The sequence below is a fragment of the Asticcacaulis sp. P2_C5 genome (assembly GCF_056404555.1).
On sequence record NZ_JBFUDU010000011.1, the window covers coordinates 115344 to 173014 of the forward strand.

37 protein-coding genes and 1 pseudogene (2 of these 38 cut by a window edge) are annotated in these 57671 nt (G+C 60.9%); 18 read left to right on the forward strand and 20 right to left on the reverse strand.

All coding sequences use genetic code 11. The features are described 5' to 3' along the window. On the forward strand, positions 1–46 hold the final stretch of the coding sequence (locus tag AC1DXO_RS19165; RefSeq protein ID WP_476979786.1) for a PDR/VanB family oxidoreductase. The gene continues 908 nt to the left of window position 1, outside the view; the window shows 46 of its 954 coding nt (coding positions 909–954); its start codon lies off the left edge, out of view; its stop codon occupies positions 44–46. A 5-nt stretch (positions 47–51) separates the two neighbouring features. Here AC1DXO_RS19165 and AC1DXO_RS19170 read toward each other — a convergent pair whose 3' ends face one another. From AC1DXO_RS19170 to AC1DXO_RS19180, 3 genes are all read right to left on the reverse strand, one after another. Then, positions 52–2187, reverse strand: a complete 2136-nt coding sequence (locus tag AC1DXO_RS19170; RefSeq protein ID WP_476979787.1) for an acetate--CoA ligase family protein — start codon at positions 2185–2187, stop codon at positions 52–54. Between the two features lies 1 nt (position 2188). After that, entirely contained in the window at positions 2189–3049 is an 861-nt protein-coding gene (locus AC1DXO_RS19175; RefSeq protein ID WP_476979788.1) for a p-hydroxycinnamoyl CoA hydratase/lyase, read from the reverse strand. Between the two features lie 78 nt (positions 3050–3127). After that, entirely contained in the window at positions 3128–4597 is a 1470-nt protein-coding gene (locus AC1DXO_RS19180) for an aldehyde dehydrogenase (protein ID WP_476979789.1), read from the reverse strand. A gap of 126 nt (positions 4598–4723) precedes the next feature. Between AC1DXO_RS19180 and AC1DXO_RS19185 the strand changes: the two genes are divergently transcribed. After that, the gene (locus AC1DXO_RS19185; RefSeq protein ID WP_476979790.1) at positions 4724–5173 is read left to right on the forward strand and encodes a MarR family winged helix-turn-helix transcriptional regulator; all 450 of its coding nucleotides are present in this window, start codon (positions 4724–4726) and stop codon (positions 5171–5173) included. A gap of 1 nt (position 5174) precedes the next feature. On the opposite strand, the gene AC1DXO_RS19190 is transcribed toward AC1DXO_RS19185, so the two are convergent. Then, positions 5175–6413: an MFS transporter gene (locus AC1DXO_RS19190; RefSeq protein ID WP_476979791.1), complete on the reverse strand. Its 1239-nt coding sequence runs from the start codon at positions 6411–6413 to the stop codon at positions 5175–5177. Positions 6414–6562: 149 nt separating this feature from the next. Then, entirely contained in the window at positions 6563–8917 is a 2355-nt protein-coding gene (locus AC1DXO_RS19195) for a TonB-dependent receptor (protein WP_476979792.1), read from the reverse strand. A gap of 594 nt (positions 8918–9511) precedes the next feature. On the opposite strand from AC1DXO_RS19195, the gene AC1DXO_RS19200 reads away from it, so the two are divergent. After that, complete coding sequence (locus AC1DXO_RS19200) at positions 9512–12559, forward strand: TonB-dependent receptor (RefSeq protein WP_476979793.1); 3048 nt, start codon at positions 9512–9514, stop codon at positions 12557–12559. 264 nt (positions 12560–12823) lie between these two features. Continuing rightward, entirely contained in the window at positions 12824–14335 is a 1512-nt protein-coding gene (locus AC1DXO_RS19205; protein ID WP_476979794.1) for a tryptophan halogenase family protein, read from the forward strand. 31 nt (positions 14336–14366) lie between these two features. On the opposite strand, the gene AC1DXO_RS19210 is transcribed toward AC1DXO_RS19205, so the two are convergent. Next, complete coding sequence (locus tag AC1DXO_RS19210; protein WP_476979795.1) at positions 14367–15155, reverse strand: FadR/GntR family transcriptional regulator; 789 nt, start codon at positions 15153–15155, stop codon at positions 14367–14369. A 1144-nt stretch (positions 15156–16299) separates the two neighbouring features. On the opposite strand from AC1DXO_RS19210, the gene AC1DXO_RS19215 reads away from it, so the two are divergent. Both AC1DXO_RS19215 and AC1DXO_RS19220 read left to right on the forward strand, forming a co-directional pair. Then, on the forward strand, positions 16300–19272 hold the full coding sequence (locus AC1DXO_RS19215) for a TonB-dependent receptor (RefSeq protein ID WP_476979796.1): 2973 nt from the start codon (positions 16300–16302) through the stop codon (positions 19270–19272). A gap of 352 nt (positions 19273–19624) precedes the next feature. Further along, the gene (locus AC1DXO_RS19220) at positions 19625–20416 is read left to right on the forward strand and encodes a FadR/GntR family transcriptional regulator (RefSeq protein WP_476979797.1); all 792 of its coding nucleotides are present in this window, start codon (positions 19625–19627) and stop codon (positions 20414–20416) included. Positions 20417–20436: 20 nt separating this feature from the next. On the opposite strand, the gene AC1DXO_RS19225 is transcribed toward AC1DXO_RS19220, so the two are convergent. Then, on the reverse strand, positions 20437–21447 hold the full coding sequence (locus AC1DXO_RS19225) for a zinc-binding alcohol dehydrogenase family protein (protein ID WP_476979798.1): 1011 nt from the start codon (positions 21445–21447) through the stop codon (positions 20437–20439). A 234-nt stretch (positions 21448–21681) separates the two neighbouring features. Between AC1DXO_RS19225 and AC1DXO_RS19230 the strand changes: the two genes are divergently transcribed. From AC1DXO_RS19230 to AC1DXO_RS19275, 10 genes are all read left to right on the forward strand, one after another. Beyond that, positions 21682–22407 (forward strand): hypothetical protein, encoded by a 726-nt coding sequence (locus AC1DXO_RS19230; protein WP_476979799.1) that lies wholly within the window; start codon positions 21682–21684, stop codon positions 22405–22407. A gap of 96 nt (positions 22408–22503) precedes the next feature. Then, positions 22504–23172, forward strand: a complete 669-nt coding sequence (locus tag AC1DXO_RS19235; protein ID WP_476979800.1) for an aspartyl/asparaginyl beta-hydroxylase domain-containing protein — start codon at positions 22504–22506, stop codon at positions 23170–23172. 63 nt (positions 23173–23235) lie between these two features. Then, positions 23236–23646, forward strand: coding sequence for a protein-export chaperone SecB (gene secB, locus AC1DXO_RS19240; RefSeq protein WP_476979801.1), 411 nt, complete (start codon positions 23236–23238; stop codon positions 23644–23646). A gap of 257 nt (positions 23647–23903) precedes the next feature. Further along, the gene (locus AC1DXO_RS19245) at positions 23904–24812 is read left to right on the forward strand and encodes a glucosamine kinase nucleotide-binding domain-containing protein (protein ID WP_476979802.1); all 909 of its coding nucleotides are present in this window, start codon (positions 23904–23906) and stop codon (positions 24810–24812) included. After that, a complete protein-coding gene (locus tag AC1DXO_RS19250; protein WP_476979803.1) occupies positions 24809–25591 on the forward strand; it encodes a copper homeostasis protein CutC in 783 nt (260 codons plus the stop codon). The genes AC1DXO_RS19245 and AC1DXO_RS19250 overlap by 4 nt, the downstream gene beginning before the upstream one ends. Before the next feature lie 14 nt (positions 25592–25605). Further along, positions 25606–26376 (forward strand): GntR family transcriptional regulator, encoded by a 771-nt coding sequence (locus AC1DXO_RS19255; RefSeq protein ID WP_476979804.1) that lies wholly within the window; start codon positions 25606–25608, stop codon positions 26374–26376. A gap of 139 nt (positions 26377–26515) precedes the next feature. After that, positions 26516–27253: a GntR family transcriptional regulator gene (locus AC1DXO_RS19260; protein WP_476979805.1), complete on the forward strand. Its 738-nt coding sequence runs from the start codon at positions 26516–26518 to the stop codon at positions 27251–27253. A gap of 153 nt (positions 27254–27406) precedes the next feature. Then, positions 27407–29494, forward strand: coding sequence for an alpha-L-fucosidase (locus AC1DXO_RS19265; protein ID WP_476979806.1), 2088 nt, complete (start codon positions 27407–27409; stop codon positions 29492–29494). A gap of 13 nt (positions 29495–29507) precedes the next feature. After that, on the forward strand, positions 29508–31712 hold the full coding sequence (locus tag AC1DXO_RS19270; protein ID WP_476979807.1) for an endo-beta-N-acetylglucosaminidase: 2205 nt from the start codon (positions 29508–29510) through the stop codon (positions 31710–31712). Positions 31713–31725: 13 nt separating this feature from the next. After that, positions 31726–33231: a tryptophan halogenase family protein gene (locus AC1DXO_RS19275; RefSeq protein ID WP_476979808.1), complete on the forward strand. Its 1506-nt coding sequence runs from the start codon at positions 31726–31728 to the stop codon at positions 33229–33231. 112 nt (positions 33232–33343) lie between these two features. On the opposite strand, the gene AC1DXO_RS19280 is transcribed toward AC1DXO_RS19275, so the two are convergent. The 9 genes from AC1DXO_RS19280 to AC1DXO_RS19320 all read right to left on the reverse strand — a co-directional run bounded on the left by AC1DXO_RS19280 (position 33344) and on the right by AC1DXO_RS19320 (position 52471). Beyond that, the gene (locus AC1DXO_RS19280; RefSeq protein ID WP_476979809.1) at positions 33344–34360 is read right to left on the reverse strand and encodes a glycosylasparaginase; all 1017 of its coding nucleotides are present in this window, start codon (positions 34358–34360) and stop codon (positions 33344–33346) included. 13 nt (positions 34361–34373) lie between these two features. After that, positions 34374–36665, reverse strand: coding sequence for a GH92 family glycosyl hydrolase (locus AC1DXO_RS19285; protein WP_476979810.1), 2292 nt, complete (start codon positions 36663–36665; stop codon positions 34374–34376). 9 nt (positions 36666–36674) lie between these two features. Next, entirely contained in the window at positions 36675–38099 is a 1425-nt protein-coding gene (locus AC1DXO_RS19290; protein WP_476979811.1) for a glycoside hydrolase family 125 protein, read from the reverse strand. Between the two features lie 2 nt (positions 38100–38101). Next, positions 38102–39937: a beta-galactosidase gene (locus tag AC1DXO_RS19295; protein ID WP_476979812.1), complete on the reverse strand. Its 1836-nt coding sequence runs from the start codon at positions 39935–39937 to the stop codon at positions 38102–38104. Between the two features lie 10 nt (positions 39938–39947). After that, entirely contained in the window at positions 39948–42509 is a 2562-nt protein-coding gene (locus AC1DXO_RS19300; protein ID WP_476979813.1) for a glycoside hydrolase family 3 C-terminal domain-containing protein, read from the reverse strand. 23 nt (positions 42510–42532) lie between these two features. Then, on the reverse strand, positions 42533–45157 hold the full coding sequence (locus AC1DXO_RS19305; protein ID WP_476979814.1) for a beta-mannosidase: 2625 nt from the start codon (positions 45155–45157) through the stop codon (positions 42533–42535). 30 nt (positions 45158–45187) lie between these two features. Continuing rightward, positions 45188–47512 carry a family 20 glycosylhydrolase gene (locus tag AC1DXO_RS19310; protein ID WP_476979815.1) on the reverse strand — a complete coding sequence of 775 codons (2325 nt, stop codon included), beginning with the start codon at positions 47510–47512 and terminating at the stop codon, positions 45188–45190. A gap of 144 nt (positions 47513–47656) precedes the next feature. Then, entirely contained in the window at positions 47657–49285 is a 1629-nt protein-coding gene (locus AC1DXO_RS19315; protein WP_476979816.1) for an alpha-L-fucosidase, read from the reverse strand. Between the two features lie 393 nt (positions 49286–49678). Continuing rightward, the gene (locus tag AC1DXO_RS19320; RefSeq protein ID WP_476979817.1) at positions 49679–52471 is read right to left on the reverse strand and encodes a TonB-dependent receptor; all 2793 of its coding nucleotides are present in this window, start codon (positions 52469–52471) and stop codon (positions 49679–49681) included. A gap of 551 nt (positions 52472–53022) precedes the next feature. Between AC1DXO_RS19320 and AC1DXO_RS19325 the strand changes: the two are divergent. Both AC1DXO_RS19325 and AC1DXO_RS19330 read left to right on the forward strand, forming a co-directional pair. Then, positions 53023–53220 (forward strand): annotated as a pseudogene (locus tag AC1DXO_RS19325) (hypothetical protein); the annotation flags it as partial. Positions 53221–53253: 33 nt separating this feature from the next. Beyond that, entirely contained in the window at positions 53254–54630 is a 1377-nt protein-coding gene (locus tag AC1DXO_RS19330) for a tetratricopeptide repeat-containing sulfotransferase family protein (RefSeq protein WP_476979895.1), read from the forward strand. A 26-nt stretch (positions 54631–54656) separates the two neighbouring features. Here AC1DXO_RS19330 and AC1DXO_RS19335 read toward each other — a convergent pair whose 3' ends face one another. The 4 genes from AC1DXO_RS19335 to AC1DXO_RS19350 all read right to left on the reverse strand — a co-directional run. Continuing rightward, positions 54657–55106 carry an NUDIX domain-containing protein gene (locus tag AC1DXO_RS19335; RefSeq protein WP_476979818.1) on the reverse strand — a complete coding sequence of 150 codons (450 nt, stop codon included), beginning with the start codon at positions 55104–55106 and terminating at the stop codon, positions 54657–54659. 182 nt (positions 55107–55288) lie between these two features. Next, positions 55289–56296, reverse strand: coding sequence for a phospholipase C/P1 nuclease family protein (locus tag AC1DXO_RS19340; RefSeq protein WP_476979819.1), 1008 nt, complete (start codon positions 56294–56296; stop codon positions 55289–55291). A gap of 85 nt (positions 56297–56381) precedes the next feature. Further along, positions 56382–56711 (reverse strand): 2Fe-2S iron-sulfur cluster-binding protein, encoded by a 330-nt coding sequence (locus AC1DXO_RS19345; RefSeq protein ID WP_476979820.1) that lies wholly within the window; start codon positions 56709–56711, stop codon positions 56382–56384. 91 nt (positions 56712–56802) lie between these two features. Beyond that, a protein-coding gene (locus tag AC1DXO_RS19350) for a M13 family metallopeptidase (protein WP_476979821.1) crosses the window boundary here: on the reverse strand, positions 56803–57671 show its end. 1183 nt of this gene lie beyond the right edge of the window; the window shows 869 of its 2052 coding nt (coding positions 1184–2052); its start codon lies off the right edge, out of view; the stop codon is at positions 56803–56805.

The following is a 57671-nucleotide window of genomic DNA, read 5'->3' on the forward strand; positions in this document are numbered from 1 at the left end:
GTGCTGTTCCAGGGCCAGGACGCCGATCCTGGTGCTGGATTTATAACCCAGTCAGGCTTGCGTCAGCATGAGCGCGTCCAGGGCCACGACTCCCTCACCCTTCGGATAGACGATGACCGGGTTGAGGTCGAGTTCGCGAATGCCGGGTTCGCTAAGCAGGATGCGTCCCAATGTGGCAATCAGGTTCGCGACCGCCTCGATATCGAGCGCCGGAGACCCGCGGTAGCCCCGCAAAATCGCCGCGCTCTTCAACAGATTCAATTCGCGGACGATGCCATCAACGGTCAAATCGGGCGTCAGCAAACGGACGTCCTGCAATATCTCTGCGGTGACGCCGCCGAAACCGGCAAGTATAACCGGACCCCAGTCGGGATCGGTTTTCGCACCAATAATCAGTTCGACGCCACGCCGGCCCATCTTTTCCACCAATACGCCGTCAAGCGTCAGGCCGGGACAGTGATGGGCGACATCCGCATGGAGCCTTGTCCAGGCCTGGGCCAGGGCGCCGGCATCGGCAATTGCGATGATGACGCCGCCGGCGTCGCTCTTGTGGCTGAGCTCGGGCGACTGCGCCTTGAGTGCGACCGGATAACCGATGGCCCCGCCGGCCGCCAGCGCTTCGTCGAGCGTGGTGGCGAACCGGCCTTCGGGAAATGCGATGCCCAACGGCGCCAGAATCTGTTTGGCGCGGTATTCAGGAATAACGCCGCCCGCCTTCGGAAGTACAGCCGGCAGGGGCAGGGTCTGCACCGCCGTCAGGTCTCGCTCTGACAGCTCGGTCAGCCGCTTGACGGCCCGAAAGGCGCGTTCGGTCGACGGGAAACAGGGGATGCCGAGCGCTCTTAATTGCGCGATGTGCGCGGGTGGAACACCAGCCCCTTCGTCGAGCCCGGCGAAAATCACCGGTTTCGTCGGCGTCAGGTCGCGCATGGCACGCAACAGGGGCGGTACCTTGATCCCCATCGTCACCGGATCGGTCTGGATAATGCCCATGACGATCGTGCCGATGCGGACGTCGTCGAACAGCGCGCCCAGGGTGCGGTAATAAAGATCGGGATCGACCAGCCCTTGTGCGGTCAGATCGAGCGGATTGGATACACCGACAAAGTCCGGCAGAGCGGAACGCAATGCCGGCGCATTGCCGTCGTCGAGTTTCGGCAGATCGAGGCCGAGGTCTTCGCACAGGTCGAGGGTCAGGGCCTTGAAGGCGCCCGACTCGCCCAGGACGGCCGTGCCGCCGGATGGCAGCGCCGGGCAGCGCACCGCGATTTCGGCGATATCGGCCAGCTCTTCCAGGGTTTCAGCAAAGACCACGCCGACGCGCGACACCTTGGCGCGCATCAGTTGATAATCGCCGGCCATGGCGCCGGTATGGGTGGCAGCCGACTCGCGGGCCGCACCGGACTTGCCGGGATGGAGCAGGACGATGACCTTGCCGGCCTCACGCGCGCGGCGGGCGGCGGCCAGGAATCGTTGAGGTTTGCGGAACTGTTCGACGATCATGGTGATGACGCGGGTGTCCGGGTCGTCGACCAGGTAGTCGACATAGTCCTCGACGCCGCTGCCGGCTTCGTTGCCTGTCGAGACTGAATAGGACAGGCCCAGGTCACGGCTGGCGATGGTGACGCCCAGGACGCAGGCCATGGCGCCGCTTTGTGACACGATGCCGATGCCGGGACGGCCGGCCAGCGGCGTGATATGGGTCTCGACGAAAGTCAGGGGGATGGCGGCAACCGAATTGACCATGCCCAGGCAGTTGGGCCCTTCGACAAGCATGCCGGCGGCCTCGGCAACACGGGCGATCTCGCGCTGCTCGGCCAGACCCGCCTCCCCGCCCTCGGCAAAGCCGGCGGAGAATATGACGACGGCGCCGACCTGGCGTGCCGCCAGGGCCTTTACGGCGTCGAGAACGGCCGGTCGCGGAATGGCCAGGACGGCGACGTCAACGCCGGAGGGCAGGTCCGCGATGTCGGCCAGGCAGGCGCGATCGCCGATGCTGGACCGCTTGGGGTTGATCAGATGGATATCACCGGAAAAGCCATTGCGCTCGAGATTGGCCAGAACGGATGCGCCCAAGGCACCGGGCTTGTCGGAAGCGCCGACAATGGCAACCGACCGCGGACGCAAAAGACGGTCGATCGGCGCCGTGGCGCGGGTCACGGGCCGGATCAGGGTTGCGACGGTCATGTCAGGCCTTCGTCTTGGTTTTTGATCGGTCGTAGGCGGCCAGACCTGGCTTATAGGTCTTGTCGTCGATGAACTGCTTGATGCCTTCCTTGCGGCCGTCATTATCGTAACTGTTGGCCGCTTCCTGCGCGCGGATCAGATAGTCCTCGGCATCATCATAGCTGAGAATTCCGACGCGGCGGACGGCGTCCTTGGTGGCTTTCAGCGCCACCGGATTCTTGCTCAGCAGGACGTTGGCCACTTCGGTGACACGCGCCTCCAGCTGATCCGGCGCCAGCGATTCGTTGACCAGGCCCCAGTCGGCCGCCGTTTTGCCGTCGATATTTTCGCCCATCATGGCATGATACATGGCCTTGCGGAAAGGCAGCAGTTCGGTGGCGACCTTGGTCGCACCGCCCCCCGGCAGTATACCCCAGTTGATTTCCGACAGGCCGAAGGTCGCCGTATCCGCCGCAAAGGCCAGGTCGCAGGCAAACAGCGGACCGTAGCCGCCGCCGAAACACCAGCCATTGACCATGGCTATGGTCGGCTTCTGGTACCAGCGCAGGCGCCGCCACCAGGCATAGGCTTCACGCTGAGCCTTGCGGGTCGCACCCAGGCCCTTGGCCTCGTTCTCGCGGAAATACTCCTTGAGATCCATGCCGGCCGACCACGAGGTCCCTTCGCCCGTCAAGACCAGGACGCCGACATCGTCACGGAATTCCAGATCTTCGAGCACGCGCATCATCTGGCGATTGAGCTTGGGGCTCATGCAGTTACGCTTTTCGGGACGATTGAACCTGACCCACGCGATGCGGTCCTGGACGTGACAGGCGACCGTATCTTCTTCGGACCTGTCGATAGGCGTGGCAGCTTCATTCATAGGGGTAGCCTCTAACTAACTAGGTTGGGTTTGTGGTGATTGTCGCCAGCCTTGTGGCGAGACGATCTTCCACAAGCGTTAAATCGGGAAATGACCTGGCAGGGTTTCGATGGTGATCCAGCGCAGGTCGGTAAATTCGGCAATGCCCGCCTTGCCGCCGAAGCGACCGTAGCCGCTGTCCTTGACACCGCCGAACGGCATCTGGGCCTCGTCATGGACGGTGGCGCCGTTGATGTGGCACATGCCGGACTTGATGCGCGCGGCGACCGAAATGGCCTGGGCTATGTTGGTGGTGAAAACGGAGGCGGTCAGGCCATATTCTGTGTCGTTGGCGATACGGATGGCGTCCTCGGTGTCGCGTGCACGAACAATCGAAACGACGGGACCGAAGGATTCCTCGCCATAGATGCGCATGGCGGGTGTCACGCCGTCGAGCACCGAGGCCGGGATCAGCACGCCCTCGCCGCCGCCACCGGCAACAAGCGTCGCGCCCTTGGCTACCGCGTCCTCCATCAGGCTGCGCACCTTGTCGGCGGATTTGGTATCGACCAACGCGCCCAATGGCGTCGCACCGGCAAGAGGGTCGCCGGCCGGCATCGTCCTGGCCTTGGCGGCGAACTTGGCGACAAAGGCATCGGCAATGGCGTCAACGGCGATGATACGCTCGGTCGACATGCAGATCTGGCCCTGGTTCATAAAGGCACCGAAGGCTGCTGCCTTGACGGCCTCGTCGAGATCGGCGTCCTCCAGAATCAGCATGGGGGCCTTGCCACCCAGTTCCAGCAGGGCGGGCTTCAGCTGTTGCGCCGCGCGGACGGCGACGAGCCTGCCGACCGCCGTTGAACCCGTGAAGTTGATGCGGCGCACAGCCGGATGATCGATCAGGGCGCCGACGACATCGGCCGCATCCTCGGGCGCATTGGTGACCAGCGACACGATGCCCTTGGGAGCGCCGGCGCGGTTGAAAGCCTCGGCGATCAGCCAATGGGTGCGCGGACAGGCTTCGGACGCCTTGAGCACCACGGTATTACCGCAGGCCAGGGGTGTCGCGATCGCACGGACGCCCAGAATAACCGGCGCATTCCACGGCGCGATCCCCAGGACGACCCCGGCGGGCGCCCGCACCGCCAGTGCCAGGCAACCTGGCTTATCGGACGGAATGGTCTCACCCGCCACCAGAGTGGTCATGGCGGCGGCTTCGCGCATCATGTTGCCGGCCAGCATGACATTGAAACGTGCCCAGCCCTCGGTCGCCCCGACTTCGGACTTCATGGCGTCGACGAAGTCGCCCGCCATCGCGCCCAGCGCGTCTGCGACCTTGACGAGGATTGCACGGCGGGCATTGGGGCCCAGGGCGGACCATGCCGGAAAAGCCTCTGCGGCGGCATCGGCGGCCTTGCCTGCGTCGGCGACGCTGGCGGCCGCGGCTTGGGTGGCCAACTGGCCGGTGATCGGGTTCAGGCGTTGGAAGGTACGCCCGCCTTCGGCCTTGACGGCCTCGGAACCGATGAGAAGATCGAGATGAGCAGCTTTAACCTGGTCGAGCATGGCCTGGGTCTCCCTGGGGTTATGTTTATATAGGTATATTGCATACCTATTATCCTATGTCATTATATTTTTTGTATAAGACTGTTTTCTGATATGAAACAAACGAGAACGAGGAGAGTCGTACGCTTGCCGAAATCCAAACCCTTATCCACCGCCGACCTTGACGACCAGATCGGCTTTCAACTGCGCCTGGCGCAGTTGGCGGCCTTCAGCGATATCATCGAGGGGCTGAAACCCTTAGATCTGCGGCCGGTGGACCTGTCGGCCCTGCTGCTGATCGAGGCCCACCCCGGCCTGCGCCAGCATGTCATCGGCGACAAGCTGAAGATCGCCCGGCCCAATGTCGTGTCACTGATCGATTCGCTGGCCAAGCGCGACCTGGTGGAACGAGTGGTCGACAGCAAGGACCGGCGCGCCAATCAGTTGAAACTGACCCCGAAGGGCGAAGAAATCCTGGCTCAGGGCAAACGCGTCCAGGACGAGCATCGCGCCCGGTTGCTGCAGGCCCTGGACGGTATCGACCTGGCGCAGTTCATGGATGCACTGGCCCGGTTGGCAAGACTCGGCAAGTCCTGATCTAGTCGACAATGATCTTCGCCTGACGGGTCAGGACAAACACCGCCAGACCGGCAACAACGACCAATGGGATCATGGCCATTGCCACGCCCGACGGACCGTGCAGCGGACCGATGCCGGTCTTCAGGACATAGCCCGCCATCATCGGACCGGTGATGGAGCCGACACGACCGAACGCGATGGCGGCGCCCGTCCCCAGGCCGCGCGCGGCGGGCGGATAGTACATGGGTGAGACGCCGTTCAGCGAATACTGCGCGCCCAGCAGGAAGAAGCCAACGATTCCGATACTGACCAATAGCGGCTCCACCGTTCCGGTGAAGGCCATGCCGCAGATGCCGGCGAGGAAACCGACATAGGCCACCGGCAGGGCCGTGCGGTAGCCATAACGGTCGATGATGGCCCCCAGGATCAGAGTGCCGAAGACACTGACGACGTTAAAGGTCAGGGACGACATCTGGCCGACCGTCATGTCGAATCCGCGTGCCGCCATCAGGCTGGGCAGCCAGTTGAGCATCATGTACAGCACACTGGACGTCAGGAAGAAGACCACCCACAGCAGGAGTGTACTGATGGCGCGGCCGCCACCAAACAGCGCTTTTCCGGCACCCACCTTCGGAGCATTGGCATCCCTGGCGGGCCGGGTATTGGGCAGGGCGAGGATGAACAGGACCAGTGCCAACGGCACGATGCCGCCGAGATAGAACAGCCACTGCCAACCGAGCTGCTTGAGATAGAGGGCCGCGAACAGCGAAACCGTCGCGCCGCCAATCGGCATGCCGGCCATGATTGCCGTGACAGCCTTGACGCGGTTCTTTGGTGAAACGACATCGATGGCCATGCCGATGACATTCGGCATGGCGGCGCCGAGACCGAAGCCGGTGAGCACCCGTGCCGCCAGCAGCGTGTTGAAATCGAAGCAATAGACGGTCGCGATGCTGAAGGCGCCGAAAACCATCACCGACATCAGCAGGACATTGCGCCGCCCCCAGGTGTCGCTGAGCATGCCTCCGGCCAGGGCGCCCAGGACCACACCTGCCTGGCCGCCGCCGAAAATCTGGCCCGCCTGGACGGGATCGAGCTTAAGCAGGGGCATGAGAATAGGTGCAGCAATGCCCATCGACTGGATATCGAACCCCTCCAGCAGCATGATCAGCGCACAGGTCAGGATCAGGAAGAAGATTCGCAGGCCGGACAGCTTGACCTGCGGCGCGCGCATGGCGGCCTCCCCTATGTCGGACATGATGGTTTCCTCGTGGACCACTTTTATTTACGATTTAAGGCGGACCGTTTTCGGTCCAAGGCCGATAGGATGTCTGCACATCATATCGGCCCTGCTCTTTGTTAGACGTCGCGTTTCTTCAGATACACAGGGAATTGTTCCCTGAGATTCTAGAAGTCGACCGAATAGGTCAGGCTGAAGTTACGCGGACGGGAATAGATCACTTCCGCATAACCCGCCGATGTGCTCTCGGACGAGGTGCCGGCAAGCGGATATAATCTGTTGGTCAGGTTATTGCCCGCAAGGGTGAGATGCCAGGCGCGGCTTTCCGGCTCGAGCACGATCGATGCATTGGCGATGGTCACAGATTTGTTCTGGGCGATCGTCGCTGTATTGCCGGCGTCAAAAAATTGCCGGTCGGTATAGCTGATAGTCATCCGTGGCGTCAGCCGCATGCCGCCCGGATGAAGGGTATAGGCGACCCCCACATGCCCCTGCAGCTCGGGGGCAAACGGCAGGCGGCTGTCGAGGCTGGCGACCGAGGTCGGACTGACCGCACCGTACGACGGCGGATTGGTGATACTGTCGAAACCCGTGTCGAGAGAGCCGAGGCTGGCGTTCAGGTACAGATCCGGAACGGGAATATATTCGGCTTCCAGTTCCGCGCCGCTGATCGTCGCTTCACCGGCATTGAACAGCAGCGGCACCACCCCCAGGCGATAGGTCATCTGCATATCGGTATATTTGGTGCTGAAGACCGCGCCATTGATGCGCAGTCCGCGCAAGGGATTAGCCTTGAAACCCGCTTCGGTAGACACCGCCGTTTCCGGGGCGAACGAGATCGGCACATTGCCCGGAGGCGCGTTGTTGTAGCGCTCGTTGAAACCGCCGCTCTTGAAGCCCTGGGACCAACTGACATAGGTCATGAGCGTCGCGTTCCAGCGATACTGCAGGCTGGCCGATCCGGTGGTCGCCGTGAAATTGCGTTCGTTGCGGCCGGTGCCGATAAACAGGCAGCCGGTCTGCGTCGGCGGCGGACCGCCGAACGGACACAAGGCCGTCGGGGCAGCGGGTTCCGCCTTGGTATAGGGCGCGACATTGAACATGGTGGCCTGGAGCCCCTTGGTCTCGTCGGTATAGCGCAGGCCGGCGGACAGGCTCAGACTGTCCGAGAACTTGTAGCTCCATTGCGTAAACAGCGCGACGGCCTTGGTATCGAGCGCTACCCTTTGCGTATCGTAGGAGGTGCCGGGATTGCCCAGGCCGACCAGGACCCGGTCCGAAGTCTCTTCATTGAAGTAGTAGGCGCCGACGACGCCATCCAGGTGCTCCGTCTTGATTTGCGCCTGCAGTTCCTGGCTTTGTTGGTCGCTGTGGCTGCTGTAACTGGTCTGCAGGATAAGCAGGGGCGTATTGTCGGCGTCCCGCGCGCCCGACCATTCCAGGCTGCGAGACGAGGAGATCGACTTCAGGGACAGGACATCGTTGACCTTCCATTCGGCGACCAGGGACAGGCCTGAGTTTTCGAGCGTGCTGAAGACCGGTGCTGTGCCGCCATTGGTGAAGGGGCCCTTGTACTGGGCATCGTTGGCGCAGCGCGGATCAGCCGTCGCCGGCACAAAGGGGGGCGGAAAGGTTGCGCCCGGACAGCCGGCGGCCTTGCTGGATGCGGCCGGAAAGGTCTGACGCTCATTGATGGCGAGAAAGACGAACGGAGAGCCGTGCTCATCGGCCTTGGCATAGTCTCCACGCAGCGTCAGGGTCAGGTCTGACGACGGTTCCCAGCGCAAGGTCCCCTGGGCGTTCGTCGTATTGACGTCGCCGAGGTCGAGGCCGTCAGATTCGCGATGGACATAGCCGTCGCGCGTCCGGCGGCCAACGGCCACACGGCCCTGCAGAGTTTGGGAAATCGGCACGTCGAATGCGCCGAACAGTTCACGCAGATTATCGTCGCCCACGCCGACACGCACTGTGTTGCCCGCGCCGGGGCGATTTGTCGACAGGAGAACGGCGCCACCGATCGTGTTACGGCCGAACAGCGTCCCTTGCGGGCCGCGAACCACCTGCACATTGGCGATGTCGCGGAACTCCATCGCGCCGCCAACCGAGCGCCCCATATAGACATCGTCGATATAGAGACCGACACCGGGGTCCACTGCCGCAGTCGCGTCGGTCTGGCCTATGCCGCGAATAAACACCTGGGCGGCCGAATTGTTGCCGGTCAGCGTGCCGTAGGTGGCGAACTGGAGGTTCGGCGTCACCTTACCGAGATCCGTCGTCGACTGAATTTGCTGACGTTCAAGAGATTTTGCGCTGAGCGCGGTTATGGCGATCGGCGTGTCCTGCAGCCGCTCCATACGCCGCCGTGCCGTAACGATGACGACCGTCTCATCCTCGGTCGTGGCCGCCTGCGCTTCCGGGGCTGCCTGCGCCAGGGCGCCGGAAGCAAAAAACGGCAGGCAGGTTGCCGTCGCCAATGTGTAGAAGGTGCGCGCCAAGGCGCGGCCATCGCCGTACTTGCTCATGTCTCATCCCTTTTTTTATATGCCATATTAGTTATGTGCATTATCTAGTATTTTACATATCTAATTACTCCGCGGGTTTGTCAATTGCGGCGCAAACTTATTGGTTGTTGTTGCAGTCCGGACACATGGAATCTGCGCGCCGGTTGGCGCGCAACCCGCCAAGGTGGATGCCACGTTGCCATCGTGTCGACCTGCCATCTTTAGACTTTGGATGTCTCCAAAATGGCGGATCGAAGTCGCCACGCGGCTCAGCAGGTTTGGACACATTTTTTCGTCCAGGTGTACGAATTCGGACACTTCGGACAGTTGGTGGCGACCCGCCCACTCAATGTCATGAATTTATCAGTAAAATCAGCTATTTAGGTTAATTTCCGACCAAGATGTATGATAATTGATAGCGATAACAATGTTCGGAGGAATCACTAAGTCCAGGGCGTTGCTGGTGAAACGCCGGCAGCGCGTCAAAGTTGTAAAGCTATCGCCGGTTCCCAAAGAACCGGCTGCGAACGCGTACGTCACAAGCCGTTTGGTACGAACAGAAATCAGGGCTCCCTGTCGTCAGACAGGTCAACTGCACCTGAGCAGGGAAGAAAAATGACACATAAACGAAAGCATTCGGGCCTTTTAAATGGGGCCTCGGTTCTGGTCATAGGCGCCGTAATGATGGCGGCGCCGGTAATGGCTCAGGATGCGCCCGCAGCGGCACCCGGCGACGAAACGGTCGTCGTCGTAACCGGCCAGCGCGCCGCGCTCAAGTCGGCGCAGAAGATCAAGCAAAATTCCGACGAAATCGTCGATTCGATTGTCGCAGACGACATCGGTAAGTTGCCCGACCGTTCGGTAACGGAAGCCCTGCAGCGGGTCGTCGGCGTCACGATCGATCACAACTTCGCCAAGGGAGATCCGGAACACTATTCGGTCGAAGGTTCTGGCGTGAACGTCCGGGGTCTTACCTATGTGCGTTCCGAACTGAACGGCCGCGACAGCTTTTCGGCCAATGGCGGTCGCTCGCTGAACTTCGAAGATGTGCCGCCCGAACTGATGGCGGGCGTCGACATCTACAAGAACCCCTCGGCGGAACAGATCGAAGGCGCCGTGGGCGGCCTGATCAACCTCCGCACGGCCATGCCTTTCGATTACAAGGGCTTTAAAGGCGCCGTCTCCGGCCAGACCACCTATTCGACTCTGAAGGGGGGCAACGCCACCCCATCGGGATCGCTGCTCCTTTCTGATCGGTGGAGTACGGGGGCCGGTGAATTCGGAGCCCTTCTGGACCTGGCCTATTCCGAGTCGGGCACGCGCACGGACGCCTTCCAGGTCGAGCCCTACTATCCGCGCAACAATATCGTACCGGGCAAGACAGTGTGGGTGCCCAAGGGTGCGCAGTGGCGAACCCTGGAGTTCAACCGCAAGCGCTTCGGGGCCTACGGCGCCTTTCAGTGGCGGCCGAACGAGGACCTGCTGACCTCGCTGACCTTTTTCAATTCGCACTACCAGATGACGTGGGACGAACAGGCCATCTTTGCCCAATCGTCGCCCTACAACATCAGGGTCAGCGCCGACGCCACCTATGATGACCAGGGCGCGCTGCTGACCGGCACAATCACCGATCCGACCGATGGCGGCATTAATTTCGGCGATGATACCCGCACGGCCACGCGCGAATCCGATACGACGGATGTGTCATGGAATCTGACCTGGCACCCGAGCAGCAAGCTGACCTTGCGTTCGGATCTGCAATATATCCGCGCCAGCACCGGCAGTTTCGATTCGACGGTTGCGACCGGCATACAGATCCAGTCGGAAACCCTGGATTTGCGCTCCGATCCGCCCAAGATCACGGTGGACGAGGCCTATCTGGCCGATCCGGCCAACTATTATTGGGCCTTCACCATGGAGCATCTCGACAAGAGTATCGCTCATGAATGGGCGTGGAAGGGCGACGCCAAATACGAATTCGACGATCCGGTATTGAAAGACCTGCGCGTCGGCGTGCGCCTGACCGATCGTGACGCCACGACGCAGAATTCAGACCCGGGCTACAACTGGGCAGCCGTCACCCAGCCCTGGCAGGTTGGCTGGGACATCAACCACCTGGCCTATCTCGGCGACCCGCGTTTTGCCGGCAACACGCACCTGACCAGCTTCGAGAACTTCTTCAATGGCGATGCCCATGCACCGGCCGTCGTCTTCCCCGACGTATCGCTGGCGACCGGCTATCCGGACTCCTACACCAAGTTGCACACCTATCACGACATTCTGTGCGCCGAGCAAACCGCGGCGCAAGGCTGGGGATCGGGCTGCTCTCCCTGGAAGGCGGCGACCTTCGGTACCAATCCGTCGGGCATCAACAAGCAGAAAGAAAAGACTCGCGCGGTCTACGCCCAACTGCGTTTCGGATGGGATGATCTCAAATACCCGATCGACGGTAATATCGGTATTCGCTATGTCGCGACCGATATGACAGCGTTCGGCTACACCGTCTTTAACCCGACCGCCCCTAACATTCCCCCGGGCAACACGCAGGGCGGCATCATTATCCCCAATATCCCGAAGTACGAAAAGGCGGAGAACTTCAACAACAGCTTCGGCAATACCTTGCCCAGCCTGAATCTGCGGATGAAGATCACACCGGATTTCCAGGTTCGCTTCGCCATGGCCACCGCCCTGTCGCGCCCGGACTTCACGCAGCTTCAGGGCTATACCAGCATGGGGGAAGGGTTTGAGACCACGACAACCGGGACTGTAACCACCGTCAATTCGTTCAACCTGACGGGTTCCGCCGCCGGCAATCCCTATCTGAAGCCGACCACCTCGACCCAGACCGACCTGACCGCCGAATGGTATTTCTCGCCGGTCGGTTCGCTGACCTTCGCCGTGTTCAACAAGGATCTGCGCAACATCATCGTCAATCAGTTGCACGGCTTCGATCTGCCGGATGTCAACGGCCAGATGCATGAATTCATCATCACCGCTCCGATCAACGGGGCGGACGGCACGGCGCGCGGCTTCGAAGTGGCCTATCAACAGTATTACGACTTCCTGCCGGGCTGGCTTTCGGGCCTGGGCGTCCAGGCCAACTTCACCTATGTCGACAGCTCGCAAACGCTGCACGACCCGGTAAATTCGGCCTATTGCTCGCACGCCTCGACGGCCACACCCGCAGAAATCGCCGCATCGCTCAATCTGAACCTCAATGGCTGCGATACGGATGCCCGCACCTTCGGCAAGCTGCCCCTGATGTGGTTGTCGAAATACTCCTATAACCTGGCCCTGATGTATGACAAGGGACCGGTCTCGGCGCGCCTGGCCTATAACTGGCGCTCCAAATACCTGCAGGCCGTCAATGTCAACGGTACGCAGGGTGGAGACGGCTTCGACTCGAACCCGGCCAGCCCCACCTATAACACCGTGCCAAACCCGGGCATCAACTGGGCTCTTCCCACCTGGGCCGGTGATTATGGCCAGCTCGACGCGTCGTTCTTCTACAAGGTCAATGACCACATGACGTTCGGCCTCGAAGCGCAAAACATCAACAATGCCCAGTTCAAGCAGTTGATGCAGCAGCATATCGGTATGAAGGGCCGCGCCTGGTTCGTCTCCGGACCCCGATACACGGCACAGGTCCGCTATACTTTCTAAGGCTTTGTGGGCAATTAACTGCGACGTTGAAGCGCGACGAGGCCTTGCATAGGTATGGAAATGTCTCAAAACGCGGATTCAGTTAATTGCCCACGGGGCTAACGCCTTGCCAGCCACTAATTTCCCGTAGTGGCTGGCCTTCGCGCCTGCCCTGCCCAGTCCCTTGGCAGGCGCTCTTCTCCCCGGACTGTCGCCGCAAACTTTTCCTCCCGGTACCCATGCCGGGAGGAATCTTTTTGTGTATGCTCATCATCCGGAAATTCGATGGCCAAACCCATAAGCAAAATTGTCATTGTCGGCGGCGGTACCGCAGGCTGGATGGCGGCCGCGCCGCTGGCCCAGCGGCTGGGGAAGGCCTGCGTCATCGATCTGGTTGAGTCGCCGGAAATCGGCACGATCGGTGTCGGCGAAGCGACCTTGCCGACCATCCGCTACTACAACCGCAGTCTCGGCATTGATGGTACTGATTTCGTCCGCAAGACCCAGGCCAGCTTCAAGCTCGGTATTGCCTTCAAGGACTGGGGCCATATCGGTAACCGTTTCTTTCATGGCTTCGGCGACTTCGGACCCAGCATTGATAACCGCTCGCCCTATATGCACTGGCTGCGCCTGAAACAGGCCGATCCGGCGTTTCCTTCCTATGAGGACTGGTCGGTGGCCACCGTCCTGGCGCAAAGCAATCGCTTTACCCCGCCCAGCGGCGACACGCCGTCAGCCAGCAACGCCTATTCCTTCGGCTATCATTTCGACGCCGGACTCTATGCCGCCTACCTGCGCGACTACGCCCTGGCCCGCGGCGTCAACCGCATCGAAGCGAAGATCGTCGACGTCGAACTGCGGGCGGAAGACGGCTTTATCGCAGCTGTTCGGCTGGAGGATGGCCGCCGCGTGGAAGGCGACATGTTCATCGACTGCTCCGGTTTCCGCGGCCTTCTGATCGAGGGCGCCATGAAGGCGGGCTTTGTCGACTGGAGTGATCAGTTGCTGTGCGACAGCGCCCTGGCTGTGCCGTGCGCGCGCGTCGAACCCCTGACGCCCTATACGACATCGACCGCGAGGACTGCAGGTTGGACGTGGCGCATTCCCCTGCAACATCGCACGGGTAACGGACACGTCTACAGCAGTCACTTCATGAAGGATGAAGACGCCGAACGCATCCTTATGCAGGGCCTGGACGGCCAGGCGCTCGATGCACCACGCCAGCTCCGCTTCAAAACCGGCCGACGGCGCAAGGCATGGATCAAGAACTGCGTCGCCGTCGGCCTGGCGGGCGGTTTCATCGAACCGCTGGAGTCGACGGCTATCCGCCTGATCGAAAGCGGCGTTGGCGGGCTGATCCAGCATTTTCCGAACATGGACTTCCGGCCCGAACTGGCGGACGAATTCAATCGTCTGACCGCTTTCCAGTATGAATCTATTCGTGACTTCGTCGTCATGCACTACAAACTGACGAAGCGTGACGATTCCGATTTCTGGCGTCACTGCGCGGCCCAGGACATCTCGGAGTCACTGAAACACCAGATCGACATCTTCCGCAGCAGTGGACGCATCGTCGTCCTCGACCCGGACGGCTTTACCGAACCGTCCTGGATCTCGCTTTTCTTTGGTCTGGGTCTGGTCCCGCAAAGCTACGACCCCTTCGTAGACCTCATCGACCCTGTCCAATTGCGCGACCATTTTCTGCGCATCCGCCAGATCATCGGCCAAATGATCCCGTCCGTGCCTCAGCATGCCGACTATATCGCACGCCACTGCAAAGCCGGAGCGCCTGGGTAGATATCAGATTCAAGTCGAACCGAGCCTTCACTCACGCCGTTAGTCGCCGCGTCGCGAACTGCTGACGCTTGCCGGCTACGACTTGTTCGGCCTTTTCGACCTCCCGCTTCTCCAGAATGAAGAAGACGTCGGCCATGGCCTGGTCGTTGAAATCGTTCATCGCCGTCTCAGCTGCGCCTGCCGACTTGCGTCTGATGGCCTCGTAAATCCTTTGGTGCATCAGCATCCAGGCCGGGAAACCGTGAAGAAGGGCCTGCCCCCACAATGTCTCCTCCATGACGTCGGGCAGGCCTGGCTGCCAAAGCTGATCGACGGCCATCATGATTGCACCGTTACCCGTCAGCCTGCCCACGCACATATGAAAAGCGCGAATCCCGTCGCCTGGGTCCGAAGGTTTGGCGCCGAACAGAGTCTGCATGGCTAAAGCCAGTTCCCCAATGGTCTTCTCGGAGGCTTCCTTGGCCGCCAGCGCCGCGACCGTACCTTCCAGCAGCCGCCTCGCCTCCAGCAAGGTTATCGTGTCGTTATCCTGCGACGGCTCAGATCGGCCCGCCTTGCGAACAAGTGTTCCGACGCCGTGTACGAGGTCGACATAACCCAGGGCTTCGAGAGCGATCAGAGCCTCACGAACCGAGGGCATGCTGACACCGAAGTGGGCCGCCAGAGTTTTGACGGACGGCAGACGCGTCCCGATGGCCGGCCTTGTCTGCGCAATATGATCCTTGAGGGCGTGCGCCAGTTGAAGTGTCAGCTTTCCTGACCTTCGCGGTAGCTCGACCGCGGACCGAAAGACAATAGGAAGGTCGAAAGCGTTCGCCATATTTCGGGTTGCACCCAGGTCTCGTCACTACAGGCGACAACACCCGCAATTTTTGACTATGAAAGTAGCTTTTATATATACTTGGCTATCACGGCCAAATCTGCTAGTCAATCTGGCCTTACCAAAAGGAGAAGGATCTTCGCCACGATGCCGGAGGGGCTTGTCCGATTTTCAGAGAACTCCTCGCCGGGTAGCTTGAAATTGATCGGCAAGTGTTGGGTCGCAGAGATTGTGATGGGTTGAGGGCCGACTGAACCTCGGCATGGGGCCATGGAATTCACGGAATTCAAGACCTGAAAGCTTCGGCGCGAAGCGCCCGCCGGCTATGACTGCAGAGGCGCTTCGCGCAGCCGTCTGAATAGCGCGATTTTCCGTGTGATTTCCGTGTTGCCGCGCAGCGGTGTTCCGTGGTCGCCCCCTTTACAAGGCGCACAGTTAACGCCGCCCAGGGTGTCGCGTCACGGAGATCATGACGGGTTGACCAACTTCACGTACCGATCCGCTGGAACTGCGACGGGAATTCAAAGAGTCAAAATCTCTGCGACGCAACACTAGGACGAGGGCGGGTCGTCCATCATCCGCCGGCGACCATAGGCGCCTCCCCGAACGCACGGATCAAAATCACGAATTGGTAAGACAACTTACCACTGCGGACGCTGTGTGCCTGATTGCAAAATGACGGCGCACGCGATGTTGGCCAGACCAATATCATGCATTAGGTGCCACAGGCTCATTTTCGATCGCCAAAAATACGCTGCCATTTGTGAAAAAGAACATTACTTGTAAAAACAAGCGAATTCACATTCATAGCGCAGAAATCGCCGTATATATCATATAAATATGGCAATTATATTCAGTTTTGATCTGAAATCGTAGCCCACAGAATAACTAATTTTATATGTGATTGTAAAAATAGAGAACCTTTCAGGCAAAGGCGCCTCAGTCACGCACCGTCTGCGCAGCGCCAAACACAAATTTTGTGGGAGATTTGCCACACACAAATCAAACTGGCCTTACCACATTGACGGCGTGTTTTGGTCAGACTAATAGTTCTGTGACCGGTAACACTGTTCCAGAAACATCGTGCCGCGACATAAGAAAAATAGTTCATGCCAACGGCGTGACGGGGAAAAGGAAGTCACAAATGCTAGCGAAAAGCCTGCGCTTTCATGCCATCAAATCAACGCTCCTGTGCGCCACCATGCTTGGCGGCCTTGGTTTCGCGTCCGCCCACGGGCAGGACGCCGCCAACACCGGCGCCGCGGCAGCCGATGACGACACGACGGTCGTCGTCGTCACGGGCTATCGCGCATCGCTGAGAAACGCGACCAAGGCCAAAAAAGATTCGACCAACTTCACCGAAACTGTCTTCGCCGAAGATATCGGGAAATTCCCGGATCTCAATATGGCCGAAGCGTTGCAGCGCGTGCCCGGCATGATCGTTTCGCGCGACGCGTTTTCCGGTGACGGTACCCAGATTGTCGTCCGCGCCCTGCCCTCCAACTTCACCCAGGTGACGATGAACGGCAATCGTATCGCCATGGCGACGGACAACGGCATCTCCGGCTCAAGCTCGACAAACCGCCAGGTCGACCTCGACACCTTCCCCACCGGCCTCTTCAACCGGGTCGATGTCTCCAAGACGCCGAGCGCCGATCAGCTCGAAGGCGGTATTGCCGGGACGGTGAATCTGCAAAATGCCCGGCCGTTCGACCGCAGGGGTGAACACGGTGTCATCGCAGTTCAAGGGAACTATGGCGTTAATTCAAAGAAACTGTCGCCACGGATCACGGGCGTGTGGTCCAAGACCTGGGACAAATTCGGCGTTCTGGTCGGCGTATCGGCGAATGAGAAGAAGACCTACACATCCGGGTTCGAAACCCTGGGCTACGGCGACCCGAATTTCAACAACTACTGCGGCACCTGCGACCCGGGCTTCACAGCCTCTAACGGCGTCTTTGCCAATGTAAACGGCTCAAACCAATGGGTGTGGAGCAAAACCGTCTATCCGTATTCCGGTAACGGCCTGACCCCCGGTCCGCTGGACGAAGCCCAGCTCCTGGCGCTGAACCCCGGCATGACAGAAGCCACCATGAAGAGCGCTCTGATGCCGCGCCTGGGTCGTAATGCGCTACTTGACGCAACCTCGCGAACCAAGGTCGGCCTCATCGCGCTGGAATATCGTCCCAGTGACACGTTGCGATTCAACCTGGACATCCTCGGCGGCGGCGGCGATCGCGAGGCGGAACGCACCAATATGATGCTGGCCTTCCGCAGCACAGGTCCCGGCGACGATTATAATGGCGGCATGATCCCGCTGAACATGAAGGTCGACGCCAATAATGTCGTGACCTCCGCGACGTTTGCCAACTCCACCTTCTTCCTGGAGTCCGACTATTACCGCGACAGAAACGCCTTCCTGAGCGTTAATGGCGGTTTTGAATGGCAGTTCGGCGACGGCTGGCAATTGGACGCTGAACTCGCCATCATGCGCTCGACCTATCAGCGGGGCGTGACCTTCCTGAAATACCGCACACCGTTCCAGTCCAATGTGACGGCAACCTATGTCAACGATTCCGGTAACCTCGACCTTCCGACGCTTACCTCAAATGTTGATTTGAACAGCCCGGACATTGGTTGGCGCACATTTGCGGGCGGGCAAATGATAATGCAGCTCGACAAACGCAATGCAATGACCAAATCGGGCCACTTCGATATCAGCAAGGCGATTGGCGATTGGACGTTCAAGGGCGGCTACGCCTATGACGGCTATATGCGCGAGATCAACATCAGCGATCTTTCGGCCAACCTGCGTACGGCCTATGCCGCCGCAATTCCCGAAAGTGACGTTCACAAGTACCTGACACCTATGACGCGCTCCGTCTTCTCGGGCGATGTGAGCGGTGGCGGCTTCGATCGCTGGGTGGTACCCGATTTCGACAAGATCAATAAGGCCGTCGATTTTAACGCTCTGCTTAAGAGCACGCCGACCGTCTCGACCGGCGGCTCGTATAATGGGGCGGGTGCCGCGACGATTGAGGAAACCATCACCAGTGCCTACGGCATGGCCCTCTACAACGGTGATCTGTTCAACATTCCGTTCAAGACAAACTTCGGCTATCGCTTCCAGACGACAGAGCAGACGGTCACCGCACCGTCGGTCATCAACAACCAGATTGTCTATCTGACGACGAATTCGCACTATAAGGATGTCCTGCCGTCCTTCAACGCCGTGGCCAATGTCACGCCGAAGCTGAATGTCCGGTTCGCCGCGTCAAAGACCATGACACGGGCCAACCCTGCGGATATGACGTCTTCGCTGAGCCTTGACACGTCTGCCTCGTCCGGCAGCCGTGGCAATCCGAACCTGAAGCCCTTCTATTCCAACAACTTCGATGTTGGCGGCGAATATTATACGGGCAAGACGGGCTATGTCGGTCTGACCTACTTCAAGAAGGACATTTCTGGCTTTATCGCGCGGCCGATCACGCCCTTGAACTTCGGTGCCCTCGGTATTGCCTACGCCTCGCTCAATACAAACCAGCAACAAGGCTTGGCCAATGCGCTGATCCCGACCACAACCGTGGCTCAGGTCCTGGCCAATCCATCTCTGGTTGCTAACGTGAATGTCAACATCACGCAGCCCGTCAACTCAGCGTCGGTCATGAAGCTGAGCGGACAGGAATTCATGTGGGTTCAACCGCTTGACAACTTTGTCGAAGGGCTGGGCTTCACGACGAACTATACGCGCTTCAAGGTCCAAAGCGCGGCTGCGCTGGCGACCGGCATTCCCGAATACACCTACAACGTCACCGGCTACTATGAACGTGGCGATTTCTCGGCGCACCTGAGCTATGTGAAGGTCGGCGAGATCAAGACCGGCATTGCTCCGCAGGCCAACAATATTGCGCTCGACGCCTATGCCGAGGCCCGTCACCAGATCGATCTGTCGGCGTCCTACAAGTTCAAGGCCTTCGGACTGGAACAGAGCCTCACACTGGATGCCACGAACCTCGATAATCAGGGCTTCAAGAGCTACTACACCTACACCAATCTCACGACAGGCTTCCAGAGCCCCGGCCAGACCGTACTGGTTGGCTGGCGCGCCCAGTACTGATCCCAATACAGAAAGCTAACGGGTCTTCCGGGGGCAAACCCGGAAGACCCCGGCCATGTCACGAAATGCCTGACACCAATGGCAGCTTCACCCTCTATGAAGCGTTGGGTATTTTTCGAGTCTGCGACGGACCAGATTCCTCCCTGGAAATGGGTCCTTCCCTGGTGCGCCTTCACGGGCGCACCTTTTTTATTGGCGAATGCAGCGAACAGGTTTGCCCGTGCACTGCATGCGGTAAATCTTGCCCGCCCGGGGCAAGATAAGTGAGATTTACCGCCAACCCGGCCCTTGCAAAAGGAGCGGAGGTGTTCATAAGCTGCCGCCAATTCCAATCGTTTCGGGACCTTGTTGTTTGGAAACCAGTCCACAGCCTGACAGGCTTTACCGCCGGGTCGCCGACCAACTGATCGGGCTTATTCGCGATGGCGTGTATAAGGTTGGTGAAAAGCTGCCGGCGGAACGCGATCTGGCCGACACATTCGGCATCAGCCGGCCCTCGGTCAGAGAAGCGATGATCGCCCTCGAAATCCTGGGCGTCGTCGAAATTCGCGAGCGTTCAGGCATCTATGTCCTCGAAGCCGCGACGACACAATCGAAAGACGGCGTCCAGGCCCTGTCCGGGCGCGAAGACCTGAATGTAGGCGCCTTCGAACTGGTCGAGGCACGCATTCTCATCGAAGGTGAAACGGCCGGCCTCGCGGCGCCATTGGCAAAACAACAGGATCTGGATACGCTCAGAGGCCTGATAGACGTGATGCGCACGTCCGATGCCGTCCGCTGCGAAGAAGCCGATCGCGCCTTTCATATTCATATCGCGTCGATGACCGACAACGGCGCCCTGATCGACGCGATCGAGCATTTGTGGAACCTGCGGACACAGTCGCCCCTGGCGTCTCAGATCATGACCCGCGCCCAGGGCGGAGGTCGTGAAGCGCGCGTGGCCGAGCATGAAGCCATCCTCAAGGCGCTTGGATCACGCGACGCCTCGACCGCGCGTCGCGCCATGCGTGAGCATCTCGAAAGCGTGCGGGAATATCTTCTCGATGCCACCGAGACCGCGGAACTGGACGCTTTAAGGAAAAAATTCCAGTCCCAGCGCCTGGCCGTCAAGAGACGGACGATCTCGGACGAAGCCCGGGGCTGAGACCGTACACCTGTTTCAGTTCAAACCTGCCCGATCGCTTTCAGCACCGAGCCCTGATTCGCGATGTAATAGGGAACGGCGGTCGCCATGTCTTCCAATTCGAAGGTATGGGTGTGAAGCGCCTGAGTAGGCAGCGTGCCGGCACGCATGTTATCGATGACGTTTTGAAAATCCTGATGTGTCGCGTTGCGGCTGCCGATGAGCTGCATTTCGCGCTTGTGAAACTCGGGATCGGAAAAGGAAATTGTGTCCTTCACAACGCTGATCAGAATGTACCGCCCACCATGCGCGACATAGCGAAACCCGTTTTCGATCGCCTGGGCGCTGCCCGTGGCGTCAAAAACCGCGTCGAAGCCGTCGCCATCGGTGCGGCGCGCCAGCCAATCCGGTAACGAATCATCCGCGACGGCAACGTCCAGGAAACCCAGCCTATCCGCCGCATAAGCAAGACGCGCAGGCAAGGTGTCGATCAGGGTCACATCGGCGCCGGCAATTCGGGCAAACAGGGCCGCAGCGATGCCTATGGGTCCGGCGCCGACGATAAGGGCTCTTTCGCCGGATTCAAGCCCGGCGCGTCTGACGGCATGGGCGCCTATGGACAAAAACTCGACCATGGCCGCCTGGTCGAGGCTCAGACCGCGAGCATCGACAACCGCGGCCTCGGGGACGCAGACGAATTCCGTCATGCCGCCATCGATATGAACGCCCATAACCTTGATGTTGACGCAACAGTTGGGCTTCGTCTTCCGGCAGGCGATGCACGCGCCGCATGCCAGGTACGGATTGATCGTAACGACTTGGCCAGCCGTAAATCCGGACGCAGCATCCGCTTCGGCGACCTCACCGGAAAGCTCGTGCCCCATGACTCGGGGATAGCTTAGAAACGGCTGCTTGCCTGCGAATATATGGAAATCGGTTCCGCAAAGACCGACACGCCGGATACGCACCATGACCTGGCCCGGTTCTCGCTCCGGCTGGCGACGCTCAATAACAGCCAGACGATGGGGTTGTTCACAAACGATCGCTTTCATCGAATTCCCGTACACTTATGATCCTGACAAGGCGCCTGCGCAAACCGGAAAGTCCGTTCTTCGCCTGCACAATCACCGCCTGAAGATGCGTTGTCCTATTTTTAGAGGTAAAAGTAAATATCATATATGATACAAAATTGACTTTAGCCGGCGTCCTGGTCATGACGCCATGCACTTCGCGCTACATGCGAGCTGGGTACGCGCGACTTCCGGTGGCGGAGCAGTCCGGCCCTTTTGCCCGATTGGGAACTGTGTCATAAAAAGATCATGATGATTTGTGACAAATTTGTTTTTCTCCACCTGCACAAGTCAGGAGGAACCTTTATCAACCGCATGATGATTAGCTGCATACCGTCGGCCAGGCGTGTTGGTTATCATCTGCCCTACAGTCAGGTCCCTGACATTTGCCGTAACTTGCCAGTCGTGGGCACGGTGCGTAATCCCTGGTCATACTACGTCTCGTGGTTTCATTTCCAACATGCACAGGCCAACCCCAACCCGCTCTTCATGATATGCAGCGAGAACAAGCAGCTCGATTTCGCCCATACGATCAGCAACCTTGTGAATTTGCAGAGCGATGACTCACGTATCGATCGGTTAATGGCCGCGTTTCCCGAGCAGTTTGTGAGCTACGGTCTCAATCTCACGCGCCATTGCATAGACAAGATCAGAGGATCTGGCCTTGGATTTTATAGCTTTCTTTATGAGCGGCTATTTGCCGGCGCGCCGTCACCCAGTATTGTTCGCATGGAAGAACTGAGAGACACCTTTTACGACCTGCCGCTTGGTCTGAGAGGCCCGGAGACGATGCTGGTCCGCGATTTCATCCGTCAGGCGCCCCCCATGAACACCAGCGAGCATATGCCCTACGCGGACTATTACTCCGATGGGCTTAAATCCCTGGTGGGGGACATGGACCGGCCACTTATTGACCGGCACGGATATGAGTTTCGTCGTTAAGGCCGCGTGCCATATCGACTGACCTGGCCGGTTTGCGCTGTGAGGTCGCTGCATAGCCCGATAGGTAATGATATTTATGGACATTGGTATGCAATTGTGCAAGCTGAACACGGTAAGTCCGTCCGCCGCCTGCTCGGCCAGCCTCTTGATGCCTCGATGAATTTCGCCCATGACGCGCAGAAACTTGGCGCCTTCGACATTTCCGCGCTGAAAGATGCCGTGGCCGCCTATGATGAGACGACCTGGGCTGCCGACTGCGGCCGCCAGATGGCTTTCAACGCTCACGCCAGCACGCAGACCCTCAAGCTGATTGCCGATTCGGATTTTCGCCATACAAACCCGACCATTCACCCGCTCTTTAACTCTCTGGAACCTTTGCTTCGCCCGTTGATGTCGCATATCCCGGACGTCTATTCGCGGACAATGCGTCAGAGGCGCGTCGTCGAGGAAAACGGCAGCGGTTATTTTGTACGCGTTATCCTGACACGGTTGCCACCGGGCGCTGAGATCAAGCCGCATATCGATGAAGGTGACTCGTTGAAGCGCTGTCACAGAATTCACGTGCCGGTCATCTCTAACAAGGAAAGCCTTTTCATGGTCGGCAAGCTGAAGTTCCATATGCCGGAAGGCGACATGTGGGAGATCAATAACCGTCGTATTCACTCCGTGTACAATGGAGGCGCGGAACCGCGCGTTCACCTGATCATGGACTATGTCCAGCCGGGAGAAACGGTTTTTGATCTCGAAGGCCCCCTTACAGCATAGGTCCAATTGCCGGACCAGGTTTGACTTAGCGAAGCCCGCACAGAGGCGAAAGGTCTACGAATAATGACTGAACAATTTTCGATCCAGCAAATCTATCTGAAAGATTTGTCATTTCAGGTGCCGTCCGGGGCAACGATCTTTGTGGATCAGTGGGCTCCGCAACTCAAGGCGGACGTGAAGGTTTCGCACAGCACGCTGCCTGGCGGGCTGGTGGAGGTCATTCTGACGATTGCCGTTGTCGCTACGAATAACGGCAGCACTGCCTTTATGGTCGAAGTATTCCAGGCCGGGATATTCCAGATTGCCGGCTTCGAAGGCGATGACCTGGATCGTATGTTGCGGGCCAAATGCCCCGCCATACTGCTGCCCTATGCCCGCGAAACCGTGGATACCGTCCTTATGAAAGGGCGTTTCCCGGCCCTCATACTGGATCCGATCGATTTCGACGGCAACTGGCTCGCCGGCAAACGCTAGCTAGAGTGCAATCAGGCGCCGTTGCCAGGCCACGATGAGTCATCATCATCGGGGCTTGGTATAAATCCCCTGGTGGCTCTCCGGGATCGAACTTTCCGGCGCTCAAATTTTTACATCCGGTAAGGTTTTTATAGACAAACGACAAAAGGTCATATTATTTGGCATGACCTTGTGGAAAATTGGTATTGTCGACCTCGACAGTTCTGCCATGGACCGCATCAGGGCTGCCATGCCGATCATCGCTCCAATAAGTTGAAATGACGAACACGCTATCTGATCATGTGTATTTGGGGGTGGATGGCGGTGGAACCCATTGTCGTGTCCGGTTGCAATCCTCTGACGGCGTCGTGCTGGGAGAAGCTATGGGCGGCCCAGCCAATGTTCGACTGGGGGCCGATCTGGCCTGGAGCAATATTTTGTCGGCGATCCATGCCGCGCTGGATGCGGCAGGTCTTCCGTACGCGACCTTAAGCCAGGTGATTGCCGGGTTTGGCCTGGCCGGCGTACTCAAACCGACAGATGCCCTGAGTATGACAGGGTACAGGTCCATTTTCAGAGCATTACATGTCTCTTCCGACGGCCATATTGCCTGTCTTGGAGCCTATGGCGGCAAGGATGGGGCTATCCAGATCGTTGGCACAGGCAGTTCCGGATACGCCATCGTCGATGGCGTCGGACGAACCTTCGGTGGCTGGGGGTTTTCCCTGTGCGAGAAAGCGTCGGGCGCAGCCTTGGGCCGGGACGCCGTAAAACGGGCGTTGGATGTTTCTGACGGCTTGCGCGCCGGATCTGCGTTCACGGCCGCGGTGCTCAGCCAGTTCGGCGGCGTCATCGAAATCGTCGATTGGTCAGATACGGCGCGCCCCAGGGACTATGCGGCACTCGCGCCGCTTGCCTTTCATTTCGCCGAACTGGGCGACGCGGTTGCTTGCGAGCTGGTCAATCAGCTCGCATCGGACTGCGGTCGGTATATACGCAATCTGGTCAGGGCGGGGGCGCCCCGGGTCAGCCTCCTGGGGGGCCTGGCACCTCAACTGCTCCCTTGGCTGCAGGCTGACATCACGGCGCATATTGCAAATCCGGAAGGTGATTCCCTGGACGGCGCGATTTTACTCGCACGCACGGGTCATCCGGCGCAGCACCTTCTGCGTACGGAGGCACAATGACCCGTCTCCGCCTGGAAATTTGCGTCGACACGGCCGAAGGCCTCGAAATCGCGGCCGCGTGCGGTGTCGATCGGATTGAACTGTGCAGCGCGCTCAGCATCGGCGGGCTGACGCCAAGTACGGGCATGATGCAGATGGCCGCCAGGTTGGACTGTCCGGTACGTGTGATGATACGCCCGCGGCAAGGCGACTTTATCTACAGCGAAGCAGAATTGGCGATGATGCTGCATGACATCGATGCGGCGGAACGATTCCGGATGGAAGGCGTGGTCGTCGGCGCGAATCTGCCCAGCGGGCCACTTGATGAACACGCCCTGGGTCGCCTGACCGGCCACGCAAAAGCCGCCGGCCTCAAGGTGACATTACATCGCAGCTTCGACATAACGCCTGATCCGATCCAGGCGCTGCGAACGGCCCAGGCCCTGGGCATCGACAGTATCCTGACATCCGGAGGTGCGGTGGACGCGCTTCAGGGCGTCATGACTCTCAAGCGACTCGTCGACGCGATCGACGCAACAGGTGACAGCAATCCGATCGAGGTGATGGCCGGCGTCGGCGTCAGTGCCGCAAACGCCGGTACAATCATCGCGCATTCCGGGGTGTTCTGGGTGCACGGATCGTGCAGCCGTCCGCGCAAGTCGGTGTCCAGTGAAGCCGAACGGCTTGGCTATGTCTCGCCGGAACATCGCCGGACCGATCCCGATGCCATCAATCGCCTTCTTGCCGTGCTGAGCGCCTTGTCCGGAAGGCAAATAGATACCGGTATGTCAAACGGATAAAATGGGGCGATGACATGTCATTTTTCAGCGCGATACCGCGCCTCGAAGACCAGCGGGGCCCTCTCTATATTCAATTAGAACGCTTGCTCCGTGACGCCATCCTTAATGGCAGCCTGCCGGATAATGAGCCCCTGCCGCCGGAACGCAACCTGGCCGAATCCTGCGGCGTTTCAAGGCTGACGGTTCGAAAGGCACTGACCGATCTTCAACAAGAGGGCCTGGTGGTCCGGCGACGCGGTTCAGGCACATTTGTGTCAAATCGCGCCGGGCTGTCGTACAAGGGTATGCCCTTGTTCCGGGAAGATCTGATACCCAGTGGTCAGGACATGCGCAGCACCTGGCTGTCGCGGACGGTCGACAAGGTCTCAGCCGACGAAACCATGATACTGGGCATCGCCCCGGGCACTCAGATTTATCGCCTGCAAAGGCTGCGCTGCAATAGCAACGGCCCTGTGATGGTGGAGCATTCCGTCGTATTGCGCCATTGCCTTCCGTCCGAGCTGTTGGCCGAAGAATCGCTTTACCGGGCTATGGCGCACCACGGCTATGGCCCAAGCCGGGCCCTTCAACGCCTGCGGGCCGTCGCACTGGAAGCCGAATACGCGGCGTTGCTCGATGTGCCGGCGGGGACTCCGGGTCTTTTTACCGAGCGGCGCGGTTTTTTAAGCGATGGGCGAACGGTCGAACTCACCAAGACCTGGCATCGGAGCGATTTTGCAGACCTTATCGGTGAGGTCAGCGTCCATAACGTCGAAAGTGCCGGTACGAAATGGACCCACACCTGATTTGGTCAGGTCCAGAGGTATCCCCTGGAGCCCCTAATTATATTGACTGCATATTGTCGGCATCATATATGAAAACATTAACGGCCTTGTGTTGTCATTACATGTGTCGGATTAATTAAGAGGCAGAGTTCAGCACCCTATGGGAACCAGAAATCAGGCTACCATAGGCGGGGTCAAGTCTCAGGCTCTCTATCAGAAATTGCAAGACTGGCTGCGTGAGAATATTGCCACGCACAAGTTGCCGCCCAATCAAACCATCCCCACCGAGCGTGAATTGGCCGAACAATTCGACGTCTCGCGCATTACCGTACGCAAGGCGATCGACGGCCTGGTCAATGAGGGCCTGTTAACCCGTCGCCAGGGCGCGGGAACCTTCGTGGCCGTGAGAGTTGAAAAAAGCTATTCGAAAATGACATCCTTTACGGAAGACATGATCTCCAGGGGGCGCGAGCCGAGCAGTAAATGGCTGTCGCGCTCAGCCGGCCTGGTGAACCCCGAGGAGGCTTTGTCTATGGGGTTGTCACCAGGGACGATTGTCTACCGGTTTAATCGCATGCGTTTTGCTGACGGTACGTCTATGGGGCTGGATTATGCGACTATACCAAGCGATTGCCTGCCCTCCCTCGAAGTCGTAGGTGATTCCCTGTACGAAGCCCTGGAGCGGAATGGAACGCGTCCGGTTCGCGCACTTCAGCGCTTGCGGGCGGTCGCTTTCACCGCGGAGCAGGCGCGCTTGCTTGAAATTCCGGTTGGCGCGCCGGGATTGCTCATCGAGCGACGCGGTTTCCTGGCGGACGGACGTCCCGCAGAATTTACGCAGTCCTATTATCGTGGCGACGCCTACGACCTGATGTCGGAACTCAGCTACGCGCCGTAATTTTATAAGAAAAATCATTTTTACTGTTGCCAATCGACGAAGTGACGATAAGGTTGTCATGACCAATTTCGATTGGTAGCGTGTCGCCCTGCTTGCGAAGTCTCTGGCCAGCCTGGGCGCACCTGTTTTACAAGCTATTGCGGAGGGCTGTATATGACTGCTTTTACGCGACGGCGGCTGTTGGTCGCCAGTTCCGCCGCATCGCTGTTTGCGGCCTGTGGGGCGTCGGCCCAGGTACAATCTCCCCAGGCTTACGGCGCCACACCGTCGGCGCGACAGCTCGCCTGGCACAGACTGAAGACCTACGGTTTTGTCCATTTTACCATCAATACCTTCACCGACCGGGAATGGGGCTATGGCGACGAGCCGGAAGCCCTGTTCAACCCGACGGATTTCAGCGCCCGGCAAATCGCCGCCGCGGCAAAGGCCGGCGGACTGAAGAGCCTGATCCTCACCGCCAAGCACCATGACGGCTTTTGTCTCTGGCCCAGCGCCTATACCGAACATTCCGTCAAAAGCAGCCCCTATAAGGACGGCAAGGGCGACATCGTCCGCGAAATGGCAGAGGCCTGCCGCAAAGAGGGCCTTAAATTCGGGGTCTATCTGTCGCCGTGGGACCGTAACCACGCCGACTATGGTCGCCCGGCCTATGTCCAGTATTACCATAACCAGTTGGAGGAGTTGACCACACAGTACGGTCGGCTGTTCGAGGTGTGGTTCGACGGCGCCAATGGTGGCGACGGCTACTACGGCGGCGCACGGGATACGCGGAAAATCGACGGCCATACCTATTACCAATGGGATACGGTGCGCGCGATCGTACGTAAGAACCAGCCCGACGCGGTGATGTTCGCCGACGCCGACATGGATGTGCGCTGGGTCGGCAACGAAGACGGGGTCGCCGGTGATCCGTGCTGGCCGACGGTCGATTCCACGCCCTTCACCCAGGAGAAGGGCAACCGCGGTGTCAGGGGCGGCGAGATCTGGAACCCGGCCGAGACCGACGTCTCGATCCGGCCGGGCTGGTTCTGGCACAGCGATGAGGCGCCGCGGTCGCCGGCCAACCTGACGCGCCTGTATTTCGAATCCGTGGGCCGCGGCTCCAACCTGTTGCTGAACCTGGCGCCCGACCGCAGAGGGCAGATTCCGGACGGGGACGTCGCCGCGCTCAAGGCGTGGAAGGCCTTGCTCGACAAGGGGTTTCGGAGCAACTTGGCGCAAGGTGCAACGGTGCGTGCCTCGAGCAGCTTCGGGCCCGGTTTCGCGGCCGGCAACCTGCTGTCGACCCAGGCCAGTTGGGCGGCGGCCGAAAGCGACCGCGCCGGCGCCTGGCTCGAACTCGCGCTGAAAGGCCCGCGGACGTTCAACGTGATCGCCGTGGCGGAGGACATTCGCCGCGGCGTTCGCGTCGATGACTATGCCGTCGATATCCGGCAGGACGGCGGCTGGGTGGAGATCGCCCGCCATACCGCCATCGGCCCGCAGCGGCTGATCCGCTTGGGTAAACCGGTGACAACGGAGGGTGTGCGCCTGCGCATCGTGACTGCCGCCGCCTCACCGGTGTTGAACGGCTTCGGGCTTTTCCGGCTGCCCGACATCGTGGAAGAACCCGCCATCGGCCGTGACGCTCAGGGCTTGGTTTCCCTGCGCGCGGCGGAAAAGGCGTTGGAAATCCGCTATACACTGGACGGTTCGGAACCTGGTGCCGACGCCGCGTTGTACGGGGCGCCCTTCCCGCTGCCCGACGGCGGTGTCGTCAAGGCCATCGCCCGCGACGTCGGGAATGGCGTGAGCAGCGCCGTCGTAACGCGCGAGTTCGACGTCTCCCCCGCCCGCTGGAGCGTCGTCTCGGCCAATGGCGAAGCGCCCGAAGCCCTGCTGAGCGGCGGTACCTTTACCGGCAAGACCGGTGAACCTGTCGAGGTGGTGCTGGACCTGGGACAGAGTTATAACCTGAAGGGGTTCCGCCTGACACCATCGCAAAACCGGTCGTTGAGCGTCGAGGCCATTGCCAGGGTTGGACCGCCGGCCGGATACGAGATCTGGGTCAGCAGCAATGAACAGGCCTGGGGCGCACCGGTTGCCACCGGGGAGTTTTCCAACATCGCCGCCAGTCGGGCCGAACAGAAGATTCGCTTCGACACACCTCACGCCGGACGCTATCTGCGCCTGCGCTTCCCCCGCGCCGTGCAGGACAAGTCCGTTATCGTCATCGGCGGCCTCGGTATCATTACGCGATAGGATTGGGAATTTCATGCACAGCCGCCGCACCTTTCTCGCTCTGACCGCCTCAACCTCGCTCCTGCCCTTCGTGCCGTGGGGGGGCTTGCAGGCCGCCGATGCCCCTGAGGGTCTGGCACCGAAATATCCCCTGTCGGGCCCGGAAGATGCATGGGAGGCATTCAAGGCCTACGATCCCGCCACCGATCCGGATGCAGCGCACTTTCGTTCGCGCATTCCCCGCGCCACCCGCATCGCGCCGTTCGCGGCGGCCCAGGCCCACCCGGCCCTGGATCCGGCCGTGCCGGGCGCCACACTGCTGGCGGCGTATCTGACCCTGAGCGACGCCGATATCGACCTCAACCGGACACGCTATGCCGTCGGCAGCCCGCACTGGGTTCATGTCGAACGTTCCTGGCAGTTCCAGGACATCGCCGTGGGGTGGAACACGACCGGCCTGATCCCCAATGCCGCCCTGGTCGACGCCGCCCACCGCAATGGCGCGCTCTGCCTCGGCACGATGTTCCAGCCCGATCCGCGCTTCTTCAACGGCACTGACCTGGCGCGGCCGCAGATCGCCGCCAAACTGGTCCGTCTGGCACAATTCTTCGGCTTCGACGGTTACTTCGTCAATTTCGAAAGCTACACGGCGGAAGATGCCCGCGCCGTCCAGGACCTGATCGCCGACATGCAGGCGGCTGCAAAATCGGCCGGTCTGAACGATTTCCATATCCAGTATTATAACGGCTATACCGATGCCAGCGCCGTCTGGCCGGGTTCGCCCCATGTCGACGGCACGCCGCGCGGCCCCTCCGAGGCGCGCGCCGATTCGATGATGATCGACCAGGGCTGGAGCCATTACGGCCTGACGCGCGGCTGCTGTTCCGGCCCGCCCCTCGCCCACCTGCCGACCCCGACGGACATCGGGCGCACCTACAATCCGTTCCACGTCTATTACGGCTTTCAGCTCTATCCCGGCCCCGGCTATCTTGGCCTGATGGCGCCGACCGTTATCGATCCCAATGGCGGCGGCAAGGCGTTGGGGGGCTTGCAGATCTACAGCGTCGAGGACGGCCTGCGCAAAATGCGCCGCGCCCGCCTGGATGCGCTGCGGGCCCTGACACAGCCGACCCAGGCCGATCAGGCCGAGATCGCGGCCTTTACGGCGCCTGCATCCCGCCGCAACGCCTGGTACAACCTGCATCGCCGCTTCTGGGCCGGACAGACCGGCAACCCGGCCATGGACAATGCGCCAAGCCCGGAACAAAAGGCCATCTACGGCCCGGCGGATATCCAGAAAATCTATACCGACTACCAGGCTCCGGGCCGGGCCAGCGACCAGATCCGCCTGCCCATCACCTACGGCGTCGCCAACTTCATCGCCGAGCGTTCGGTCATCGGCGCCCTGCCCTTCGTCAGCCATTTCAACACCGGCGACGGCGACGGCTTCTTTGCCGGCGGTAAGCGCGTCGCCGCGACGCCGTGGTACAATCTCGGCGTCCAGGATATCCTGCCGACCTGGACATGGTGGACGAAGCCCCTGAATGGCGACGTAGCAGCGGCAGAACTGCTCGACGTCGACTACGATTTCACCGACGCCTATGACGGCGGTGCTTCCCTGCGCATTTCGGGCGCCGGCGTCGCCACCGAAGTCAAGCTGTACAAGACGCATATCGCCATCGATGGCGACACCCTTGTCGGGCTGATCTACAAGCCGGACAAGGGCGACCTCAAGGTCGGCCTGGTGTTTGAGGATGCACCGGCCGTTACCGAGTGGCTGGAGGTCGCAAAGGGCAAGGCCCTCGCCAATGGCTGGCGCCGGTGGCGGCTGAATCTGAAGGCCTATCAGGGACGCATCCTGGCGGCCGTATCCCTCGGCGTGTCGGCCAGGAAAAATGTCAAAACATGTGCCGTCAATATCGGCCGCTTCGCCCTGACCTCGGTGGCTGCGGCCGTGGCCAGGCCGGACGGGTTTGCCATCACGGCCAGCCGGATCGATGCCGGCGGACAATCGGCCGACCTGCGGCTCAGCTGGACCTTCGATCCCGCCGTCCTGCATTATGACCTGTTCGCGCTCGACGGCCAGGCTCGGACGTGGATGGGCCGGATCGTCAACGACGCCTACTATGTCCAGGATCTGGCGCGCACCGGCGCAACAACCACCCTGCAGCTGGTGCCCTGTGCCCGCGACGGCCAGCCGGGCGAGGCGGCAACCACAGCCTTCAACTGGACAGGCTGACCGGGAGGCGAACATGGACATAGCTACGGCTGCGAACCGGCGCCGGCAGGTGGTAATCGTCGGCGGCGGGACGGCCGGCTGGATGTCGGCCGCGCTACTGGCGAAGATCACCCAGGGCAAGCTGGGCGATATCACCCTGGTGGAGTCCGAGGAGATCGGCACCATCGGCGTCGGCGAGGCAACCATCCCTGCCATCAAGCGCTTCAACCGCCTTCTGGACGTGCAGGAAGGCGATTTCATCCGCCAGACCCAGGCCAGCTTCAAGATGGGCATCGAGTTCGTCGACTGGGGCCGCCTGGGCACACGCTACTTCCATCCGTTCGGACCCATCGGCAATCCGATCGGCCGGACGGCCTTTCATCATTTCCTGACCCGGCGGCGGCTGGCCGGCGAGATCGAAGACTTCGAAACCTATTCACTGAACTGCGTGGCGGCGAAACAGAACCGCTTCGTGGCGCCGCCGCAGGACGAGGCGCTACTGTCGACCCTGGCCTATGCCTACCATTTCGACGCCAGCCTCTACGCGGCCTATCTGCGTCGCCACGCCGAAGGCAACGGCGTGCAGCGCGTCGAGGGCAGGATCAAGCATGTCGCGCAACACAGCGAGACAGGCTTCGTAGAAACCCTGACGCTGGAAAGCGGTCGGACGATCAGCGGCGACATCTTCATCGACTGTTCCGGCCTGTCCGGCCTGCTGATCGAAAAGACCCTGCACAGCGGTTTCGAGGACTGGAGCGCCCTTCTGCCGTGCAACAGCGCCGCCTTCGTTCCCAGTGAGAAGACCGACCCGATCACGCCCTATACCCGTTCCACGGCGCGAACGGCCGGATGGCAATGGCGCATTCCGCTGCAGCACCGCACGGGCAATGGCCATGTCTTCTGCTCGGACTTCATGACGGATGACGACGCTGCTGCGACGCTGGTACGGAATCTCGATGGCAAGGCCCTGGCCGATCCTAAGTTCGTGCGCTTCAAGACCGGGCGCCGAAAGCTGAGCTGGAACCGCAATGTCGTCGCGATCGGCCTGTCCGGCGGCTTCCTGGAGCCGCTCGAATCGACCAGCATCCATCTGATCCAGTCCGGCCTGGTCAAGCTGCTCGACTACTGGCCGGGCGACAGCTTCGATCCCTTGCTGGCCGAACAGTACAATCGCGCCATGGCCAATCAGTACGAGTCGATCCGCGACTTCATCATCCTGCATTACAAGGCGACGGAGCGCGACGATTCTGCCTTCTGGCGCTATTGCCGCGACATGCCGGTGCCGGACAGTTTGAGCTACCGCATCGACCATTTTCGGTCTTCATCGCGGATCGTCCTGACGCCGGGAGAGTTGTTCCAACCGCCCAGTTGGCTGGCCGTCATGCTGGGGCAGCATATCGAGCCGCAGGGCTACGACCCGCTGGCCGATATCGCCGACGCCGACAAGGTGGCGATGCAGTTCAGCCGGATGCGCACCGCGGTCAGACAGGTGGCGCAAACCATCCCGTCGCACCAGGCCTATCTCGACAGCCTGCGTTAGAGCAATCGAATTGCGCTTTAACTTTTTGTTTTGTCGCGCAATTTAACCGAAAACGGGGCCGCCCGTGCGGTGGCATCCACCGCACGGGCGGCCCCGTTTATCGGATTGCGCTTTAGGCGAAGACGCTCTTCGACGGCACGACCCGGTCCGTTTTCGTCCCGTCGCACTGGGCATAGACGAAGCCCGTCTGGATGGCGAAGGCGCCGACCTCGCCCCGGGTGTTCAGCGCCAGGAAACCGACCTGGAGCGTTTTGGCCGCTTCCGGACGACGGCGGACAATGCGCATAACGGCCTCCTCGCAGGCCTGTTGTGGCGAACGGCCCTGCCGCATCAGTTCGACGACCAGGAAGCTGCCGGCATTGCGGATGACCTCTTCACCGACTCCGGTCGAGGTCGCCGCCCCGACCTCGCCGTCGACATAAAGGCCGGCACCGACGATCGGGCTGTCACCGACCCGGCCGCGCAGCTTCCAGGCCATGCCGCTGGTCGTGCAGGCGCCGGACAGCCGCCCCTGGGCATCGAGCGCCAGGATACCCAGCGTGTCGTGATTGTGCACGTCACCCGGCACGACACTACCCGGAGCGTGGCCATAGGTCGACATTTCGCTGTTGGCGACCGGCTGGTACGTTGCCGTTTTCAGCCAGTCCTTCCAGGCGGCTTCGGATTCCGGCGTCAGCAACGCTTCCGGCTTGAAACCCTGCTCGACGGCGAATTGCAAAGCACCGGCGCCGACCAGCATCACGTGCGGCGTCTTTTCCATGACCAGGCGCGCCACTGAGATCGGGTGCTCGATATGCTCCAGCGCAGCCACCGCGCCGCAGCGCCACTTTTCGTCCATGATGCTGGCATCGAGTGAGACATGGCCGTCGCGGTCGGGATAGCCGGCACGGCCGACGCTGTGGTTCTTCAGGTCAACTTCGGGAATACGCGCCCCGGCCTCGACGGCATCCAGGGCGTAGCCGCCGCCCTTGAGCACTTCCCAGGCAGCCTGGTTGGCCGCCACGCCGAAATCCCAGGTGGAGACCACTATGGGTTTGGCCGACGCCGCATTGACCCTGGTCGCGCCGGCAAGGCCGGCCAGGGACGACAGGGCCAGGGTGGTTTTGAAAAGGTCGCGACGGTGGGGCATGGCTCAGGTTCTCTCAGATAAAGGATGGCGGTCGGTCGGCCATGGCCGCACCGAAGGCAAGATTGGGCTCAGGCCCCATGTCGAAGCTCAGGGTTCCACCCTGCATCAGGTCAGCGTGGCGTATCCAGCTTTTGCTGTAAGGTTTGCCGTTCCAGCGCACCGTTTGCACATAGTTATGGCCGGGGCTGTTGTCGGCGGCCTCGATAACCAGCCGGCGGCCATGACCGATGTCGAGTTCGGCGCGGCGCACCAGGGGCGAGCCGAAGACATAGGTGGCGCTGACCGGATCGACGGCATAGAGGCCGAGCGCGCTCATCAGGTACCAGGCGCTCATGGCGCCGCAGTCTTCGTTACCTTCCAGGCCGTCCGGCGCCGCGCGGTACATGGCGGCCATCAACTGGCGAACGCGTTGCTGCGTCTTCCACGGCGATCCGGTATAGGCATAGAGATAGGCGACGTGGTGGCTGGGTTCGTTGCCGTGGGCGTACTGCCCGACCAGGCCACTGATATCGACCAGGCTGGCCTCGGCGGTGTCCGGTGGCTCGCTGAACAGGGCGTCGAGTTTCGCCTCGAAGGCCTCCAGCCCGCCGAACAGCCGGGCATAGCCGTAGATGTCATGCTGATTGAGGAAGGTCGCCTGCCAGCCGTTGGTTTCGGTGTAGTCGCGCCATTTCACCTGATCGTAGCCCAACGCATGCGGGTTGTAGGGCGTCACCCATTGGCCATCGGCGAGCTTGCCGCGCACGAAGCCGATCGAACCGTCGAAGAGATGGCGATAGTTTCCGGCGCGTTGCTTCAGGATGTCTGCCGCCGCGGTTTCGCCGATATGGGCGGCCAGTTTCGAGGTGCACCAGTCGCTATAGGCATATTCGAGCGTGCGCGACACGCTCTCATCGACCTGATCGGCCGGGATATAGCCCTTCGTGCGGTATGGGCCAAGGCCGTGGACATCGTCGACAAAGGCGCGCCGGGCCAGAACCTCGTAGCCCGCCCGGTAGTCGATGCCGGGAACGCCCTTGGCTGCGGCTTCGGCCAGCACCGAAGCGCAGTGATAGCCGATCATGGTGTCGGTCTCGCGCCCCTGCAGCGGCCAGATCGGCACCCCATCGGGGCTTTGTTGCCCCATGCGCACCAGCCCTCCGACCATACCCGGCAGGCGATGCGCCTGCGTCAGGGTAAAGAAGGGATGCAGGGCGCGGTAGGTGTCCCACAGGCTGTAGGTCGAATAGCTGGCCTCGCCCGGATTCAGGATGTGGACCTGGTTGTCCATGCCGCGATAACAGCCATCGACGTCCTGGAAAATCGTCGGCGCCAGGAGCGCGTGGTAGTGGGCTGTGTAGAAAATCCGTTTGTCCGTCTCACTGGCCATGTCGACGCGGACCCTGGACAACTCGTGCTCCCAGGTGGCGCGGGCCGCTTTGCGCACGCGCTCGAAATCGAAATCCGGCAGTTCGGCATCCAGGTTCTTCAGGGCGCCGTCGATATCGACCGCCGATATCCCGACCTTGACCAGCAGCGGCGCGTCGCCGGCATCCGGGAAATGCAGCGCCGCCTTGAGGTTGGTGCCTGTCAGTTCGCTGCCCGCCGCCGGTCGGTCGTCGCTGTAGAGCTCGGCGCGGACGAACGGCCGCGACAGCTTGAGCGCAAAGAATATCCACCGGCCCCTGGCCCACTGGAAGACCTGCCGGCCGCCGACCACCGTGTCGTTGCCGACGAGCTTCAGCGAAACATTGTCGAGGACCAGGTCCTTGTCCCCCCACCATTTGATCGCGCCATGCGCCAGGTCGATCAGGATGTGGCCGCCCTCGCCCGCCAGGAAGGTGTAGCGATGAAGGCCGGTCCGCGTAGTGGCGGTCAGTTCGGCTCGGACCCGGCTGTCGGTCAACTCGACGCTGTAATAGCCGGGCGTGGCGGTTTCGGTGGCGCGGTCATAGCGCGAACGATAGCCGGCATCCGGATTGTCGAGCGGTCCCGGTGTCAGTTTCATTTCACCGGTCGCCGGCACCAGCAGGATATCCAGCATATCCGGGCAACCCGTGCCGCTGAGATGGGTATGCGAAAAGCCCATGATCGAGCCATCGTCCTGGTGGTACCCCGAACAGGAATCCCAACGTTCATTGCTGGTATCGGGGGACAGTTGCACCATACCGAACGGCAGGGTTGCGCCGGGATAAAGGTGGCCATGTCCGCCGGTACCGATAAACGGGTCGACATAATCGCAAGGCGAGGCCGCCGCAGCGGTCCCGACCCGCGGCACCATCGCCACGGCTGCGCTTCCTGCCAGGAGATGTCGACGTGAGATCATGCCCTGTCCTCAGGTCAGCAGAGCCGGCTTTTGCGCCAGCAGGGTCAGGATCAGTTCGCCGAACAGGCTGTTGGCCCAGGCAAACCACGAGCGGGTAAAGATGGCGGCATCGTCTTTGCCGACCGATTCGTTCATGAAGCCGCGCGGCGCCGCGGCCGTTTTCAAGCCGGCCAGGCATTGCGCGATTTCGCCATCATCGCTGCTGGTCAGAGCCCGGATCATCAGCGAAATCGGCCAGATCGTGTTCAGGCCGGAATGCGGGCTGCCTACGCCCACAAGCACGGCGCCGGCATAGTAGTAGGGGTTGCGAGTGCTGAGCACGGCGGCGCGGGTGCGCCGGTATAGCGGATCGTCCTTGGCGCAGAAACCGAGATAGGGCAGACTCAGCAGGCTCGGCACATTGGCGTCGTCCATAAACAGGGTATTGCCGTAGCCGTCGACTTCGTAGGCCCAGATATCGTTGCCATGAGCGTCCTTCATCTTGCCATAGGTGTGCATGGCAATCTCCACTTCGGCCGCCAGTTCCAGGCACTCGGCCGCGAAAGCGCCGCCCAGACCGGTGGTTTGCGCCATGCCGGCGAGCTGGCGCAGGCTGACCACGGCAAAGGCATTGCCGGGAATGAAGTAGGGATAGGTGCAGGCGTCATCCGACGGCCGGAAACCGGAATGAATCATTCCGGTTACACGCGTCGGCCAGCCATAGCCGCGCGCCAGGGTCTCGGTCGGTTCGGTGGCTGTCCGGTTGAATCTGTACGGCCCGTCGCCCGCCTTGCGCTGCTGATCGCGGAAGGTCTGGACAATGGTTCGCATGGCGGCGCGCCAGGTATCGTCGAAAGGCGCCGTGTCGCCGGTGGCGGTGAGATAGCCAAGCGACAGGCGGATCGGATAGCACAGGCTGTCGATTTCCCATTTGCGTTCGGCCACACCCGGCCTCAAGTCGGTCTGGTCGGTCTGCGACCATGACAGGTCGGTCCGCGCTGTCGGGTCATACATATAGGCATTGGCGTAGGGATCGATCAGGATGCAGCGCGCCTGGCGCTGGATCAGCCCCTGGAACAGGACCTTCAGCCGCGCGTCCTTCGCCGCCAGAGGCAGATAAGGCGAAACCTGCGCCGAGGAATCGCGCAGCCACATCGCCTTGATGTCGCCGGTAATGACAAAGGTGTCCGGCTTGCCATCAACCGCACCGGTCTCGACCGTCGTATCCAGGGTATTGGGGTAGCAGTTGGCGAACAGGCGCGCCAGGACGGGATCTTTTAACGCCCGTGTCGTGGTCTCAACGACCGCCTCGACCGCCGGGCTGGTGAACCGGCGCACAGCCGGTCGCTTGCCGGAGACGACCTCGGGCGACATGGCGGGGATTTCAGCCTGGGCGCGCGAAGCCATCACCGCGCCCAGCGCCGTCATGCCCACGATCAGTTGCCGACGTTCCATACCTATGCCTCCACCAGGCCGGGACGATCCCAGATCTGGTTCCTGCCGCCGGCGAGCGACCGTTCGGCGCCGTCATGCAGGTCCAGCACAATCACCTCGTTTACGCCCGGATTCAACCACGATGCGGGGACGAACACGGCATGTTGCGGTCCAACCGACCAGTAGCGGCCGAGATTATGGCCATTGACCCAGACATAGCCCTTCCCCCAGCCGCGCATGTCGAGGAAGGTGTAGCCCATCTCGGCTACCTCGAACGTGCCGCGATAAAAGGCGGGTCCATTGGCATGGGCGGTGGTGAATTCGAGCGGGCTCAGGTCGTCCAGCGGCAGCCCGTAATGGTCCCAGCCGCTGAGAACGGCGTCACCCAGCTTCGCCTGACCGACTAGGCCCTTCTGGTCCTTTCCGATCTGGTCGCCATAGTTGATATGGCCCATGGTATCGACCAGCACATCGATCACAGCACCTTTTGACGCCACGATCTCGAGCCCCGTCTCATGATAGCGTCGATCGAGCGCGCCTGTTGGCACACCGGCCACCACGACCTGCGCGTAATCCCGCACCTCGCCGAAATCGAGCCGTCCCGAAAGCGACGTCTTCGCCTTGTGGCGATAGAGGACAAGACCGTGCGGCTGCCCCAGCTGCTCCAGGGTCCGCGGCGCCGGCGCCGTCACCGGCTTGCCCAGCAACTGGCTCAAGGGCGCGCTCCGCGTCAAGCGGAAGCGTTTGATCTCGATGGCCTTTTCCGGCTCCGGCAGGGGCACGAAACGCTCCGCCGGCAGGTAGTTTTTGAACAGCGTCCGGGCGGCTTCGAACTTGGGGGTCGGCCGTCCGGCCTCGTCGAGCATGGCGTCGTAGTCATAGCTCGAAATATCCGGCTGATAGGTCTTGCTGTTCCTGTCGAAATTGGCGCCGGCATCGAAACCGAAGGAGGTGCCGCCGTGGACCATGTAGAAGCTGAGCGATATCCGGTTGTCGAGCATCCATTTCAGGCTGTCGATCAGTGGCGGGATCGGCATGGATGAATGCATCTCGCCGAAATGATCGAACCAGCCGCCCCACAGTTCGGTGCACATACGCGGGCCCGACGCTTTGAAGCGGGAGAAGCGTTCGAACTCTTTTTCAGCCTTGTCGTGCGTGCCGAAATTGATGCCGTTGAACAGCTCCGGCAAGGCGCCGTTGTCGATCACGGCTGCGCCGTCGACCGTATACAGCATACCTTTGAAACCGGCAGCGCGAACCTGGTCTTTCACCGCGCGCATATAGGCCAGGTCGTTGCCGTAGGAGCCGTATTCGTTCTCGACCTGAGTCATCAGGATCGGCCCACCGCGGTCGATCTCCAGATGGGAAATCTCCTGGCCCAGGCGTTTCAGCCAGTCGCCGGACGGTCCCATATAGCGCGGATCAAGCGAACGCGGCCGGATGGCCGGATCGTCGAGGAACCATGCGGGATAGCCGCCATTGTCCCATTCGCCGCAGATATAGGGACCGGGTCGCAGCAGCACCCACAGGCCTTCTTCCTGGGCCGTGGTGATCCATTTCGCTATATCGAGATTTCCGGAAAAATCGTAGACACCCTGGCGCCGCTCATGGGCATTCCAGAAGATGTAGGTGCAAAGTGTGTTGAGCCCGAGCGCCTTCAGTTTGCGCAGACGGTCGCGCCACAGCTCGCGCGGAATGCGCGGATAGTGCATCTCGCCAGCCATGATGTGGAGCGGCTGGCCGTCAAGTCGGAAGTCGTCGCCTTCGATCCGGAACCGCGCATCGGCGGCCAGGGCGGCGCCGGCCGGCACGAGGGCGAGGCCAACAGCGGCGGTCAGGAAATCTCTGCGTGTCGTCATGGTCTTCACTCTATTTCGGCAAGGCGTAGGCGCCGGTCACAGTCAGGGTCTGGCTAACCCCGGCGTCCGAAGGCTGGCCGCCGCCGACAAACAGCCCGTAGTCACCGGCGACCTGGGCGCGATTGCCGGTGCGGTCGACCGTGCTCAGGTCGCGTGGTGTCAGCTCGAACCTGACTTCGGCACTTTCGCCGGGTTTGAGGTGCACGCGCTTGAAGCCGACCAGGCTGTAGATCAGGCCCTGGGCATTGGTCGGCGGTGTGAGATAGATTTGGGCCACCTCATCGCCGGCGACCGGACCGGTATTGGTGACGGTCGCGGTGACGGTCAGCCCCTGCCCTGCCGGTACGGACAGGTTGGACGGGCGCAGGTTGGAATAGGCAAACTGGGTGTAGCTCAGGCCATAGCCGAAGCCGTAGAGCGGCTTCCCCTTGAAGTAACGGTAGGTACGCCCGGCCATGCGGTAATCGATGAACGGCGGCAGGTCCTGGACGGATTTGTAGAAGGTGACCGGCAGGCGGCCCGAGGGGTTGTTCTGCCCCAGCAAGGTCTCTGCAATGGCCGTGCCGCCTGACTCCCCTGGATACCAGGCCTGGAGCACGGCATTGGCATTGTCCTGCGCCCAGTTGAGCGCCACGGCACCACCGGACAGGTTGACGACGATCAGGGGCCTGCCCGTGGCCTTCAACGCCTTGAGCAGTGTCTCCTGCCGCGCCGGCAGGGCCAGGTCGGTACGGTCGCCGCGATCGAAGCCCGGCACCAGGATCTGCAGTTCCTCGCCCTCGATGTCCGGCGACAGGCCGACAAAGGCGACGATGGCGTCCGAACCCTGGGCTGCCTTGACCGCTTCGGCGATCTGGGCGTCGGGCGGGGCCTGCCATTGCAGGCGCACGCCCCAGTCCTGGCCCACATGGCGGAAGTCCAGGCGGATCGGATACGGCCGGCTGGCATCGAAATGCAGGTCGGCGCTCAGGGATTTGCCGTCGCCGCTGTCGGCGATAACCGGCTTGCCGTCGACATAGAGGGTGATAGCGTCGTGCTGGTTGTTACAGTCCCAACAGCGCTCGGTGTAGATTTTGAGCTGGTAGTCCCCCGCGGCAGGCGGCGTCAGGTAGCCGCTCCAGCGCACACTGTAGGGGGCCTTCTCGAAGCCCTTCACCGGCACGGTGTTGTAAAGGTCGAGATTGACCGTGGTGTCAACGCGGGTCTGCACCGGGGCGCCGGAAAAGTCCGGATTGGCGAAATATTCGCCGGTCAGGCCGGACTGAGACCCCGTGCTCAAAGCCGTTTCCGGAATCGGAATGGCCACGCCCTCGGCGATGCCGGAACCCTGTGCGTAGACAATCCGATCCCCCAGCGCCGTGCGCAGGCCCTTGAGCGGCGTGACCGGAGCGATGGCGGAACCATGGTAATTGGCCTGGAGAATTTCCAGGGTATCGGCATTGGGGCCGATCACCGCGATCCGTGCGGTCGGCTTCAACGGCAGGACGCCGTCGTTTTTGAGAAGGACGACCGATTCCCGCGCCGCTTCCAGAGCCAGGGCCTCGGCCGCCGGGGTATGGATCTGGTCGGCCGTGATGGCGTTGTACGGACTGGCCACGCCGTCGAGACCGAGACGGGCACGGGCCGTCCACAGGCGCGCAACGGCCGTATCGACCTGCGTCGGCGTCACCAGCTTCTTGTCGACCGCGGTCTTAAGGTGCCGGTAGAAGGTTCCGCAGTTGAGGTCGGTGCCGGCTTTCAGCGCCTCGGCGGCGTTGTCCTCCGGCGTCGGGCGATAGAAGTGGAATTCGTACATGTCCTCGACCGCGTCGCAGTCGGTAACAACAAAGCCGGTAAACTTCCAGTCCTGGCGCAGACGGACATTGAGCAGTTCATCGGACGCGCAGGCCGGCACGCCATGCAGCGAATTGTAGGCGCACATGACCGACTGGGCCTTGCCTTCGGTGACCACACGACGGAAGGCCGGCAGGTAGGTGGCTTCGCGGTCATAGGGCGAAGAATCGACGTCGAAACCATGGCGGCCGGCTTCCGGACCGGAATGGACGGCAAAATGCTTAACCGAAGCTATGGTCTTGGGATGCAGCGGGTCGGCCCCCTGCAATCCCTGAACGAAGGCCGCGCCCATCACCCCGGTCAGGTACGGGTCCTCGCCATAGGTTTCCTGGCCGCGGCCCCAACGCGGATCGCGGAAGATGTTGATATTGGGCGACCAGATGGTCAGGCCCATATAGCGGCGATGGTCTGCGCCGGCCCCCGCCGTATTGAACTTGGCCCGGGCCTCGGTGGCGACCGTGTCGCCGACTTCGTGAACCAGTTCCATGTCCCACGTCGCCGCAAGGCCGATGGCCTGCGGAAAAACGGTAGCGTCCCCGGCGCGAGCAATGCCGTGCAGCCCTTCGTTCCACCAATTGTAGGCAGTGACACCTAGGCGCGGAATCGCCGGTGCCCCCGCCTGAAGCTGCGCGATTTTTTCATCGAGCGTCATCTGCGCCACCACCGGCGGTGTCGGCTCGGCGGCAAATGCCGGCAGGGCAACGGCGGCCAGCAACAGCGATATGCGGATAGGAAGCATTTTTTGGGGCATTTTTTTGGGCATCATTTCACCTCCGGTCCCGCCGAACCGTAATAGGAGCGCACCTTGAGGGCCTTTTTCAGGGCGGTAAGCGGGACATCGGTCGTCACATGGACCGTGACGGTCTCGCCGCCGGTCATGTCGAAGCTGTTGTCCGACAGGTCCGCCTTGAGGTCGCCGATGTCGAGCCACACCCCGCGCGCCGCCGAATGTGCCGTGACGGCAATGTCAAAGCCGTCCTGGGCCGGCTGGATCGCGGTCGTCAGTCCGGGATCGCGCCAGCCGATCGCCTTGGTCGCAGCCGTATAGCCGAACACCCGGGCGACAACCCGATCGCCGTCCAGGACTTCAAAGACGGCCTGGGTGGAGGCAGCGTCACCGCCGGCCAGGAGGTCGGCATCGCTGAAGGCGCCGACCAATGGACTGGACAGGGGGGCGACTGTCACGGCGCCGGTCTTTTCGTTCAGGATCTTGCCGGACAGGTCGAGCGTGCTCAACCGCCACGTCAGGGGCTTTTCCGTCGTCAGGTCCGACAGGATGCGGGCCTCGGTCACGCCGTCCTTGCGCAGGAGACTGACCGACAGGGGCGCGTAGAAGCGTTTGGCGCGGAATTGCAGCGCCTTCCAGCGTCCGAAATAGTCGACGCTGGCCCACGACGCGCCCGGCCAGACATCGTTGAGCTGCCAGTACAGCGACCCCATGGTCCGCGGCCGCGACGCGCGGTGGTGCGAAGCTGCCAGCTCTATGCCGTCGGCCTGCATCAGTTGGCTGAGATAGACGAAGTCTTCGAAAGTCTTCGGTTCGCCGTAGTTGTTGCGGATGTAGAGCAGCAGGCGTTTGTTGCCGTTGCCCTTGTCATACTTTTGATGGGCGCGCATGACCGGCGTTTCCGGCTGCATGTCCTGCGGCCCGGCAAAGTTCCGGATCGTCGCCATGACGGGGAAGGATTGCAGGCCGTATTCGCTCATGAAGCGCGGCGTCACATTGAGATATTCCTCAACCGGCTTGCCACCCCAGACCTTCCAGTAGTGGCGGTCGCCGTCGTTGTCCTGATCGGCCGGGCCGTCATAGTCGGTGGAGGGCGACGACGCCCAGTACGGCGTGCCCGGCGCGTTCTGGTCGACAGCGCCGCGCAGCACCTGGTCGAACATGCGCACCATACCGATGAGGATGTGGTCTCGCTCTTCCGGCGATACGCCGGTCTTCACCGCATCGGTGCCACCGCCCCAGTTTTCCCAGTCGGTCTGCACCTCGTTATTGCCGGCCCACACGACGATCGAGGGATGGTTGCGCAGCCGTTTCACCTGCTCGACAGCTTCGACACGGGTGTTTTCGCGGAAGTCGCGATCATAGGGGATGATGGCGCCGCCGAACATGAAGTCCTGCCAGATCATCAGTCCCAGTTCGTCGGCACGGTCATAGACGTGATCGTCCTGATAGATGCCGCCGCCCCAGATGCGCAGCATGTTCATATTGGCGTCGACCGCCGACTGCAGCATGCGATCCTGCTGGGCAGCGGTCACGCGCGTGGGGACGATATCGAAGGGAATCAGGTTGGCGCCCTTGGCGAAAACCGGCACGCCGTTGATCACCAGTTCGAAGCTCCGGCCCCACTGATCCTTTTCGCGGCGGATCTGGGTGGTGCGCAGGCCGATACGGCGGGTCCACGCGCCGACGGTGTCGCCGTCCTGGATGACGGTCGCCCTGACGGTATAGAGGTTGGGAGCACCGTAGCCGACGGGCCACCAGCGCTGCGGATTGGCCACCTGGACCGGTACGGAAACCGGGTTCAGCCCGGCGAACAGATTGACGTCCTGCGATATTGTCCGGGCCGTTCCGTCCGGCGCCGTGATGTCGAGACGGATATGTACGGTCTGGACCTTGTCCGACGGGATGTCGAGGATGGCGTTGAGGGCCGCCACCTGATCATCGAGATGGATCTGCTGGAGGTGGAAGTCGGCCAGCCGCACATCATCCCAGGCTTCGAGCCTGACGGGTTTCCAGATGCCGAGCGTGACGACGCGGGGCCCCCAGTCCCAGCCATACTGGTAACCGGCCTTGCGGACATAGGTCGACGAATTGCGGCCAGGGGGTTCGTCGCCGAACATCGAATCGTAGGCACCTGGCATGACGTAGGGCATGGCGGCGATCCGCGGATTCATGGTCTTCAGCGGCGACGCCAGGTCGACCGTTACGGTGTTGCGGCCGGGTTTCAGAATGGCTTTCACCGGCACGCGCCATGAGCGGAACATGTTGTCGCTCGACAGGATTTGCGTGCCGTTCACCGACACATGGGCAAAGGTGTCGAGCCCGTCGAACACCAGCTCGATGTGGTCGCGGCGCAGCGTGCCCTCGGAAACGAAGATTTCGGACTGGTATTGCCAATCGGACAGCCCCACCCACTGCACCTTCGCTTCATTGTCGGCCAGGTAGGGGTCGGGCAGCTTTTTCAGCGCGAGCAGATCGCTCTGAGCCGTGCCCGGAACCGTCGCCTTCAGCCACCCCTCCGCCTCCGGATGGGCGGCCAGCGCCGGATCGCCAGGCGCCAGGCGGAAAGTCCAGCCGTCGTTCAGGGTAAGAACTTCCGGCGCGGCCGCCAGGGTGGCGCCGGCGGACAAACAGAAGGCTGACAGAGATAAGAGACCCATGGAGATAGTTTTGAACATCGGCTTTCCCGGTCAGTTGCGCTTCAGTTTGACGGAATCGATGGCGTAGTAGGGACCGTCGAGTGGGGCGGTGAAGATCAGGCACAGGGCGTGATTTCCGGTAAGGGCAGGCAGCCTGGCCTCGAGCGTGGCGGTGTTCGGACTGACCGCCGGGTTCGGCAGCGGGATGCGCGCCGCTTCCGGTCCGGTGCAACTGTCGCGATAGATGACCAGTTCGCCGAAATGGGTCTGGCGCGCGTGCGTCCTGACCTTGTAGGCTTCGTTGGCCAAGCCGTAGTTCCGCGCCAGCCGGGCGTAATCGACGGCAATGGTGCCGACGCCGTCCAGCCGCACCTCCGGATAGATCCAGCAACTGTTGAAGATGTCGATGTTATAAACGGGTGATTTTGCCGGGGAATCGGCCGTTAGCGGCGTACGCAGACCAAGCGCTCCGTCTCCGCAAGCCTGCAGTTCCTGGCTCACCCGTGTCAGAAGCGCATCCGTCGTGAAATCGTAGGGGCCGGTGGCGGCCAGCCGCAGGCCATCGCGCGTAAATGCCGCCGCCCTCACCGCCTGCCCCAATGTCAGGGCGAACGGCCCGGTGTAGGCGGGCGACGATGCTGTCGGTTCCGAACCATCCAGCGTATAGCGGATAATGCCAAACTTGACCTGATTGCCCAACGCCATCTGGGCCCTGCCCGTCGCCAGCGCGCCGTTGCGGCCGTCCGCCAGGGTGAAATCGACGGCAAAAGCCGCATCGGACGCGCCTATGCCCTGACGGCGGTACCGGGCCATCTGGACGGACAACCTGACCAGGAAACCATTCCAGTTGCGCGACGCCTTCGGCGACCACAGGGTCTCGGACAGGGCGTCGGTCCTCGGGAACGCCGCGTGTTGCACGTACCAGCCCGACATCAGGTATTCACTCCACAGGTTGGCCTGGGCGCCCAGGACGTGTTTGCCCTGGTCAGGGCTCAGTTCGGGCGGCGTCGCCTCAAAGCCGTAAACATCTTGCAGCGGAACAACCCAGCCCCGGGCCGCGGGTTCAGTATTGCGCCGGCTTTGCTGGTTGTCGAAATAGAGGGGATTGGTCGGCGACAGGACGACGTCATGGCCCGCCTGGGCCGCGAGGACGGCGCCCTTGGTGCCACGCCACGACATGATGGCGGCGGTCTCGGGGATCCCCCCTTCGAGAATCTCATCCCAGCCGATCAGCCGCCGGCCCTTGCTGTTGAGATAGGCGCCCAGCTGATCGATGAACCAGGTCTGCAACTGGTGCTCGTCCTTGAGGCCCAGGGCCTTGATCTGGCCCTGGATGGCCGGTGAAGCCTCCCACTGGTTCTTGACCGCCTCGTCGCCGCCGACATGGATGTAGGTCGACGGGAACAACTCCATGATTTCGTCGAGGACGTTGCGGATGAAGGTCAGGCTCTCCTCATCTGTATTGAACAGGTAGGGGTTCACACCCCAGTCGGCCGAGACCCCGGGCTGATCGCCGCCGTTGCGCAGATCGCGGATGCCGATTTCCGGATACGAGGCGACCGCCGCCTGGGCATGGCCCGGCATGTCGATTTCCGGGACGATCGTGATGTGACGCGCAACGGCATAGGCGACGAGTTCGCGGATGTCGTCCTGAGTATAGTAGCCGCCATAAGGTTCAACCGGGCTGCCGGGACCGCCATTGGACGGCGGGGAACGCCAGGCGCCGATTCCGGTCAGGTTGGGATAGCGCTTGATTTCGACCCGCCAGCCCTGATCGTCGCTGAGGTGGAGATGCAGGCTGTTGAGCTTGTGCTGCGCCATCTGGTCGATCATGATCTTGACATCGGCCACCGGCAGGAAATGCCGCGCCGGATCGATCATCAGCCCCCGCCACGCATACCGTGGATAGTCCCGGATCGACAGGCCGGCCAGGGTCACCTCGGCGCCGAACCGGTCGTCCGGGCTGAGAAGCTGGCCAAGGGTCACGGCGCCATAGAACAGGCCGGCCTCGGTTCGGGCACGGACGACCACGCCCTTCCCCGACACGTCGAGGCTGTAACCCTCCGCGGCCTCGACCGGCGCAGCGGGATCCAGGTCGAGGGTGATACCGCCCGCGCGGCAGGCCCCGGCAGCCAGGTCGAGGCCGCGCAGACTTTTGACCAACCCCTTCAGATAATCCGCAGTGCCCTGCGAAGATGGCGAGGTCACGCAGATGACGGTGGCGTCGCCGACTTGAACGTGACCGGGCTTTTGCGCCATTTCCGCCGGCTGCGGGATCAGGCCGGTGGGCGCCGCAAGCGCGGGAACACCTGCGCACAGGACCGCGATTGCGCCAAAAGTGGTTATCAGGCTTCCGGCGGTTCGCAGCGTCTTCATGGTCTTAACTCCCTTAGACTGGGGTGCGCCGGCGGTCTGGCGCGCTTGAATGACGGTCGAGACCGTCGTTTCCAGAGCACTTCCCGATAAGGTGGACGCCATCGCATGGGCGGCCCCGTTTCGGATTGGAAGTGCGAAAGTGCTCTAGTGACTCTCTATTCGCCACACATAGGCCAGTTGCTCCGGAGCACCGGCCGGCAAGCTCACGGTCAGGCCCGCTTCGAACTGACGGAACCCAACCGGCGCATGACTGCCCAGCAGCGATACCTTTTTCACCGGATAGTCGCTTCGCACGGAGGTAATGGTCACTTCCCCCGCCGGCCGCGCCATTTCGATAGCGTGAAGGACGCCGTCTTTCACCGTGAAGCGGAAGTCCTGAGCCGTATAGGGCTGCGCCTTGCTCTCGGCAAAGGTGCCCGAAGCGGTCTCCGTCGGACCTTCGCCGAAAATCACCCATGGCCGCGAGCCATAAATGGCGTCACCATTGACGTTCAGCCATTCGCCCATCCGCAGCAGGGTATCGCGCGCTCCGTCCGGAATGCGGCCACTGGCATGTGGGCCGACATTGAGCAGCAGGTTGCCGTTTTTCGACACGACATCGGCGAGAAGATGGATAAGCTGGGCAGGTGATTTGTAGCTGTCGTTCTCGATATAGCCCCATGACTTGTCACTGATCGAGGTGCAGGTCTGCCAGACATCCCTGCGAATGCCGGGCGCCTGGCCACGCTCGATATCCAGCACGCCGGCGCCGTCGGCAAATTCGCCGAGTTTGTAATTTACGATGGCGCTGCTGCCTTCGCGCAGGCCCTTATTGTAATACCAGGCCAGGAATTTGGGCAGGGTGTTGCGGAACGAGGGCTGGCCAATCCACCAGTCGAAATAGACCAGGTCCGGACTATAGCGCTCGACCAGTTCGGCCTGCCGGGCGAGCCAGTCGTCGAGCCATGCTTGCGAAACGTAGGTATAGTCGCCAAACAGATCGGCATCGCCGCCCGCGCCCAGGATTCGACTTTGTGCGGGACCGTAGAGGCCGGCGTTGGCGGGGTCTGATACATCCGATGGAAACTTGCGTCCCTCATCGAAGAACCAGTTGTTTTCGGCTCGGTGGGAGGACAGGGCAAAATGAAGGCCTTCCGCCCTTGCCGCCCTGGAGATTTCGCCGAGCACGTCGCGTTTTGGTCCCATTTTGACGGCGGTATAGTCGGACAGGCGACAGTCATACATCGAAAAGCCGTCATGGTGTTCGGCCACCGGCACGACATAGCGCGCCCCTGCTGCACGGAACAATTTCACCCAGTTGGCTGCGTCGAATGCTTCGGCCTTGAACATGGGAATGAAGTTTTTATAGCCGAACCGGGTCTGCGGACCGTAGGTTGCGACATGATGGTCGAAGGCCGGATGGCCCTGAATGTACATATTTCGCGAATACCATTCGCCGCCAAAGGCCGGGATGGAATAGAGACCCCAGTGCACAAAGATCCCGAACTTGGCGTCGGCATACCATTGTGGCGTCGAAAACCCCCGTAACGAGCCCCAGTCGGCATGGAACGGACCACTTTTCGCGCCCTTCTCAACCTCGCTCAACCAATGCTGACGGACCCCGGCGTATGTCTGCGTCGCCTTCTGCCAGGCCGCATCGCGTTGTTCTGGTGTCGTATTGTCGATCGAAGCCGCTGATGCCGGCCTGGCCAGGGCACCTGCCAGCGCCGAAGATGCAATACATCCCCGCAATATGGCGCGACGATTGAGGCGGGCTGTATTTTGGTGGGCCATGGCATGCGTCTCCCTTGTTTAGCGGCGCCAGCTCCCTCTTAGGCCAGCTCCTCTTAGGAACGAACGAGATTCTCACGAAAAATTCAGCGCAGCCAGATCGCACACTAAGCGAGCAAATGGTCTGCGCTGAATCAAGGTTGAGGGGGAAGATGAAATATACGTCACTACTCTAGTTTAAGTCCGCACCAGGACGATAGTGCTTTTGGAACCATTGCCCTGACACGGTTGACACTGAACACGCCGCTTTTCCTTCTTTTGCACACACAAAGGAAACTCATGGGCGCATTGGGTTGCAACAGGGAGTATTGCGAAACCGGATCGCCTTCGAGAGAAGGAAAGAGCGTGTCCATGAGATTGGCGCCCCGTGCGATGGGCTGCACGGGGCGCCAAATACTATTGAAGACGATAGGTCACGCCGAAGGTGAGACGCGTACCGTACTTGCTCCACGCCAGGGGCAGACCGCCCGTGGTATAGGGATGTTGCATGTTGTCGATGATATTCTGCGCAGACAGGTTCAGCGACAGCTTATCGTTCACGTTGTAGGACGCGGAAGCATCCAGTTGGCCCCAGCCGTCGACATATTGCGGGGCGGTGGATTCACTGCCGATCGCCGTGGTGTATTTGGAGCGGGCCGTATAGGAGATACGCGCCTGGATCGGGCCCTTTTCATAATAGGGCGAGATCGTGTAACTCCACTTCGACAGGTACGGCATGGGCAGCTTGCCGGCCGTGGTGTTGTACTGGTCGGTGAAGGACCCGTACTCTTCACCGAGCCAGGTCACGTTGGCCTGGATGCCGAAGCCGTAGGCAATATCGCCCTGGTAGCCGACAGAGATGCCCGGAATCTTGGCATGGCTGCCGTTGAACGGCGCATTGATCAGCATGTTCTCGACACGGTTACACAGGCGGCCGACTTCGGTACGGGTCAGGCAGTAGCCTAACGCATTTTCCGGGAGGGTCACGTCGATAAAGGTGTTCTTGCGGACAATGTAGGATTCCACATCCTTGTAGGTCAGGTCGACGTTGAACAGGCTGTTCGGCGCGAAATACCATTCGTAGGACGCACTGTAGTTCCAGGCCCGGTAAGGCAGAAGGTCGGGGTTGCCGCCGCTGCCGCAGAAGTGGTTCGGGGCGTTGCCGCAGAAGCGGTCCAGGCTATATTCGACCTGGCCCGACATGTCGGCAAAGGTCGGACGCGACATGACCTTGCCGGCGGAGAAGCGGACCATCATGTCGTCGGTCAGGTCGTAGGCGGCGTTGAACGACGGCAGGAAGTCGTCATAGCTGCGGTCGATCGAGATCATCTCTTCCTGCCACGGATAGTAGTCCATGGTCGAACGGTAGGTCTGCGCATTCTCGGTCTTCGCGTAGCGGACACCGACGTCGCCATGCCAGCGGCCCGAGCGGAAATTGGCCTGGAGATAGATGCCGTTCGTCGTTTCGGTCGTGTCCCAGAGATTGCCGGCATCGCGGTAGTCGCCGTTGGCGTTGCCGGGGGATTTATTCGCCACCGAATAGTCGATCACGGCTTGCTGCGTCATGGCGACAAACGACGTCAGGTCTCCCGACGAGCCGAGACCGTCGACCAGGCCCGGATCGCTGATATAGGTGTCGAAATCCGCCATTGACCCCGTTTGCAGGAAGGTCGTGTTGAAGAAGTGCGGCTTGTTGTTGCTGATGTGCTTCTGATACTTGAAGCCAAAGAGAATCTCCGTGACGGGACCCCATGACAGTTCGCGCTTGGCGTCGAATTTCGCGTAGTCATATTGGTCGAGCGACTCGGCCGTCTTCACAAAACCCGCCTGATTGCCCTGCCGGCGCGTCTTGAACAGGGCTGGATCGGTGGCCGAAGTCGCCAGGTCGAGGCTGGCGCCGTCGGGCGTCATCGACCACGTCGCCGACGTGTTGCCGTAGAAGCTCAGAAAGTACTCCGGTTGAACGCCGCCGATGGCTTTCGAGGTGCCGATATTGGCGTTGAAGTCCCAGTCGCCGGGCGTCCAGCGCGATTCCAGGTTGATGGTGTTGGTGGTCAGGTGCGAGCGCTTGTAATACTCGTCCATGCGCACCGCCACGGCGCCCGTACCGCCCGTCACCCCGCTGGAATTGGTGGTGACCGAGGTCATCTTGGTCGGGCTGATGACCGTATTGCCATTTTTGGCATCCCAGGCCTCGCCCTCGTTCCAGCTGACACTGAGATCGGTCTGGAAGGTCTGCGAATAGCTGGAATAGTCGCTTTGAATCGTGCTGCCCGTCAGGTTGAATTCCAGGTCCTCGGTCGGACGGAACTGGAAGGCGAGCAATCCGGTCTGGCGCTCGCGGTTCTGCATTGACGATTGCAGCCACAGATACTGCGGAACCAGCATACCCGGCGCCAGGGCCGGTCCGCTGGACACGGTAGGCAGCGAAGCCGGCGTGGTGAAGGCTGTTTTTGCCGTATTGCATCCGCCCCAGCGCGACGCGTTACAGACGTCCTGATAAGCCGTGGAGACCGAACCACTCCCCAGGACCGCCTTGTTGTAGGCATATTGGGCGATAAGGCCAAATCGGCCGCTGTCGTCCTTGGTGCTGTAGAAGATGGAGTAACGCGGATCACTTTCCTTGTTACGCTGGTTCTGGTTGTAGTTGAAGTTCAGCGACAGGGTGTTAACCGGCAGCGATAACGGCCGGCGCGTATTGACGATTATGGTACCGCCGATACCGCCTTCATCCAGGCGCGCTTCGGTGGTCTTGTAGACCTGGACGTCGCCGATCAGTTCCGGAGCGAGATTGCTCAGGTTGAAGCTCCGTCCGGTATCCTTGTTATTGGCGCCGGTATTGGCCGACGCTATCGGATTGCCGTTCAGAGTGACATTGATCAGGCGGGAATTGATCCCGTTGATGGCAATGTGTTCGCCTTCACCGCCGCCGGAGCGGTCGACCGTGATACCCGGCAGGCGGGACAGCGACTCCGCAACATTGACGTCCGGGAATTTGCTGACGTCTTCCGCGGTGATGACGTCGATATGGGCCGACGACTTGCGCTTAACGCTCAGGGATTTTTGAAGGCTCTTACGAACGCCGATGATGACGACCTCTTGTGCGGCATCGGCCCCACTCGACGGCGCAGTATCCTGTGCATACACGCTGCCGGAGATCATGACCCCCGCCAGCGCCGTCGTTACTAATATATATGTTTTTGTTTTCATTACCGTTCTCCAAGGGTCCGTTGGCAAGACCGCCTCCAGGCGTTTCAAACTTTAACTGCTCTTTTGGATTGACAATACCTTTGCAATACCAAAATGTCCCCGGCGTATAGCCACTGGTGAAACAATTCTTACATATAAAATAGGAAATCCGTCAAATCCTAGTTTATGATGCAGGGTGCAAACAAGAGACCAATGTCTACCGTTGTCATGACCATTGCACCACAAGCGTAAAATCGCAATAGCATTATGCTTTCAAGACTTTACGCCCCGGCGCTCATTGGAACCCCGCGTTACAAGCCCTTGCGCGGGGTTGACATAACGTTTAAATTTCGCCGCAGCATGTTGTTTTTCCGTCACATAACCGCCATGATATTGGACGATTTAAACCACATCAGCCCTGACGGTTCAGCATCGACCACGCACCCTTTGTCCGAATCGCTTCAGCAGCCTTAAAGGTCATGACACATTCACGTGATGGTTTGACATTGGCCTTTTTCCGAGAAATTGGTATTGTTTGCCGTTTTACACACGCAGTTTAGCTTAGCCGGGTCATGACTTCATTCGAACAGGTTTTAAGACGCGCTCACGAAGCTATGAGGCGTGGGGATATATCCTCAGCGTTTACCGCGGCGAAAGCAGCGACAGAGGTAAGTCCTCACTCGACAGAGGCATGGTGGGTACTGGGCACGGCCGCCACTGCCCTGGATGACACGGCAGCAGGCGAACAAGCTTTCGCGGAAGCCGCCCGCTGCGCCCCGCCGGGCTCCAGGCTCCAGGGGCAGATGCTCGCATCGCGCGGCAAGCCCCTGATGAGCGAAGGGCGGATGGCTGAGGCCGTACAGAGTGCGCGTGAGGCCGTCGCGACCGGCCTCACCGACATTTCCAGCCTTATCAAGGTCGGATACACCCTTATGCATGCGGGGCTTGCCCAGGAAGCCCTTGGTCCAATTACGCAGGCGACCCGGCTGGATCCAAAATATGCCGAGGGATGGTACACCCTGGGCAGCACCCTTCGCGCCCTTGGCGACCTTAATGGTGCGGAAGCCGCTTTTCATAAAGCGATCGACCTGTCGCCCTCACCGCCGGTGGCAGCCCTTTTTAACTTGGCTAATCTTCGGCGCTGGAGTGCCGATGACAACCATATTGCTACACTGGAAGGTCTGTCATGCCGAACGAGTCTCGAAGCCTGTCGTGTGGCCTATACGCTCTTCAAGGAGTATAACGACAGCGGCCGAACCGAAGCGGCATGGGACTGCCTTCAGGTTGGCGCCGACCTGGCCAGAAAGATCGAGGCATGGACATCGTCTGAAGAGGCGCAGATCGTTGCCGCGTGGAAAGCGCATTTCCCACGAGAACGTTTTACGACACCCGACGAACGCCCAAGACCAGGCCCAAGGCGCATCTTCATCGTCGGTCTGCCGCGGTCGGGCACCACCCTGATCGAGCGTATCCTGGCGGCCCACAGTCAGGTCCAGGCTCTTGGCGAAATGAAGACCTTTGGAATTGTCACGCATAAACTCAGCCAGGTCGACAACCGGCGCAGCCTGGCGCCCGACATTATCGCGGCTGCATCCAGGCTCGATCCGCTCGACATCGCCCACGCCTATTCCCGGGAATCGGCATTCCTGAATGACGGCTCGCCTTACGCGATCGACAAACTCCCTGCCAACCACGACTATGTCGGACTCATTCGCCTGGCCTTTCCGGACGCGATCATCATCGCTTTGGATCGCAATCCGATGGATTCACTTTTTGGCGCCTATAAGGTGTTGTTCACGGGCGCCTACGGCTGGTCGTACGCCCAGGAAGACCTGGCGGAGCACTACAGCCATTTCCGTGACTTGATGGCTTATTGGAAACAGGTTCTCGGCGACAGCCTGATTGAAGTTTCATTGGAAGCGGTGATCCGCGATCCCGACACCGAAATACGCAGGCTGCTGGAGGCCTGCGGATTGCCCTTCGAAGATGGGTGTCTAAAGCCCCACGAAGCGAAGGGCTCCGTGACCACAGCCAGCGCAGTACAGGTTCGAAAACCCATTAATTCCGAAGGTGTGGGTGTCTGGCGCCGGTACGAAGCTCAGCTCGCCCCTTTGCGTGAACGTTTGCGCAGCCTTGGCTTCGAGGTCCCGACGCAGGCGGTGGCCCATCCGGCTACATAGCTTACCTCCTCCGGAGACCCGTCGCGTCACCGCATCGCTCTCAGCCACAGCACCATGGCCCAGGCATAGCCTTCGTTCTTCAGCCGCTTGATGACTTCCATCGGTGCCAGCCAGACCAGTTCGTGATCGGCTTCGGTCTTGCTGCCGGGCCGTTCGCGGACCAGCTCGACCTCAAAAAAGCGGCAGCGGTTATTATAGGGCGTGCCGTCGTCATGGATGAAATAATGGTCGATATCCGTGACGGAATAGCCGATCTTGACCTCCAGGCCGGTTTCTTCCAGGAACTCGCGCCGCAGCGCCTGTTCCGCCGTCTCGCCGGGATCGAGCGCCCCGCCGGGCAGGTCATAGGTGAACTTGGTGTAGCCGATCTGGGCGCAGGCGATCCGCCCCTCGTGGAGCAAGATACCGTAGGCGCCCTCGCGCGGTTTATAGACCAGGCCTTCTTCGCGTTTGCCGAATTGTTTGATGTGAGGCACCAGCACCGTCCGAAAATGATTTTGAGCAAGCGCTTCCCGGGCAAGCACGGCCGCTTTTGCTCTTAAACTTCAGCACCGGCCGTAAATCGTGAGATTTGAGTCGCATAGCAGGAGGCTAGCGACGCAGGTATACTTCATACCTGCAAGCGAAGCCGACGCACTAGGCGGCCAAAGACCGCGATTTACCCGCCGTGGAGAGTTTTGTAGGGGTCTACGACCGTTCCTGCGACGAAATCGTCATAGGTCGAGCCCGGATAGCCCATCTTCATCGTCTTGGAATCGCGCCACGCATCCAACACAACATCGCGCAGGTCCGTCGCGCCCTGGGCCAGTTGCTTGACCATGAACGCCTTGCCGCGCGGATCGCCTTCGGCAAAGCCGCCGTCTTTCTGCAACTGATACATCGGCACAACCTGCGACCAACTACGCTGCATGCGCACGGCGAAGCACTTGTCCGGCGTGTCGGTGCAGGCTTCGTACGGTGTCATGCCGGCGCGCACTTCGGCGGCGCTGACATTGGCGGTGACGTAGTCATTCTCCAGCGGCACGTGGATCTTGTCGTTGGTGAAACCGTTCGGGTTGGGATAATCACCCCAGCCGTTATAGTGGACGCTCATATGCAGGGGCTGGGTCGTGTCGCCAACATAGTGGGCCAGTATGCCGATATCGCGCTTGATCAGTTCTTCGCGCCGGCGGAGGTCGGCCTTGTACCACGCCTTCTTGGCGCCGTTCTTTTCCCGCGGCATCAGGTAGTTCACGGTGCGCCAATAGGCGAAATCCTTGACCACCTGTTGATAGCCGTCGACCAGGCTGTAGGGCAGGTAGCCGGACTTCCACACACCAATACCCTTGGCGGCCAGGGCCACTTCGAAATCGGAGCGCGTTGGGGGCAGTTCGCTTAAGGCCTGGCCACCCAGGGTCTTGCCGTCGTCATCCAGGTCGATGAAGTGGGCCGCATTGCGTTCGGAATCGTGAACCTTGCCGGAGTCGCGCCAGCGGTCGGGTTCGTTGGCATATTCGCCGATATCGGCGATGGCGGCAGGGGTTTTCAGAAACGCGGGCACATAGGCCGGCAGGGCGCGAATGCCTTCCTCGCCGATAAAGCGGTGTCCGGTCGAGCCCCACGCCCAGGCCGCGGTGGCGATCGCCGTCCCGGCCACAACCGTCATCATCAGAGTTTTCAGCTTCATCGCATTTCACCTTTAGACGCCGTCAAGCCTTACACGTTAATCCAAACCGTATCCGGCGCAACGGTTCTTCGCAACGCACACTATTTTAATCCGTTTCCGGCGCCAGGGTCACTTCCAGCCCGTTGAAATCCTCACGCATGATGATCTGGCACGACAGGCGCGACGTCCGCTTGACCATAAAGGCCTCGTCGAGCTTTTCGTCTTCCTCGTCAGTCTTGGGCACCAGCTTATCTTTCCACGCGTCTGCGACATAAACATGACATGTGGCGCATTCCAGCGCGCCGCCGCACTCAGCCTTGATCGGCAGGCCGTTGTCGCGAATGATTTCCATCACCCGCCAGCCTTCCAGCGCCGGCAGGGTGTGGACCACGCCTTCGCGGTCGGTACAGAGGATATGCAGTTCGTCGTCGGACATGATCAGGCTCATCCAGGTTTCGGCCTTGCCTTTAAAGCCCCTCGCCTGTCATGCCAACAAAAAAGCGGGCCTTGCGGCCCGCTTTCCGTGATCACCAGACCTGGACGCGATCCTTGGGCGCCAGATACAGCTTGTCGCCCGGCTTGATGTCGAAGGCCGCATACCAGGCGTCGAGGTTACGCACCGTATCGCCGCGATATTCATCCGGCGCGTGGCCATCGGTCAGGATTTGCTGGCGCAGCGACGCCTCGCGGTCCTTCTGGCGCCAGCTCTGGGCGAACGACAGGAAGAAACGCTGGTCACCCGTCATGCCGTTTTTCACCACGTCGGGCTTACTGCCCAGTGACAGCTTGTAGGCATCGTAGGCCGAGGCCAGGCCAGCGACATCGGCGATGTTTTCGCTCAGCACCTGGGTACCGTTGAGGCACAGGTCGGGGAACGGGCAATAGCCGTCATACTGTTTGGCCAGGGCCGCGCCCGCGCCCTGGAAATGCGCCAGGTCCTCAGGCGTCCACCAGTTCAGCAACCTGCCTTCCGCATCGAACTGGGCACCCTGGTCGTCGAAACTGTGGCTGATCTCGTGGCCGATGGTCGCCCCGATCGACCCGTAATTATAGGCCGCATCGGCTTCGGGATCGAAATACGGCGCCTGAAGGATGGCGGCCGGGAAGTTCAGCGCATTGACCATAGGCAGGTTGACGGCATTGACCGTCTGGGGCGTCATCACCCACTGGCCGCGATTGGGCGCCTTGCCCAGCTTGGCCAGGTTGAGCTTGTAATTGTACAGTTCGGCGCGGCGCTGATTGCCGACCGCGTCACCGCGCACCACCTCCTGGCCGGAATAGTCGATCCACGCATCGGGATAGCCGACACCAACCTTCAAGGTCGCCAGCTTGGCCAGCGCCTTTTCCTTGGTGGCCGGCGACATCCAGCTTATGTGCTCGATCCGCGTATGATAGG

Excerpts from the sequence above, each read along its gene's own strand:
- AC1DXO_RS19170 (WP_476979787.1), bottom strand. The coding sequence starts at position 2,187 with ATGACCGTCGCAACCCTGATCCGGCCCGTGACCCGCGCCACGGCGCCG.
- AC1DXO_RS19175 (WP_476979788.1), bottom strand. The coding sequence starts at position 3,049 with ATGAATGAAGCTGCCACGCCTATCGACAGGTCCGAAGAAGATACGGTC.
- AC1DXO_RS19180 (WP_476979789.1), bottom strand. The coding sequence starts at position 4,597 with ATGCTCGACCAGGTTAAAGCTGCTCATCTCGATCTTCTCATCGGTTCC.
- AC1DXO_RS19190 (WP_476979791.1), bottom strand. The coding sequence starts at position 6,413 with ATGTCCGACATAGGGGAGGCCGCCATGCGCGCGCCGCAGGTCAAGCTG.
- AC1DXO_RS19195 (WP_476979792.1), bottom strand. The coding sequence starts at position 8,917 with ATGAGCAAGTACGGCGATGGCCGCGCCTTGGCGCGCACCTTCTACACA.
- AC1DXO_RS19200 (WP_476979793.1), top strand. The coding sequence starts at position 9,512 with ATGACACATAAACGAAAGCATTCGGGCCTTTTAAATGGGGCCTCGGTT.
- AC1DXO_RS19205 (WP_476979794.1), top strand. The coding sequence starts at position 12,824 with ATGGCCAAACCCATAAGCAAAATTGTCATTGTCGGCGGCGGTACCGCA.
- AC1DXO_RS19210 (WP_476979795.1), bottom strand. The coding sequence starts at position 15,155 with ATGGCGAACGCTTTCGACCTTCCTATTGTCTTTCGGTCCGCGGTCGAG.
- AC1DXO_RS19215 (WP_476979796.1), top strand. The coding sequence starts at position 16,300 with ATGCTAGCGAAAAGCCTGCGCTTTCATGCCATCAAATCAACGCTCCTG.
- AC1DXO_RS19225 (WP_476979798.1), bottom strand. The coding sequence starts at position 21,447 with ATGAAAGCGATCGTTTGTGAACAACCCCATCGTCTGGCTGTTATTGAG.
- secB (WP_476979801.1), top strand. The coding sequence starts at position 23,236 with ATGACTGAACAATTTTCGATCCAGCAAATCTATCTGAAAGATTTGTCA.
- AC1DXO_RS19245 (WP_476979802.1), top strand. The coding sequence starts at position 23,904 with ATGACGAACACGCTATCTGATCATGTGTATTTGGGGGTGGATGGCGGT.
- AC1DXO_RS19250 (WP_476979803.1), top strand. The coding sequence starts at position 24,809 with ATGACCCGTCTCCGCCTGGAAATTTGCGTCGACACGGCCGAAGGCCTC.
- AC1DXO_RS19255 (WP_476979804.1), top strand. The coding sequence starts at position 25,606 with ATGTCATTTTTCAGCGCGATACCGCGCCTCGAAGACCAGCGGGGCCCT.
- AC1DXO_RS19260 (WP_476979805.1), top strand. The coding sequence starts at position 26,516 with ATGGGAACCAGAAATCAGGCTACCATAGGCGGGGTCAAGTCTCAGGCT.
- AC1DXO_RS19265 (WP_476979806.1), top strand. The coding sequence starts at position 27,407 with ATGACTGCTTTTACGCGACGGCGGCTGTTGGTCGCCAGTTCCGCCGCA.
- AC1DXO_RS19270 (WP_476979807.1), top strand. The coding sequence starts at position 29,508 with ATGCACAGCCGCCGCACCTTTCTCGCTCTGACCGCCTCAACCTCGCTC.
- AC1DXO_RS19275 (WP_476979808.1), top strand. The coding sequence starts at position 31,726 with ATGGACATAGCTACGGCTGCGAACCGGCGCCGGCAGGTGGTAATCGTC.
- AC1DXO_RS19280 (WP_476979809.1), bottom strand. The coding sequence starts at position 34,360 with ATGCCCCACCGTCGCGACCTTTTCAAAACCACCCTGGCCCTGTCGTCC.
- AC1DXO_RS19285 (WP_476979810.1), bottom strand. The coding sequence starts at position 36,665 with ATGATCTCACGTCGACATCTCCTGGCAGGAAGCGCAGCCGTGGCGATG.
- AC1DXO_RS19290 (WP_476979811.1), bottom strand. The coding sequence starts at position 38,099 with ATGGAACGTCGGCAACTGATCGTGGGCATGACGGCGCTGGGCGCGGTG.
- AC1DXO_RS19295 (WP_476979812.1), bottom strand. The coding sequence starts at position 39,937 with ATGACGACACGCAGAGATTTCCTGACCGCCGCTGTTGGCCTCGCCCTC.
- AC1DXO_RS19300 (WP_476979813.1), bottom strand. The coding sequence starts at position 42,509 with ATGCTTCCTATCCGCATATCGCTGTTGCTGGCCGCCGTTGCCCTGCCG.
- AC1DXO_RS19305 (WP_476979814.1), bottom strand. The coding sequence starts at position 45,157 with ATGGGTCTCTTATCTCTGTCAGCCTTCTGTTTGTCCGCCGGCGCCACC.
- AC1DXO_RS19310 (WP_476979815.1), bottom strand. The coding sequence starts at position 47,512 with ATGAAGACGCTGCGAACCGCCGGAAGCCTGATAACCACTTTTGGCGCA.
- AC1DXO_RS19315 (WP_476979816.1), bottom strand. The coding sequence starts at position 49,285 with ATGGCCCACCAAAATACAGCCCGCCTCAATCGTCGCGCCATATTGCGG.
- AC1DXO_RS19320 (WP_476979817.1), bottom strand. The coding sequence starts at position 52,471 with ATGAAAACAAAAACATATATATTAGTAACGACGGCGCTGGCGGGGGTC.
- AC1DXO_RS19330 (WP_476979895.1), top strand. The coding sequence starts at position 53,254 with ATGCTCGCATCGCGCGGCAAGCCCCTGATGAGCGAAGGGCGGATGGCT.
- AC1DXO_RS19340 (WP_476979819.1), bottom strand. The coding sequence starts at position 56,296 with ATGAAGCTGAAAACTCTGATGATGACGGTTGTGGCCGGGACGGCGATC.
- AC1DXO_RS19345 (WP_476979820.1), bottom strand. The coding sequence starts at position 56,711 with ATGTCCGACGACGAACTGCATATCCTCTGTACCGACCGCGAAGGCGTG.